The organism is Alsobacter ponti (assembly GCF_024294805.1).
Lineage (GTDB): Bacteria > Pseudomonadota > Alphaproteobacteria > Rhizobiales > Beijerinckiaceae > Alsobacter > Alsobacter ponti.
This window is the reverse complement of the sequence record NZ_JANCLU010000012.1, coordinates 112321-155707: the sequence shown is the minus strand read 5'-3', so window position 1 is coordinate 155707 and position 43387 is coordinate 112321. Positions and strand designations below refer to the sequence as shown.

Annotated in this window: 36 protein-coding genes and 1 pseudogene (1 of these 37 cut by a window edge); 19 read left to right on the top strand and 18 right to left on the bottom strand. The window is 69.1% G+C overall.

The genetic code is table 11. The annotated features are described in order from the left end of the window. The 7 genes from NK718_RS13705 to NK718_RS13675 all read left to right on the top strand — a co-directional run. Positions 1 to 330 (top strand): hypothetical protein (locus NK718_RS13705; RefSeq protein WP_254743313.1); only part of this gene is annotated, 330 nt, incomplete at its 5' end. A 70-nt stretch (positions 331 to 400) separates the two neighbouring features. Then, positions 401 to 1354: a hypothetical protein gene (locus NK718_RS13700; RefSeq protein WP_254743311.1), complete on the top strand. Its 954-nt coding sequence runs from the start codon at positions 401 to 403 to the stop codon at positions 1352 to 1354. 23 nt (positions 1355 to 1377) lie between these two features. Further along, the gene (locus NK718_RS13695) at positions 1378 to 3921 is read left to right on the top strand and encodes a molybdopterin-containing oxidoreductase family protein (RefSeq protein WP_254743307.1); all 2544 of its coding nucleotides are present in this window, start codon (positions 1378 to 1380) and stop codon (positions 3919 to 3921) included. Positions 3922 to 3966: 45 nt separating this feature from the next. Further along, entirely contained in the window at positions 3967 to 4632 is a 666-nt protein-coding gene (locus NK718_RS13690; protein WP_254743304.1) for a 4Fe-4S dicluster domain-containing protein, read from the top strand. Continuing rightward, positions 4629 to 5423 carry a TorD/DmsD family molecular chaperone gene (locus NK718_RS13685; RefSeq protein ID WP_254743301.1) on the top strand — a complete coding sequence of 265 codons (795 nt, stop codon included), beginning with the start codon at positions 4629 to 4631 and terminating at the stop codon, positions 5421 to 5423. Before NK718_RS13690 ends, NK718_RS13685 begins: the two co-directional genes overlap by 4 nt. 93 nt (positions 5424 to 5516) lie before the next feature. After that, positions 5517 to 7412 carry a sensor histidine kinase gene (locus tag NK718_RS13680; protein ID WP_254743298.1) on the top strand — a complete coding sequence of 632 codons (1896 nt, stop codon included), beginning with the start codon at positions 5517 to 5519 and terminating at the stop codon, positions 7410 to 7412. Next, positions 7409 to 8770, top strand: coding sequence for a sigma-54-dependent transcriptional regulator (locus tag NK718_RS13675; protein ID WP_254743295.1), 1362 nt, complete (start codon positions 7409 to 7411; stop codon positions 8768 to 8770). Before NK718_RS13680 ends, NK718_RS13675 begins: the two co-directional genes overlap by 4 nt. Here the strand turns inward: NK718_RS13675 and NK718_RS13670 are convergent, their stop codons facing one another. The 10 genes and pseudogenes from NK718_RS13670 to NK718_RS13625 form a co-directional block, all read right to left on the bottom strand. Further along, positions 8771 to 9106: an acyl-CoA thioesterase gene (locus tag NK718_RS13670; protein WP_254743321.1), complete on the bottom strand. Its 336-nt coding sequence runs from the start codon at positions 9104 to 9106 to the stop codon at positions 8771 to 8773. It abuts the gene before it with no gap. Positions 9107 to 9229: 123 nt separating this feature from the next. After that, positions 9230 to 9742 carry a DUF2478 domain-containing protein gene (locus tag NK718_RS13665; RefSeq protein ID WP_254743292.1) on the bottom strand — a complete coding sequence of 171 codons (513 nt, stop codon included), beginning with the start codon at positions 9740 to 9742 and terminating at the stop codon, positions 9230 to 9232. Positions 9743 to 9934: 192 nt separating this feature from the next. Next, positions 9935 to 10513 (bottom strand): annotated as a pseudogene (locus tag NK718_RS13660) (carbonic anhydrase); the annotation flags it as partial. Positions 10514 to 10536: 23 nt separating this feature from the next. Beyond that, the gene (locus NK718_RS13655; RefSeq protein ID WP_254743286.1) at positions 10537 to 10911 is read right to left on the bottom strand and encodes a hypothetical protein; all 375 of its coding nucleotides are present in this window, start codon (positions 10909 to 10911) and stop codon (positions 10537 to 10539) included. A 9-nt stretch (positions 10912 to 10920) separates the two neighbouring features. Next, positions 10921 to 11772 (bottom strand): peptidylprolyl isomerase, encoded by an 852-nt coding sequence (locus NK718_RS13650; RefSeq protein ID WP_254743283.1) that lies wholly within the window; start codon positions 11770 to 11772, stop codon positions 10921 to 10923. Between the two features lie 6 nt (positions 11773 to 11778). Next, positions 11779 to 12480 (bottom strand): respiratory nitrate reductase subunit gamma, encoded by a 702-nt coding sequence (gene narI, locus NK718_RS13645; RefSeq protein ID WP_254743280.1) that lies wholly within the window; start codon positions 12478 to 12480, stop codon positions 11779 to 11781. An 11-nt stretch (positions 12481 to 12491) separates the two neighbouring features. Then, positions 12492 to 13241, bottom strand: a complete 750-nt coding sequence (gene narJ, locus NK718_RS13640) for a nitrate reductase molybdenum cofactor assembly chaperone (RefSeq protein WP_254743277.1) — start codon at positions 13239 to 13241, stop codon at positions 12492 to 12494. Further along, positions 13241 to 14767, bottom strand: a complete 1527-nt coding sequence (gene narH / locus NK718_RS13635) for a nitrate reductase subunit beta (protein WP_254743274.1) — start codon at positions 14765 to 14767, stop codon at positions 13241 to 13243. The genes narJ and narH overlap by 1 nt, the downstream gene beginning before the upstream one ends. Before the next feature lie 11 nt (positions 14768 to 14778). Further along, positions 14779 to 18525 carry a nitrate reductase subunit alpha gene (locus tag NK718_RS13630; protein WP_254743271.1) on the bottom strand — a complete coding sequence of 1249 codons (3747 nt, stop codon included), beginning with the start codon at positions 18523 to 18525 and terminating at the stop codon, positions 14779 to 14781. Positions 18526 to 18553: 28 nt separating this feature from the next. After that, complete coding sequence (locus tag NK718_RS13625) at positions 18554 to 21298, bottom strand: nitrate/nitrite transporter (RefSeq protein ID WP_305883674.1); 2745 nt, start codon at positions 21296 to 21298, stop codon at positions 18554 to 18556. A 122-nt stretch (positions 21299 to 21420) separates the two neighbouring features. Here NK718_RS13625 and NK718_RS13620 point away from each other — a divergent pair, with 122 nt between their 5' ends. Continuing rightward, the gene (locus NK718_RS13620) at positions 21421 to 22113 is read left to right on the top strand and encodes a cyclic nucleotide-binding domain-containing protein (protein WP_254743268.1); all 693 of its coding nucleotides are present in this window, start codon (positions 21421 to 21423) and stop codon (positions 22111 to 22113) included. 11 nt (positions 22114 to 22124) lie between these two features. Here NK718_RS13620 and NK718_RS13615 read toward each other — a convergent pair whose 3' ends face one another. The 4 genes from NK718_RS13615 to NK718_RS13600 form a co-directional block, all read right to left on the bottom strand. Further along, the gene (locus tag NK718_RS13615) at positions 22125 to 22517 is read right to left on the bottom strand and encodes a GFA family protein (protein ID WP_254743265.1); all 393 of its coding nucleotides are present in this window, start codon (positions 22515 to 22517) and stop codon (positions 22125 to 22127) included. A gap of 24 nt (positions 22518 to 22541) precedes the next feature. Then, positions 22542 to 23591, bottom strand: coding sequence for a Gfo/Idh/MocA family protein (locus NK718_RS13610; RefSeq protein ID WP_254743262.1), 1050 nt, complete (start codon positions 23589 to 23591; stop codon positions 22542 to 22544). Next, complete coding sequence (locus tag NK718_RS13605) at positions 23588 to 24280, bottom strand: 4-hydroxythreonine-4-phosphate dehydrogenase (protein ID WP_254743259.1); 693 nt, start codon at positions 24278 to 24280, stop codon at positions 23588 to 23590. Before NK718_RS13605 ends, NK718_RS13610 begins: the two co-directional genes overlap by 4 nt. A 480-nt stretch (positions 24281 to 24760) precedes the next feature. After that, positions 24761 to 26626, bottom strand: a complete 1866-nt coding sequence (locus NK718_RS13600; RefSeq protein ID WP_254743256.1) for an ABCB family ABC transporter ATP-binding protein/permease — start codon at positions 26624 to 26626, stop codon at positions 24761 to 24763. Between the two features lie 119 nt (positions 26627 to 26745). Here NK718_RS13600 and ade point away from each other — a divergent pair, with 119 nt between their 5' ends. Next, positions 26746 to 28560 (top strand): adenine deaminase, encoded by a 1815-nt coding sequence (ade, locus tag NK718_RS13595; protein ID WP_254743253.1) that lies wholly within the window; start codon positions 26746 to 26748, stop codon positions 28558 to 28560. Positions 28561 to 28566: 6 nt separating this feature from the next. Here ade and NK718_RS13590 read toward each other — a convergent pair whose 3' ends face one another. After that, entirely contained in the window at positions 28567 to 29760 is a 1194-nt protein-coding gene (locus NK718_RS13590; protein ID WP_254743250.1) for a pyridoxal phosphate-dependent aminotransferase, read from the bottom strand. Positions 29761 to 29887: 127 nt separating this feature from the next. Here NK718_RS13590 and NK718_RS13585 point away from each other — a divergent pair, with 127 nt between their 5' ends. From NK718_RS13585 to aat, 5 genes are all read left to right on the top strand, one after another. Then, entirely contained in the window at positions 29888 to 31324 is a 1437-nt protein-coding gene (locus NK718_RS13585) for a M48 family metalloprotease (protein WP_254743247.1), read from the top strand. 105 nt (positions 31325 to 31429) lie between these two features. Further along, positions 31430 to 32218 (top strand): DsbA family protein, encoded by a 789-nt coding sequence (locus NK718_RS13580; protein WP_254743244.1) that lies wholly within the window; start codon positions 31430 to 31432, stop codon positions 32216 to 32218. A 203-nt stretch (positions 32219 to 32421) separates the two neighbouring features. After that, positions 32422 to 32892, top strand: coding sequence for an acetyl-CoA carboxylase biotin carboxyl carrier protein (gene accB / locus NK718_RS13575; protein ID WP_254743241.1), 471 nt, complete (start codon positions 32422 to 32424; stop codon positions 32890 to 32892). Further along, positions 32892 to 34256, top strand: coding sequence for an acetyl-CoA carboxylase biotin carboxylase subunit (gene accC / locus NK718_RS13570; protein WP_254743238.1), 1365 nt, complete (start codon positions 32892 to 32894; stop codon positions 34254 to 34256). The genes accB and accC overlap by 1 nt, the downstream gene beginning before the upstream one ends. 25 nt (positions 34257 to 34281) lie before the next feature. Beyond that, a complete protein-coding gene (aat, locus tag NK718_RS13565; protein ID WP_254743235.1) occupies positions 34282 to 34947 on the top strand; it encodes a leucyl/phenylalanyl-tRNA--protein transferase in 666 nt (221 codons plus the stop codon). An 18-nt stretch (positions 34948 to 34965) separates the two neighbouring features. On the opposite strand, the gene NK718_RS13560 is transcribed toward aat, so the two are convergent. The 3 genes from NK718_RS13560 to NK718_RS13550 form a co-directional block, all read right to left on the bottom strand. Continuing rightward, positions 34966 to 35604 (bottom strand): DUF2155 domain-containing protein, encoded by a 639-nt coding sequence (locus tag NK718_RS13560; RefSeq protein WP_254743233.1) that lies wholly within the window; start codon positions 35602 to 35604, stop codon positions 34966 to 34968. A 104-nt stretch (positions 35605 to 35708) separates the two neighbouring features. Further along, positions 35709 to 36167: an OsmC family protein gene (locus NK718_RS13555; protein WP_254743230.1), complete on the bottom strand. Its 459-nt coding sequence runs from the start codon at positions 36165 to 36167 to the stop codon at positions 35709 to 35711. 7 nt (positions 36168 to 36174) lie between these two features. Continuing rightward, complete coding sequence (locus tag NK718_RS13550; protein ID WP_254743228.1) at positions 36175 to 36585, bottom strand: NADH:ubiquinone oxidoreductase subunit NDUFA12; 411 nt, start codon at positions 36583 to 36585, stop codon at positions 36175 to 36177. Between the two features lie 744 nt (positions 36586 to 37329). On the opposite strand from NK718_RS13550, the gene NK718_RS13545 reads away from it, so the two are divergent. From NK718_RS13545 to NK718_RS13525, 5 genes are all read left to right on the top strand, one after another. Then, a complete protein-coding gene (locus NK718_RS13545) occupies positions 37330 to 41058 on the top strand; it encodes a vitamin B12-dependent ribonucleotide reductase (RefSeq protein ID WP_254743225.1) in 3729 nt (1242 codons plus the stop codon). A 578-nt stretch (positions 41059 to 41636) separates the two neighbouring features. Continuing rightward, positions 41637 to 42353, top strand: a complete 717-nt coding sequence (locus tag NK718_RS13540; RefSeq protein ID WP_254743222.1) for a Crp/Fnr family transcriptional regulator — start codon at positions 41637 to 41639, stop codon at positions 42351 to 42353. Beyond that, positions 42350 to 42574: a hypothetical protein gene (locus tag NK718_RS13535; protein ID WP_254743219.1), complete on the top strand. Its 225-nt coding sequence runs from the start codon at positions 42350 to 42352 to the stop codon at positions 42572 to 42574. Before NK718_RS13540 ends, NK718_RS13535 begins: the two co-directional genes overlap by 4 nt. Before the next feature lie 25 nt (positions 42575 to 42599). Further along, complete coding sequence (locus NK718_RS13530) at positions 42600 to 42902, top strand: EscF/YscF/HrpA family type III secretion system needle major subunit (RefSeq protein WP_254743216.1); 303 nt, start codon at positions 42600 to 42602, stop codon at positions 42900 to 42902. A gap of 126 nt (positions 42903 to 43028) precedes the next feature. Beyond that, on the top strand, positions 43029 to 43387 hold the start of the coding sequence (locus NK718_RS13525) for a secretin GspD/PilQ domain-containing protein (RefSeq protein ID WP_254743213.1). 1825 nt of this gene lie beyond the right edge of the window; 359 of the gene's 2184 nt are visible here — the first part of the coding sequence; the start codon lies at positions 43029 to 43031; its stop codon lies off the right edge, out of view.

The window sequence follows — 43387 nt, the reverse complement described above, 5'->3', positions numbered from 1 at the left end:
GGCGGCATGTCCGGCATGGGCGGAATGTCCGGCATGGGCGGCATGTCCGGCATGGGCGGCATGTCCGGCATGGGCGGAATGTCCGGCATGGGCGGCATGTCCGGCATGAGCGGCATGGCCGGCAACGGCAACTGGGTCTGCACTCAGTGGAGCGTCGCGCCGACCGGCATGGGTGGCATGTCCGGTATGGGCGGAATGTCCGGCATGGGCGGCATGTCGGGCATGGGCGGCATGTCCGGCATGGGTGGCATGAGCGGAATGGGCGGCATGTCCGGGATGGGCGGCATGTCGGGGATGGGCGGCATGTCGGGCGAGACCAAGAAGAACTGATCTCGCTTTCCCTGCGGCCGGGCGCTCACGGCGCCCGGCCGCTCTCCCTTGCGCAGGTTCCGAGGACGTCATGACAGTTGGGCTGGGTTGGGCCGCCAGGGCCCTGGGGGTGAGCGGCATGCTGGGTGTCGCGGCGATGCTGGGCGCGCCCGGCCTGTGGCCGTCGGTCGCCCCGACACCTGTCGGCGTCGCCCTGGCCGCGGATGCTCCCGCCGCGGCCGGCGACGCGGCCGCGATCGCCTCGGTCGAAGCCGCCAAGGCGCGTCTCGCCAAGGCCGACTACGAACGCGCGGTCTGGGACCCGATCCATTTCAAGCCGGCCATCGACGTCGCCAAGGACGCCGCCTGCCTGACCTGCCATCAGGAGATCATGTCGGCCAAGCCTCGCGACGCGTCGCCGGCCGGGGTCAAGGCCACGTCCGTGCTGGCCTGGTACCAGACGCTCGACACCTATGCGGGCGCGCAGCAGACCTTTCACTGGCGGCACATCCAGTCGCCCTTCGCCAAGCAGGTGATGCAGCTGAGCTGCGCGTTCTGCCACCAGGGCAACGATCCGCGCGAACGCTCGCCGCACGTCACCGCCACGACGGCGGCCGGCGCGCCCGTATCCGACTGGCCGCGCGGCGAGCCCGCCTTCACGCTGCGCAAGACGGTCAATCCCTCCGAGACCTGCCTGCGCTGCCACGGCTCATACCCGGCCGAGAACATGGGCCTTGCCGGCTCGTGGGCCGAGCTGCGCGAAGGCCTCGAGACGCCGGAAACGCCGAACGGCTGCCTGACCTGCCACGCCGACCAGTTCCGCACCGTGCGCCACCAGGTGACATACCTGAAGGCCGCCGAGATCGAGAAGGCCGCGAAGACCAGCTCGGACGTCTGCTACGGCTGCCACGGCGGCCGGCAGTGGTACCGCATCTCCTATCCTTATCCGCGCCATCCCTGGCCGGGCATGCCGGCCGACGCGCCGGAATGGGCGGCGGGCCGCCCCGTGACATCCGACGCGCGCTTCGCGCTTCCGCAGAAGTGACCTCGCAGGCGAGACCGAAGACCATGACCGTCAACAAGCCGAGCTCGCTCGCCGGGCAGATGATCAATCCGAGCCGCCGCGGGCTGCTGAAGGGCTTCGCCGCGCTGGCCAGCGCGACCGCCCTGTCGCCGATCCCCGGGGCGCGCGAGGCGAACGCCTTCGCCTACGAGCCCTACCCGCGCGACGACGACCTCCAGACGGTGGTGACGAGCTGCGCGCACAATTGCGGCTCGCGCCACATGCTGGTGGCCCACAAGAAGGGCGACGTGATCGTGCGCCTGTCGACAGACGACGGGCGCTACCAGGCCGGCGGCGCGTTCGGCAAGGACACCGAGGCCGAGCCGCAGCTTCGCGCCTGCCTGCGCGGCCGCTCCTATCGCTCGCGCCTCTACTCGCCGGAACGCCTGCTCTACCCGATGGTGCGCGTCGGCGAGCGCGGCGAGGGCAAGTTCAAGCGCATCTCCTGGGACGAGGCGCTGAGCCAGATCGCCGCGAAGATGGTGAAGCTGCGCGACACCTACGGGCCGACGGCGCTGCTCGACCAGAGCTACGCCGGCGCTTCCTACGGCGTGCTCCACAAGTCCGACCAGATCGAGGGCCTGCTGGGCCGTTTCCTGGGCATGTTCGGCTGCCGCACATCGTCGTGGTCGGTGCCGTCCTACCAGGGGACGACGTTCTCCTCGCGCATCACCTTCGGCACGATCGAGGACGGCAACGAGGACGACGCGTTCGCCCACTCCAAGCTCATCATAATGTGGGGCTGGAACCCGGCCTACACGTTCCACGGCGGCAACACGTTCTACTACATGCGCCTCGCCAAGCAGCGCGGCTGCAAGTTCGTGCTGGTCGACCCGCAATACACGGACTCCGCCTCGGCCTACGACGCGTGGTGGATCCCGATCCGCCCGAACACGGACGCGGCCATGATGGCCGGCATGGCGCACGAGATCTTCGCCAGCAATCTCCACGACCAGGCCTTCATCGACCGGTTCTGCCAGGGCATGGACCGCGGCACGATGCCCGGCTGGGCCCAGAACCGGGAGAGCTTCAAGGACTACATCCTCGGCCTCTCGAACGGCCAGCCCAAGACGCCCGAATGGGCCGCCGCCATCTGCGGCGTCAGCGCCGAGGACATCCGCAAGCTCGCGCGCATGTACGCGACGACGAAGCCGGCGGCGCTCAAGGCCTCGTGGTCGCCCGGACGCAACGCCTACGGCGAACAGTACAACCGCATGGCCGCCGCCCTGCAGGCGATGACCGGGAATATCGGCGTGCTGGGCGGCTCCTCCGAGGGCGTCGGCAAGGCGTGGCACGCCGAGGCCGTCGCCTACCCCTACGACCAGTATTCGAACATCTGGTACGCCTCCATCAAGTCGGACCGCTGGGCGCACGTCGTGCTCAACTATCCCAACGTCCGGCGCGAGGAAGCGGGCCTGTGGCCGCGCGCCGATCAGCTCGACGGCGTGATCCCCAACATCAAGGGTATTTTCTGGCAGGGGTCGGACTGGCTCAACCAGCTCACCAACATCAACAAGCAGCTCGCCGCGATCAAGAAGCTCGAGCTGGTGGTTTGCATGGACTCGACGATCACCCCGTCGGGGCTGTGGGCCGACTACCTGCTGCCCGTCGCCACGCACTTCGAGCGGCACGACGTCGCCCTGCCCTGGTACAAGGGGCACTACTACATCCACCGGCCGAAGGTCATCCAGCCGCTGGGCGAGTCGAAGTCCGACTTCCAGATCTTCACCGAGCTGGCCTACCGCCTGGGCTTCGGCCCGGCCTACAATCCGCGCGCGACGCGCGACTATTTCAACAATGACGACGCGGTGGACGAAGCCTATCTCGCGGCGTGGTGGGAGCGCGTGCAGCACCACCAGGGCGTGGAGATGAGCTGGGAGGAGTTCAAGAAGCGCGGCGTCTACAAGTTCAAGCTGCCGCAGCCGCACGTCGCCTTCCGCGACCAGGTCGAGAAGGGCGCGCCCTTCCCCACCCCCTCCGGCCGCATCGAGATCTTCTCCACCGTGCTGGCGCAGACGGCCGATTTCAGCCGCACCCAGTGGGGCTATCCGATCCCCGCCATCCCGAAGTGGATCGAGCCGTGGGAGTCGCTGAACAGCCCGAAGACGGCGACGATGCCCTTCCACCTCGTCAGCCCGCACCCACGCTGGCGCACGCACTCGATCTTCAACAACATCCCCTGGCTGCGCGAGACCTTCAGCCAGGAGGTGACGATCAACGCCTCCGACGCGCGCCGGCTGGGGATCAAGACCGGCGACACGGTCGAGGTGTGGAACGACCGCGGCAAGTGCGTTGTGCCGGCCTACGTCACCGAGCGCTGCATGCCGGGCGTCCTCGTCCTGCACGAGGGCGCGTGGATGGACATCGACGAGAACGGGGTCGACCGCTCGGGCAATCCGGACTTCCTGACCCTGGACGAGCCCTCGCCCGCCGGCGCCTTCGCCTACAACACGGTGCTCGCCAACATCCGCAAGACCGACCTGCGGCACCGGCCGGGCTGGGACCAGCTCGCGACGTCCCGCAGCGCCGTCTTCCGGCGCGACCTCTGACCGCCCGCCGCGCTCTCAACCAATTACTCCTCCAGGGACACCGACATGGCGAACGGCATCGACAAAGCCAAGATCAAGGCGGCGGCCGAACAGAAGAAGCGGGAGACGTACACGCCCGTCGTTCCCGATCAGCAGCTTGGCTTCATTCACAACAACGTCGACTGCATCGGCTGTCGCGCCTGCGAGATCGCCTGCAAGGACAAGAACGGCCTGCCGCCGGGCCCGCGCTTCCGCCGGGTCCAGTACGTGGAAGGTGGCACGTTCCCGGAGGTGTTCGCCTACAAGGTGAACATGTCCTGCAACCATTGCGCGGAGCCGGCGTGCCTGCCGGCGTGCCCGACGGGCGCGATCTTCAAGCGCAAGAAGGACGGCATCGTCGACATCGACTCGACGTTGTGCATCGGCTGCCGCAAGTGCGAGGCGGCCTGCCCGTTCGGCGCGCCGCAGTTCATCCCCGAGCAGAACATCGTCGGCAAGTGCAACATGTGCGTCGACGAGATCGACGCCGGCCGCAAGCCCTATTGCGTGATGGCCTGCATGATGCGCGTGCTCGACATCGGCCCCATCGACAAATTGCGCGACGGCACGCAGGACACCAAGGCGCGCGGCCCGGACGAGACGGTCGTCCGCCAGGTCCGCAACATGGCGGACCCCGAGCTGACCAACCCCTCCATCGTCTTCGTCGCCCATCCGAAGGGAGCGGTGAAGTGACGGCGCCCGGTGACGAGAGCCCGTCGCGGGGCCTGGACCCGATCGCATTGTCCGGTCCGGAGCGCCGGGCGCTGGCCGAAGACCTCCTCATCTTCAGCGGCCTGCACGATCGGGAACCGGACGCCGACACGCTCGCGGCGCTGCGCGAGGAGGGCCCGGACGAGTGGTTCTCGCTGTCCCTGTCCGGGCCGGAATGGGAGACCGCGCGCCGCCACCTTCGCGAGGGCCTCGCCGCGATCCCGGCCGACCCGGGCTCGGCCGATCTCGACGATCTCGCCGCCGAGTTCGCGGCGATCTACCTCACATTCGCCTACAGGGCCGCGCCGTGCGAGTCGGTCTGGCGCGACGAGGACGGGCTGGAACGCCAGGCCCCGATGTTCGCGGTTCGGGAATGGTATCGCCATCATGGCCTGACGGTCGCGGACTGGCGCAACCGGCCCGACGATCACCTCGTCAACGAGCTGCTGTTTCTGGCGACCCTGCTGCGCGAAGCGGACGGCCCGAATGGCCTGCGCGAAGCGGCGCTCTTTCTGCGCGACCACATCCTCGTCTGGGTTCCCGCCTTCACCGGCCGGGTGGCGGCCCGTTGCCGCCTTCAGTTCTACGCCGGCGTCGCGCTGGCGACTGGCGTCTACCTTCAGCGGCTGGCGGGCCTCCTGGGGCTTTGCACGGGCCTCGACATGACGCCTCCTCCCTTGAAGGACGAGTCCCGAGGCGGGACCGACATCGGCCCGAGCTGCGGCGCGCCCGCCGTGGGCGCGCGGGCGGGCGGCCCCCCGCCGCCCTTGTGATACTCCCTCCCCGATCTTGTCGCATCTCAAGGCGCGTGCGTCGCGGCCGCCCTACACTGCGGTCATTGGTTCGGTGATTTCGGGTCCATTGATTTGATCGACGCCCTGCGCAGCCGTCTGGCCGCGAAAATTCTGGCGGCCATGGCGACGGCGTTGCTGCTCGCCTCCGCCGCCAGCCTCGCGATCTTCGTGCCGCTCTACCGGAGCGACCTCGCGCGCGAGCGCGTGGCCGTGTCCGAACGCCTCGGGGCGGGCCTGCGCATCGCGCTGGAAAACGCCATGCTGAAGCGCGACATCGACGGTCTCCGGGACGTGGTGGAGAGGCTGGCCGCGGTCGAGGGCGTGGCCGGGGTCGACATCCTCAACCCGTCGCTCGAGGTCCGCTTCAGCGCGAGCCCGCTTCGCCTGGGACGGACCGAACCGTCGCTCGACGCGCTGTGCCCGGACTGCGGCCTCACCGGGCGGCGGGCCGCGACAGGCTCGGCCTTCGTCGCGGCCGAGGGCGGCCGCCCCGTGCTGCGCAGCGTCACGGCCGTGCCGAACCGCGAGCCGTGCTCGGTCTGTCACGGGCCGACGGCGGAGCATCCCGTCAACGGCTTCATCGTCATCGACTACGACGCGCGCGGCCTCGACGGCCACGCCTGGAGATCGGCCGTGCTGCTCTCCGGCGTCGGCGCGCTGGTCGTGCTGTTCGCGCTGGCCGTGACCTGGAGCCAACTGCATCGCGGCGTGCTGGAGCCGGTGGCGGCCCTCACCCGCGTCAGCGCGTCCATGGCGGCCGGCGACCTGAGCCTGCGGATCGCGCCGATGCGGATCGGCCACGGCGACGAGATCGCGGAGCTCGGCGCCGCCTTCGACCGGATGGCGACCGAGCTTGCGCACAAGGTCGACACGCTGCGCGAGCGCGAGGACTTCCTGCAGGGCCTGATCGACGCCATCCCGGACGGGGTGCGCGCCATCGACGAGGAGTTCCGGGTGGTCGCCGCCAACCGCGAGTTCGCCCGCATGAGCGGCCTCACCCGGGCGGAGGTTCTGGCCAGGCCCTGCCACGTGTCGAGCCACGGCCGGGACGAGCCCTGCGTGCCAACGCTGACCACCTGCCCTGTCGTCGAGCTGGCGGCGCGCGACGAGCCCATCCGCGCCGTGTACAGCCACGTCGCCGCCGGCTCATCCGAGGAATTCGGCGTCGAGGTGGTCGCCGCGCCGATGGTGGTGGCCACGCGGGACGGGCCGAGGCGCTTCGTCGTGGAGTCGATCCGCGACCTGTCGCGCACCGTCCAGGTCTCGCTGGACCAGCGCCTCGCGGAAATCGGGCAGCTCGCGACCGGCGTGGCGCACGAGATTCACAACCCGCTCGCCTCGATCCGCTTCGGACTCAGCGCGTTGCGATCCGTTCTCGACGGCCATCCGGGCTCGGAGGAGGCGCAGAGCTACATGGGCCTCGTCTCGCGGGAGATCGAGCGCTGCATCGAGATCACCGGACGGCTGATGCGCCTCAGCGACGCGCCGGGCGAGCACGGCACGCTGGTGGACCTGGCGCGCATCGCGCACGACGCCGCCGCGCTGCTCGGCTACGAGGCGACGACGCGACGCATCGAGCTCTCCATCGACGTCGCCCCGGACGCGCGGGTGGTGGCCAGCGAAAGCGACATGGGCATGGTGCTGGTCAACCTGCTCCAGAACGCCTTTCACGCCACCCAGCCCGGCGGCCGGGTGCGCGTCAGCGGCGGCCCGACGCCGACGGGCGAGGTCGTCATCGAGGTATCCGACACCGGCGCCGGCATCGCGGCCGACGACCTGCGGCGGATCTTCCAGCCATTCTGGACGCGCCGCGCCGACCAGTCGTCGGGGAGCGGACTGGGCCTGCCGATCTGCAAGGCGCTGCTCGCCAAGTGGCGGGGGACCATCGCCGTCGAGAGCGCGCCCGGCGTCGGCTCCACCTTCACGCTGACATGGCCGCCGCCGGCCGAGATGAGCGACGCGGCATGACCCAGTCCTCATCCCGGAAACCCGCGATCCTGGTCGTCGACGACGACGCCACCCTGAACCAGCTGATGTCGTCGCATCTGCGGCGGGCGGGCTACGAGGTGGAGAACGCCTCCCGCTGGAGCGAGGCGCAGAGCCTGCTCGGCCGCCTGGAGCCGGATCTCGTTCTGCTCGACGCCAAGCTGCCCGACGCCGACGGTCTGGCGATGCTGCCGAGCCTCGTCGAGACCTGCCCCGTCATCATGCTGACCGCCTTTGGCTCGATCGACCTCGCCGTGCAGGCGATCAAGCGCGGCGCCGTCGATTTCTTGGCGAAGCCCGTCAACCCCGACGTGCTGGACCTGGCGGTGAAGCGCGCCATCAGCGCCTCCTCGATGCGGCGGCGCTACGACTACTACCGACGCCAGGCCACGTCGGCGCTCGACAAGACGCTCGTCGGCCTCTCGCCGGCCATGGCGCGCCTGCGCAAGATGATCGGCATCGTCGGCCCCAGCGACACGACCGTGCTGATCCTGGGCGAGTCGGGCGTGGGCAAGGAGCTGGTCGCCGCGGCGGTCCATCAGGCGAGCGCGCGCGCCGACCAGAACTACGTCGCCATCGACTGCGCGACGTTGCAGCAGAACCTGTTCGAGTCCGAGTTGTTCGGCCACGAGCGCGGCGCGTTCACCGGGGCGGACCGCCGCAAGGAAGGGCTGATCGAGGTCGGCGAAGGCGGAACGGCTTTCCTCGACGAAATCGGCGAGATGTCCGGCTCGCTGCAGGCGAAGCTGCTTCGCGTGCTGGAGACGGGCCATTATCGCCGGCTCGGCGGCACCAAGGACCTGGTCTCGAACGTCCGCTTCGTCGCGGCGACCAACCGCGACCTGCGCGCCATGTGCGGCAAGGGCGAGTTCCGCGAGGACCTCTATTACCGCCTCTCCGCCTTCGTGCTGCACGTGCCGCCGCTGCGCGAGCGGCTGGAGGACATTCCGCTGCTCGCGGAGCACTTCCTGGCGGCGCGCGACTTCGCCCGCCATGCGCGCAAGCGCTGGTCGCCGGCGGCGCTCGAAGCCCTGATGGACTACGCCTGGCCCGGCAATGTCCGCGAGCTGCGCAACATCGTGGAGCGCGCGGCGCTCGTCTCGGGCGAGTCCGACGAAATCCGCGTCGCCCACCTCGGCGACTTCCAGCGGCGTCCTCCGCCGGGCCGGCAATACGCGTTCTCGTTCGATCATCCGCCGACGCTCGACGAGATCACCGAGACCTATCTCGCGCGCCTTCTGGCGGAACGCTCGCGCAGCCGCGCCGAGATCGCGCAGACGCTGGGCATCAGCGAGCGCAATCTCTACCGCCTCATCAACGCGCGCCGGCGGGACGGCTGACTACAGCTTCGGGACGGGCCGCGGATGGCCGTCGTCGTCCACGGCGACGAAGGTGAATGTCGCGTCCGTCACCTTCTCCCGCACGACGGTGCGGAAGCGGCGCGCCCAGGCCTCGATGTGGATCTTCATCGAGGTGCGCCCGACGCTGTCGACGGCGGTGTAGACGCACAGGACGTCGCCGACCGCGACGGGGCGAATGAAGGTCATAGCCTCGACGGCGACGGTCACCACGCGGCCCTGCGCGCGCTCCACGCCGGCGATGCCCCCGGCCTGGTCCATCTGGGACATCACCCAGCCGCCGAAGATGTCGCCGTTGGCGTTGGTGTCGCTCGGCATGGCGATGGTCCGCACCGTCAGTTCGCCGCGCGGCTCCAGCGCCGTGTCACTCTCCCGCTCGCCCAATCGTCCCTCCAGGAATCCGTCCCTCGGAGCCAAGGTGGCCCGCCGGTCCGGAGCCGGTCAAGCCGGCGCCGGCTCTGGAGCGATCAGCGGCGTCTCGACGGCGAGCGCGCCCGCGAAGGCGCGAAAACTCTCGAGGTTGAGGCGCGGCACGCCGACGATCACCGGCACGCCACGGGCCACGGCGTCGGCGATCAGCGGGCGCACGCCGCCGCCCTCCGCTTCCACCTTGCCGTACTTGTTCAGGACGAGCACGTCCGCGCCTTCGGCCAGCGCGTCGGCCGCGAGCCCGGCGGCGCGCAGCAGCTCCGAGGTGTCGAGGCGGCAGCCCCGCGCGTGCTCGCCCCGGTCCTCGGAAATCCGGATCCGCGCGCCCGTCGCGAGATCCTCCAGCACCATGTCGCATTTCCGGCGGCCGGGGCGCGGCACCTCGTGCTGGACGAAGCCAGCGAGCGCCTTCCCCTCCGCGCGCAGCGCGTCGGCCAAGGCCGCCAGCGCGGGGCCGATCGGCTGGCGCTCCGCGTAGACGATGGCGGTGATCGGGACATCGAGCTTCAGGTCGGCAATTGGCACGGTGGTGATCTCATCGACGAGGCGTCAGGGTCGGAGACTGCGCGCCGGTGCGCAACACGCGCCGGACGCCGCCTCCGACGCGAAGGCTTCCTGCGCGTGGCGGCGCAGCGCCGTCACCGGTTCGACCGGATTGGAAACCCGATGGTCGAGCGACACAAGCGCCTCGCGCTCGGCGACGGACGAGAGATGCGGCCCGAGGTCGCGCAGCAGGCCGTCGTGGATGGCGTAGAGCCAGCCGTGCAGGTGGACGGGCTGGTTGCGCGCCCAGGCGTTCTCGACGATGGGGGTCGCGGCGAGGCGGCGCACCTGCATTTCGACGTTGATCTCGCACAGCCGCGCCAGACGCGCCTCCTCGTCCAGCGCGTCGAACACGGCGCGGTGCTTGCGGTAGAACATCGAGATGGGCTGCAGCCAGTGGTCGACGAGCTCGCCGCGTCCGCCCGACAGCGCCCGCCGCATGCCGCCGCAGCCATAGTGGCCGCAGACGATGACGTGTTCCACCCCGAGCTGATCGACGGCGAATTCGAGCACCGAGAGCAGGTTCATGTCGCTCGTGTGGACGATGTTGCCGACGTTGCGGTGAACGAAGACCTCGCCCGGATCGAGCCCGAGCACGTCATTGGCCGTGACGCGGCTGTCCGAGCATCCGACCCAGAGATAGCGGGGCGTCTGCTGCTCGGCCATCCGGACGAAGAAGCGCGGGTCGTCCCGCGTCTTGGCGTGGGCCCAGGCGACGTTCCGGTCGAAGAGATGATCGAGCGTGCGCGACATCCGCTTCCCCCGCCGGCGGCGGCTCAGCGCCCGCCGCCGCACCCTCCCCCGCAGGAGCACGCGCCGCCATGTCCGTGCTCGTGGCCGTGGGCGTGGCTGCGCTCGTGCTCCTGCTCGGCGGCGTCGCGGGTCAGCGACCAGCGCAGCATGCGGTCGAGCACGGCGCGCGCGGGGTCGTCCGCGCGCTCCAGCGCGTTCATCAGCCCGAGCCAGTCCTCGTCGCCGGCCATGGCGGCGAAGCGGCGGGCCGCGTTGGCGACGTATTCGCCCGGCGTCTCGTCGTAAAGCTCGCCGGTGCGCAGCACCTCGCCCAGCAGCACCACGTCGCCCAGCGCTTCCAGCGCCATGGCGGCGTCGGTTTCGTCTTCGAGCCGCGAGATGAGCGTTCCGAGTTGCATGGCCCGCTCCTACTGCATCAGCGGCGTGGCTTCGACGCCGAGGTCGACGCCGACGATCTCCGCGCGCCCGGCCAGCGACGCGATGTAGTGGCGGATGGCCATGCGCCGGGCCTTCTCGCCCAGCCACTCGGCGATGCGCTCGCGCACCATCTCCAGCGGCAGGTCGCGGCCCGCGATGCGGCGGTCGAGCCAGACGATGTGGAGGCCGTACCGCGTCTCCACCGGCCGCGCCGCGACCTCGCCCTCGTTCAGCCGCTCCAGCGCCTGCTCGAACTCGGGCACGGTCTGCCCCGGGCCGATCTGGCCCAGGCTGCCGCCCGTCTTGCCCGAGGGGCAGGCCGAAATCTGCCCGGCGAGCTGGCCGAAGCTGGCGGGGTTGCGCCGGATCTGGTCGATCAGGATCTCGGCATGGACGCGGGCCTGGTCGCGCGCGTCCCGGTCGGCCGGGTCCGCCGCGATCAGGATGTGCCGGACCTCGTGGAGCGCCGGCGTGCGGAAGCGCGCGCGGTTCTGCTCGAAATAGCGCCGGCACTCGTCGTCGCCGGCGCGAGGGGCCTTCACCTCGCGCTCGACGAGCTGGCGCACCAGCGCCTCCTCGTCGGTCTCGCGGCGGCCCTCGCCGTCGTCGCGGGGCTCCGGCGAAAGCCCGATGCGCCTTGCCTCCTGCAGCAGCAGCTCGCGCACCACGAGCGCGCGCGCGGCCGCCTGCCAGGCCTCGATGGGCTTGGACGCCGGGTGGTTCTGCACTTCCTGCGCGATGGCGGAGCGGGAAATCGCGACGCCGTTGACGCTGACGGTCTTCGGCTTCGCCGAGATGGCCGGCTTCACGGCGCAGCTAGACGCGGGGGATGAAGTCGTCATGGCCGGTTACTCCGCTGGCGTGAGGGTGCGGCGCGTGCGCACGACCTGATAGCCGCGCCGGCCGAGATACCAGATGGGCGCGGACCAGATATGGACGAGGCGCGAGAACGGGAAGACGAGGAAGATCGTCATGCCCAGCACGAGGTGCGCCAGATAGGGCCAGTTCAGCTCCGCCAGCGTCTCGGCCTCCACCGGCCGCAGGGTCACGATGCCCTGTGCCCAGTGCGCCAGAATGAGCATCGCCGACCCGTCCGAGTGCCCCAGCGAGAACGGCAGCGTGAGCAGGCCGAGCGACAGCTGCACCCACAGGATCGCCAGCACGGCGATGTCCATCGTCGTCGAGGTCTGGCGGATGCGCGGGTCCGTCAGGCGGCGATGCAGCAGCATGCTGAGCCCGACGAAGCACAGCGACCCGGCGACGCCGCCCGCCACGATGGCGATCATCTGCTTCTGCGGCACCGTCATGACCAGCGTGTAGACCGAGGTCGGCGTCAGCAGGCCGACGGCGTGGCCGAAGAACAGGAACAGCACGCCGAAGTGGAACAGGTTGGACCCCCACCACAACTGGCGGCGGCGCAGCAATTGGCTGGAACTCGCCTTCCAGGTGTACTGGTCCCGGTCGAAGCGGATCAGGCTGCCGACGAGGAAGGTCGTCAGGCAGACATAGGGGTACCAGACGAAGAGAATGTGAAAGATCGTCTCGCGCATGGCTTGGCTCCTCAGGCGCGCGCCGTGTTCGGCGTTGTGATGACGGTGCGCGGCCCCGCGCCGGCCGGTGTTTCCAGCCCCGGCGCGGGCCGGCGGGCCTGCCGGATCTTCGAGGCGAGGCTGTCGACGCCGCAGGCGTCGGCGGCGCCGGGCCCGAACGTGACTTCCTCGTCCTGCCACGCGGCGTCGAGCGCCTCGAGGTCGTCGGGCTCGACGTCGGGCTCGGCGCGCAGCGCCGCGAGCGCCTCGTCGTCGAGCGCGCCGCCGGCGAGCGCCACCAGGGCCGCGAACGCGCCCTCGTAGACGCTGTCGCGCTTGGCGAGCCGCTCCCGCAAGGCGGCGAAGACGTGGCCCGGCTGGCCGATCAGCTCCAGCGCGTCGTCCGGCTGGCGAGTCGCCGCGTATTCGAGGAACAGCGGCAGGAAATCCGGCAGCTCGGAGGCCGTCGGCGTGTAGCCGCCCTCCTCGTAGAGGCGGAGCAGGTCGACCATGGCCTGCCCGCGATCGCGGCTTTCGCCGTGAACGTGCTCGAAGAGCTGCAAGGACAAAGAGCGTGTCCGGTCGAAGAGCTGGACGTAGCGCTCCTGCGCGTCGAGCAGGTCGCGGCCGGCGATGTCGTCGATAAGCCGCGACAGCGCGGCGGCCTGCGCCGGGGGCAACAGGCCCTCGCGCGCGACGATGGCCTTCAGCTCGTCCGCCGCGGCGGCCAGCTCGGCCGTCGGGTAGGACAGAACCGCCGAGAGAACCTTCAGCGTCTTCATCACGACACCCCCGCCTTGGACCGGTCGTTCTTCAGCTTCATGCCACCGAACAGGTTGACCTTGCTGTCGCTGGGCAGGCAGCCGTCGCCGAAGCTGAAGCCGCACTGGCCGCGCAGTTCGTAGGCGTCCTCGGACGTCTCGCGGTGGGTGGTGGGGATGACGAAGCGGTCCTCGTAATTGGCGATCGCCATCACGTGGTACATCTCCTCGATCTGGAGGCCGGTGAGCCCCACCTTGCGGGCGATCGACTCGTCGATGACGCCGTCGACCGTCTTGGCCCGCATGTAGGCGCGCATGGCCAGCATCCGCTCCAGCCCGGCCGCGACCGGCGCCTCGTCGCCCGCCGTCAGCAGGTTGGCGAGATAGCGAAGCGGGATGCGCAGAGACTTGACGTCGGGCATGCCGCCGTCGAGCCCCATCTTGCCCGCCTCCGCCGCCGACGTGATCGGCGAGAGCGGCGGCACGTACCACACCATCGGCAAGGTCCGGTATTCGGGATGGAGGGGGAACGCGACGCCCCATTCCATCGCCATCTTCCAGATCGGCGACTTGCGGGCCGCCTCCAGCCAGGAGAGCGGAATGCCCTGCTCCAGCGCCTTTTCCGCGATCACCGGATCGTTCGGATCGAGGAAGACGTCGAGCTGCGCCCGGTAGAGATCCCGGTCGTCGGGCGCCGACGCGGCCGCCTCGATCCGGTCGGCGTCATAGAGCACCACGCCGAGATAGCGGATGCGGCCGACGCAGGTTTCCGAGCAGACCGTGGGCTGGCCGGCCTCGATGCGCGGGTAGCAGAAGATGCACTTCTCGCTCTTTCCCGACGACCAGTTGAAATAGATCTTCTTGTAGGGACAGCCGGAGACGCACATGCGCCAGCCGCGGCACTTGTCCTGGTCGATCAGGACGATGCCGTCCTCCTCGCGCTTGTAGATCGCGCCCGAGGGGCACGCCGCGACGCAGGCCGGGTTGAGGCAGTGCTCGCACAGCCTCGGCAGGTACATCATGAAGGTGTTTTCGAACTGGCCGTAGATTTCCTTCTGGATGCCGTCGAAGTTCTTGTCGGCGGAGCGCTTGGCGAACTCGCCGCCCAGGATCTCCTCCCAGTTCGGCCCCCATTCGATCTTCTCCATGCGCTCGCCCGAGACGAGCGAGCGCGGGCGCGCCGTGGGGAACGCCTGCACCTCGGGCGCCGTCTGCAGGTGCTCGTAGTCGAAGGTGAAGGGCTCGTAGTAGTCGTCGATCTCCGGCAGGTCCGGGTTGGCGAAGATGTTGGCGAGCACGCGCCACTTGCCGCCGATCCGCGGCTCGATCTTGCCGTTGCGCTTGCGGCGCCAGCCGCCCTTCCAGCGGTCCTGGTTCTCCCAGTCCTTCGGATAGCCGATGCCCGGCTTGGTCTCGACGTTGTTGAACCAGGCGTATTCCATGCCTTCGCGGCTGGTCCAGACGTTCTTGCAGGTCACCGAGCAGGTGTGGCACCCGATGCACTTGTCCAGATTGAGCACCATCGCGATCTGCGCGCGGATTTTCATGGGACTGCTCCTTATTCGGCGGCCTGGACGGTAGGCTGCGCGCCCTCGAGGGGCCCTTCGAGCCAGTCCACGTTGCGGACCTTTCGGACCACGACGAACTCGTCGCGATTGGTGCCGATCGTGCCGTAATAGTTGAAGCCGTAGGCGAGCTGGACGTAGCCGCCGATCATGTGCGTCGGCTTGAGCACGGCGCGGGTCACCGAGTTATGGATGCCGCCGCGCTGCCCGGTCATCTCCGAGCCCGGCACGTTCACGATCTTCTCCTGCGCATGGTACATCATCACCATGCCGTCCTTGACGCGCTGGGAGACCACCGCGCGGGCGACCAGCGCGCCGTTGGCGTTGTAGGCCTCGATCCAGTCGTTATCGACGATGCCCACCTTGCGGGCGTCGTTCTCGCTGATCCACACGATCGGGCCGCCGCGCGACAATGTCAGCATCAGCAGGTTGTCCGTGTAGGTGGAGTGGATGCCCCATTTCTGGTGCGGCGTGATGAAGTTCAGGACGATCTCCTTCTCGCCATTCGGCTTCATGCCCTGCACCGGCTTGATGGCCCTGAGGTCGACGGGCGGGCGGTAGACGCAGAAGCCCTCGCCGAAGGCCCGCATCCACAGATGATCCTGGTAGAGCTGCTGGCGGCCGGTGAGCGTGCGCCAGGGGATCAGCTCGTGGACGTTCGTGTAGCCGGCGTTGTAGCAGACCTTCTCGCTCTCCAGCCCCGACCAGGTCGGCGCCGAGATGATCTTGCGCGGCTGGGCCACCACGTCGCGGAAGCGGATCTTCTCGTCCTCCTTGGGCAGCGCGAGATGCGCGTGCTCGCGCCCCGTGGTGCGCGATAGCGACTCCCAGGACTTCACGGCGACCTCGCCGTTCGTCTCGGGCGCCAGCATCAGCAGCACCTCGGCGGCGTCGATGTCCGTCTCGATGCGGGCGAGGCCCTTGGTCGGCCCCTCCTCCGTGACGACGCCGTTGAGGTGGCGCAGGTTCTCGACCTCGTGCTCGGTCTTCCAGGCAATGCCCTTGATGCCGTTGCCGATGCTCTCCATCAGCGGGCCGAGCGCGGTGAAGCGCTTGTAGAGGTTGGGGTAGTCGCGCTCGACCACCGTCACCGCCGGCATCGTCTTGCCGGGGATGGGCTCGCACTCGCCTTCCGACCAGTCCTTCGGCTCGAAAGCCTGCGCGATCTCGCCGGGGCTGTCGTGCTGGATCGGCGTGAGCACCACGTCCTTCTCGACGCCCAGCACCTCGGGCGCGACCTCGGAGAACTTGCGGGCGATCGCCTTGTAGATCTCCCAGTCCGAGCGCGCCTGCCACGCCGGGTCCACCGCGCTGGTCAGCGGGTGGATGAAGGGGTGCATGTCCGAGGTGTTGAGGTCGTTCTTCTCGTACCAGGTGGCGGTCGGCAGCACGATGTCCGAGTAGACGCAGGTCGTCGACATGCGGAAGTCGAGCGTCACCAGCAGGTCGAGCTTGCCGCGCGGCGCCTCGTCGTGCCAGCGGACCAGCTTCGGCTTGGCGCCGCCCTCCTGGCCGAGATCCTTGCCGAGCACGCCGTGAGACGTGCCGAGCAGGTGCTTGAGGAAGTACTCGTGGCCTTTACCGGAGGAGCCGAGCAGGTTGGACCGCCACACGAACATGTTGCGCGGGAAGTTCTCCGGCGAGTCCGGGTCCTCCCAGGCGAAGCCGAGTTCGCCGGACTTGAGCGCCTTGGCGACGTAGTCCTTCGGCTCGAGCCCCGCCTCCTTCGCCTTGGCGGCGATGGCGAGCGGGTTCTGCTTCAGCGTGGGATAGGCCGGTAGCCAGCCCATCCGCATGGCGCGGATGTTGTAGTCGATGATGGCGCCGTCCCACGGGCCGGCCGGCGCGGTCGGCGACAGGATGTCGGAGGTCTGCATCGTCTCGTACCGCCACTGGTCGGTGTGCAGGTAGAAGAACGACGTCGAGTTCTGCTGGCGAGGCGGACGGCCCCAGTCCAGCGCGAAGGCGAGCGGCGCCCAGCCCGCCTGGGGCCGCAGCTTCTCCTGCCCGACATAGTGCGACCAGCCGCCGCCGGACTGGCCGACGCAGCCGCACATGACCAGCATGTTGATCACGCCGCGATAGTTCATGTCGGCGTGGTACCAGTGGTTCATCGCCGCCCCGATGATGACCATCGAGCGCCCGTTGGTCTTCTCGGCGTTGGTCGCGAACTCGCGCGCCACCTGGATGATCTTGTCGCGGCTGACGCCGGTGATCTTCTCCGCCCAGGCGGGCGTGTAGGGCATGTCGTCGTCGAAGTCGGCGGCGACGTTGGGGCCGCCCCATCCCTGGTCGACGCCGTAATTGGCGATGAACAGGTCATGCACGCTGGCGACCAGCGTCTCGCCTTCGGCCAGCGCCAGCTTCTTCACCGGCACGCGACGCTCCAGCACGCTGGCGTGCTGCGAGGACACGAAGTGCTCGTTCTCGATATTGCCGAAATAGGGGAAGGCCACGTCGGCGAAGTCGTCGCGGATGTCGGCGAGCGACAGGCGCAGCTTCGTCTCCTTGCCGGTCGTCTCCTTCTCCTCGATGTTCCACTTGCCCTGCTCGCCCCAGCGGAAGCCGACCGAGCCGTTCGGCACCACGATCGCGCCGGACACCTCGTCATAGGCGACCGTCTTCCATTCGGGGTTGTTGGCCTCGCCGAGCCCGCCGTCGAAGTCCGACGCGCGGATGAAGCGGTCCGGCGTCAGCTTGCCGTCCTGGCGCACCAGCTTCACCAGCATCGGCATGTCGGTGTAGCGGCGCACATAGTCCTGGAAATACGCGGCCTGGCGGTCGACGTGGTACTCCTTGAGGATCACGTGGCCCATCGCCATGGCGAGCGCGGCGTCCGTGCCCTGCTTCACCGACAGCCAGATGTCGCCGAACTTCGCGGCCTCCGAATAGTCGGGGCAGATCACGGCGCTCTTGGCGCCGCGATAGCGCGCCTCGGTGTAGAAATGGGCGTCGGGCGTGCGCGTCTGCGGGACGTTGGACCCCCACAGGATGATGAAGCCGGCGTTGTACCAGTCGGCGCTTTCCGGCACGTCGGTCTGCTCGCCCCAGGTCTGCGGCGAGGACGGCGGCAGGTCGCAGTACCAGTCGTAGAACGACATGCAGACGCCGCCGAGCAGCGACAGATAGCGCGAGCCCGCGGCGTAGGAGACCATCGACATGGCCGGGATCGGCGAGAAGCCGATCACGCGGTCCGGGCCCCACGTCTTCGCCGTATAGGCGTTGGCGGCCGCGATGATCTCGGTCGCCTCGTCCCAGTTGGCGCGCACGAAGCCGCCGTGGCCGCGCACGCCGATATAGTCCTGCCGCTTGGCGGGGTCCTCGACGATGCTCTTCCACGCCGCCACGGGCGACTGCGTCTTGCGCGCGGCGCGCCACAGCTTCAGCAGGCGCGAGCGGATCAGCGGATACTTCACGCGGTTGCCCGAGTAGAGGTACCAGCTGTAGCTCGCGCCGCGCGAGCAGCCGCGCGGCTCATGGTTCGGCAGGTCCGGGCGGGTGCGCGGATAGTCCGTCTGCTGCGTCTCCCACGTCACGATCCCGCCCTTGACGTAGATCTTCCACGAACACGAGCCGGTGCAGTTCGCGCCGTGCGTGGACCGCACGATTTTGTCGTGCTGCCAGCGCTTGCGATATCCGTCCTCCCAGCGGCGGTCCTCGTCGGTGGTGATGCCGTGGCCGTCGGAGAAGGGCTCGGACACCTTCCTGAAGAAGGTCAGTCGGTCGAGAAATTGGCTCATGATCGAAGGCCTTGTTGGATCCGGGACGTCAGGCGGCGGGCTTGAAGGCGGCCGGTCCCGAGGGACCGCCACGCTCCACGTCGAACAGCAGTCCGCCGCGCCGCGTGTAGACGAACCACGTGATCGCGATGCAACTGAGATAGAAGGCGAGGAAGCCGTAGAGCGCCGCCTCGGCTCCGCCCGTCAGGGCGATGGAGCTGCCGAAGCTCTTGGGGATGAAGAACGCCCCGAACGCCGCGACCGCCGAGGTGAAGCCGATGATGGCCGCCGCCTCCTTGTCGGACTGCCGGATGCGCTCGGCCGGCGTCATGCCAGGCTCCAGCCGCGCCACTTCCTTGCGCATGATCGCGGGGATCATCTGGAAGGTGGACGCGTTGCCCACGCCGGTGGCCGCGAACAGGAACAGGAAGCTCGCGAAGAACACCGGGAAGGCGATGGGCTGGCCCTTGATGCCGATCGCATAGAGCACGCCCAGCACGCCGAGGCTCATGGCGATGAACACCCACAGCGTGATGCGCCCGCCGCCGATGCGGTCGCAGGCTTTGCCCGACCCCGCGCGGGCCACGGCGCCGACCAGCGGCCCGAGGAACGCGTACTGGAGGGCGTTGACGTCGGGGAACAGCACCTTGGCGAGCAGCGGGAACGCCGCCGAGAAGCCGATGAACGAGCCGAACGTGCCGGTGTAGAGCCAGCACATCACCCAGTTGTGGGTGCGACGGAAGATCACCGCCTGGTCGGCGAAGCTCGCCTTCATGGTCGCGATGTCGTTCATGCCGAACCAGGCCGCGAAGGCCGAGGCGACGATGAACGGCACGAACACGAAGCCCGCGTTCTGCAGCCACAGCGTGGTGGCGACGCCGCCGGCCGTTCCCGTCTGGGGAGCGCCGCCGAGCGCGCCGAACACGCCCGTGGTGATCGCCAGAGGCACGACGAACTGCACGACGCTGACGCCGAGATTGCCGAGCCCGGCGTTGATCGCCAGCGCGTGGCCCTTCTCCGCCTTCGGGAAGAAGAAGGAGATGTTGGCCATCGACGAGGCGAAGTTGCCGCCGCCCAGGCCGCACAGCAGCGCCAGCAGCAGGAAGATCCAGTAGGGCGTGTCCGGGCTCTGGACCGCGAAGCCCATGCCGACCGCCGGCAGCAGCAGCGACCACGTCGACAGCGTCGTCCACAGGCGCCCGCCGAAGATCGCCGGCAGGAAGCTGTAGACGATGCGCAGCAGCGCGCCGGACAGCCCCGGCATCGCGGCCAGCCAGAACAGCTGGTCGTTCGTGAAGGCGAAGCCGACGGCGGGAAGCTTGGCCACCACCACCGACCACACCATCCAGACCGCGAAGGACAGCAGCAGGCAGGGCACCGAGATCCACAGGTTCCGGCGCGCGATGGCGCGGCCCTTGGTGTCCCAGAACGTCTTGTCCTCGGGACGCCAGTCCTGGATCGCGCCGTGCGCCGCGAGCACGCCCTCCTGCGCCTTGCCGTGGATCGGCTGCATCTCGGGCAGTTCCGGCAGCTTGCCGGCCGGCACCCCCGCCTCCAGCGCCTCGCGCTCCATCTGGCGGATGGCGAAGTGCATCCAGGTCAGCGAGACGAGCGCGATCGCGAAGAGCAGCCAGAAGCAGCTCTGCCAGACGCCCGTCAGGTCGTTCAGGACGCCAAAGGCGATCGGAAGCACGAAGCCGCCCAGGCCGCCGACAAGACCGACGACGCCGCCTACCGCGCCGACGCGGTCCGGGTAGTAAACCGGGATGTGCTTGTACACCGCCGCCTTGCCCAGGCTCATGAAGAAGCCGAGGACGGAGGCGACGATCATGAAGCCGCCAATGCCCAGCCGCGTGTGGAACGCAACCGGCCCGGTGATGCCCTCCATCACGTATTGGGTCGGCGGGTAGGACAGCACGAAAGTGCACGCCACCGAGACCATGAAGGTCCAGTACATGATGGTCCGCGCGCCGTACCTGTCCGACAGGTGGCCGCCATAGGCCCGGAAGACCGAGGCCGGGATGGAGTAGGCCGCGCCGACCATGCCGGCGGTCGCGATGTCGAGCCCGTAGACGCCGATCAGGTAGCGGGGCAGCCACAGCGCCAGCGCGACGAAGCCGCCGAACACGAAGAAGTAGTAGAGCGAGAAGCGCCAGACCTGGATGTTCTTCAGCGGCTCCATCATCGCGGCGAGCGACTCGGGCTTCGCCCCCGTGGCGCGGCGGCGCTCCAGATCGGGGTCGTCGTCCGTCGTCAGGAAGAATGCGATGGCCGTCAGCGCCAGGGCGGCCGCCCACACATACGCGACCGCCTGCCAGCCGAAGGAGACCATGACCGTCGGGGCCAGGAACTTGGTGACGGCCGCGCCGACATTGCCCGCCCCGAAGATGCCGAGCGCGGTGCCCTGCTTCTCCTTGGGGAAGAACTTCGCCACGTAGGCGATGCCGATGGAGAACGAGCCGCCCGAGATGCCGACGCCCAGCGCGGCCAGCAGGAAGGTCGTGTAGTCGTAGGCGAAGGCGAGCAGCGCGGTCATCACCGCGGCCGCCAGCATCGTCAATGTCAGGACGACGCGGCCGCCGTACTGGTCGGCCCAGATGCCGAGGATCAGGCGGATCAGCGATCCCGTCAGGATCGGCGTGCCGACGAGCAGGCCGAACTGGGTATCGGTGAGTCCCAGATCCTTTTTGATCTGAATGCCGATGATGGAGAAGATCGTCCAGACCGCGAAGCAGATGGTGAACGCGAAGGTCGACATCCACAGAGCGCGACCCGCCCCCTTTGCCGAATCCATGGCAGCCTCCGTTGTGCTGCCCTAACTTCACCGAGTTCGCGGATGGTCTCATTGATGCACATCAACGTTTTTTCGGACGATCCAACATATATCAAAACACTCTCTCGGGGAGACGGCGGCACATGCGCGCCAGCGACGCCTATTTGATCAAGGGATTTCCCCTGTTTCGCGGCATCTCCGACGCCGCGTTCGACCGGGTCACCGCCGATGCCGTGATCTCCGACGTGCAGCCGGGAACGGTGCTGGTGCGCGAGGGCGAGAAGCCCTCAAGCCTCTTCGTGCTGCTCGGCGGGCTCGCCGAGGCCTTCTCGGAAAGCAACGGCAAGCGCGTGATCGTGACCTTCCTCCGCCCCCCGGCCGCGTTCATCCTCGCCGCCGTGTGGCTGGACCAGGTCCAGCTCAATTCCGTGCGCACCAGCATGCCCTCGCGCGTGCTGTCGATGTCGGCCCAGACCGTTCGGGACGCCATCGCCTCGGACGCCAGCTTCGCGGCGGCGGCCGGATACGAGCTCGCCATCCGCTACCGGGACGTGATGAAGGAGCTGAAGAACCAGCGCCTGCGCAGCGCCACGGAGCGGCTGGCCAACTGGTTGCTGACGGAAAGCCGGTTCGCCGGCATGACCAGCTTCACCCTGGGGATCGGCAAGGCCGTGCTGGCCTCGCGGCTCGGGATGACGGGCGAACACCTGTCGCGCGCCTTCGCGCAGTTGCGCGAGCACGGCGTCGAGATCGCCGGCAACGACGTCCGGATCGAGCCGGATCGCCTCGCTGTGTTCGCCTCGCCGACGCCGCTGATCGACGGCGTCGATCTCTAAAAGCGGGCGCGCTAATCCTCGAAGCGGCTCGCGGGATCGCGATCGCGCTCGTAGCGATGTCGCAGCGGAAAGGGCGGCAGCCAGGACTCCCGCCTGATCGTCCAGTTCTCGTAGGTCGGCGTCAGCTGGTCGGGGGCGTCGAGGGAGCCCAGGTTCACCTCGACTTCGTCGGCGGTGCGGGCGAAGACGGACGAGCCGCACCGGGGGCAAAAGAACCGCCCGGCGTAGTCGCGCGTCTCGCCTTCAACGGTCACCGCCTCCTGCGGGAAGATCGCGGAGGCGTGGAAGAGCGCGCCGTGATGCTTCCGGCAGTCGAGGCAGTGGCAAAGGCCGACCCGGTAGGGGCGGCCCGACGCCACGAACCTGACGTTCCCGCACAGGCAGCCGCCCGTGAACCGGTCCATGCCGCGCCCTCCTTTATCGGCCAGTCAATCGGTTTCGATCGCAACCGCCCGGCGCTGCTCCGAGGACGCGAGGATCGCGTCGATGAGGCGATGCACCTTCAGCGCCTCGCGGCCGCTGACGCGCGGCTCGCGGCCTTCGTCGATGGCCTGCAGCAGGTCGGCGAAGCAGTCGCGGTGGGACTCGTGCGAGAACGCCATGGGGTCCGCGCCGCCTCCAGCGCCGACATCGCTCGCCATCTCCTCGCGCCTTCCGTCCTGCCAGAACACGTCCAGACCCTTGTTGGTGAGCACCGCGGTCGCCTTCGATCCCGCCCATTCGATGGTCTCGGGGAAGCCCGGATAGGCGACCGTCGTCGCGTCGATGGTTCCGATCGCGCCGTTGGCGAAGCGCACGGCGGCCCCGGCGACGTCCTCCGTGTCGATGCGGCGCAGCTTCGAGGTCGCGGCGAAGCCGGAAACCTCCACGATGGGGCCGGTGAGGCTCTGGAACAGGTCGAGCGTGTGGATGGCCTGGGTCAGCAGCACGCCGCCACCGTCGCGGGCCTTCATGCCACGGCCGGGCTGCGCGTAGTACTCGGCGGTCCGCCACCAGCGCACCCTGGCGGACGCCGAGACAAGTTCGCCCAGTTCGCCCGCCGCGATCACCGAAGCCAGGCGCAGCGAGGCGGGGCGGAAGCGCATCTGGAACATGATGCCGAGCTTGCGCCCGGCCCTTTCCATGGCGGCGACGAGTTCGGCCGCCTTGCCGGTCTGGGTTTCGACGGGCTTCTCGAGGAGGACGTGCTTGCCGGCCTCGGCGCAACGCTTGACCAGTTCGAGGTGGGTGGCCGGCGGGGTCAGCACGAGCACGGTGTCGACCGAGGGGTCGCCCAGCGCCTTATCGAGGCTGTCGACGATGGCTAGGTCGGGATTGGCGGCGGCGAAGGCGGCCCGGCGCTCCGGGCTCGGCGCGTAGCAGGCGGCGATCGAGACGGTTGGGGCGAGGTCGCGCAGGCCTTGGAGATGGGGCTTGTGGGCCATCCCCAGGCCGACGATGGCGACGCGATGCGGGCGGGCGATGCAGGGGAGAGTCATGCTGGAACCTGACTGGAACGGGGATCGGGCCGGCCCGCATTCTCCAGGCAAGCATGAATGAATTCAATCTGGTGCTCGAGTTTTTTCGAGCGCGCCGGGAACACGGCGTCGAGCGCCGCCGTGCCGATGGTGAAGGCGTGCGCGCCGGCCCGCGCCACGGCCGCGATGCGTTCGGCCCGGTCGATCGACCCGGCGACGATGACCGGCTTGTCGACGGCGCGGCAGACGGCTTCGACGAGGGCCGGCGCGTCCCCGGCGAAGCGCCAGGCCAGCAGGTCGAGGCCATGGACGCCCTCCATGGCGGCGATGTCGCGGGCGCTGGCGACGATGTTCCCGGGCGGTCCCTCCAGCACGCTGGGGTGGCCGACGACCCGGCCGGGGAACGGGCAGTAGCGCAACCCCGAGCCGACGATCACCTTCAGCACAGCCTCCGGCCGCACCCCGCCGAGCAGCCAGTCGACGCCCAGTTCAAGCGCCGCCTCGGCGGATTTCAGCTCGGAAGACGTATCGAGACTGACAACTTCCATATAGGTTTCAACGCCGTGACCGCGCATTTCAGCCACAAGAGTCCGCAGTTCCGACAGCGGTATTCCGACGTCCTTGAAACCGATGCGTGTGACGCCGGCTTTCACGACCTGCGGCAGCAGCTCCCGCGCGTCCGGCACGGTGCGGTCGTCGCGCGTCAGCATGAAGATGAAATCGGGTCGCATGGATGATCCGGAGCCGGAGCACGATCATGGGCGCGCCACGGCGCGGCGGCAAGCTGAGCCGGGGCGAGCCCGCCGAGGCGGGCGACGCACCGGCCATGGCACACGCCCTTACCGCAAAGCTCGCGCTGTGCTGCGGCGCACATAGTCTGGCCGAATTGCCTGCCCGAGCTCGCTCAGGCGATTTTCGGGGCGAAGTGAGGACTGAAAGCCGTCGAATTCAGCCTTTCAGGTCGTTTTCAGCACGATTTCGGCCATTCGGCGCAGCACGCGGAGATAGTTGCACACGGAACCATCCGCGTTTGACGCAGAGCTTTCGGGCGTTCTTGGCCGAAATCCTCATAAGCCATGCGAAATGCGCATGCCTGCCGCCCGACTTCTTACGTTGCACCGCACAACGAGCTGGGCCATTTTGGGGTTGCCCTCCTAGGGCGTTTCCTCCCTTGACTTGGGCCGCTCGGATCACCGGGCGGCCTCTTTCTTTTCAAGGGCCTCGTTCGTCTCCACGCCCTCGTCGACCTCCCCCGTTCCGGGCGTCTCGGCCTGCCGCCGCCACAGCGTCGCGTACAGGCCGCCCCGGCGCAGCAGCGTCGCATGGTCGCCCTGCTCGACGATCCGTCCGCCTTCCAGCACCAGGATGATGTCGGCGTCGACGACGGTGGAGAGCCGATGGGCGATGACCAGCGTCGTCGTGCCCCGGCAGACCCGCGCCAGGTTCTCCTGCACGGCCTTCTCGGTGGCGCTGTCGAGCGCCGAGGTGGCCTCGTCCAGGATGAAGATGCGGGGGTTCTTGAGCACGGCGCGGGCGATGGCGACGCGCTGCTTCTCGCCGCCCGAGAGCTTCAGCCCGCGCTCGCCCACCAGCGTGGCGTAGCCGTCCGGCAGGGCGGCGATGAAGTCGTGCAGCTCGGCCGCCCTCGCCGCCGCCTCGATCTCCGCCTGCCCGGCGCCGGGCCTGCCGAAGCCGATATTGTAGCCGATGGTGTCGTTGAACAGCACGGTGTCCTGCGGCACCACCGCGATGGCCGCCCGCAGGCTGGCCTGGGTGACGTCCCTGATGTCGCGCCCGTCGACGACGATGCGGCCCGCCTGGGGGTCGTAGAAGCGAAACAGCAGCCGCGCCACGGTCGACTTGCCCGCCCCCGTCGGCCCGACCAGCGCCACCTTCGCGCCGGGCGGCACGGCGAAGTCGATCTCCTCCAGCGTCCCCCTGCCCTTGCCGTAGCCGAACCCGACATGCTCGAAGGCAATGGCGCCGCGCCCGGGCGGCAGCTCGACCGCTCCGGGCCGGTCACCGACCTCGGGCGTCTCCTCCAGCAGCTGGAGCAGCTGCTCGAGGTCGGCGAAGGACTGTTTCAGGGCGCGATAAAGCTGCCCCAGCCGCTCCATCGGGCGGATGAGCTGCAACATGTAGGCGTTGACGAGCACGAAGTCGCCCAGGCTGATCGACCCCGCCGAGAGCCGCGCGGCGGCCAGGAACAGGATCGCCGCCATGCCGGACACCAGCACCGTCGACAGCGCGACGCCGAGCAGGCTGCGGAAGCGCAGCGAGGCGACCGTGAGCCGCTCGACCTCCGCCAAGCTGCGGTCGTAGCGGCTGGTGACGTGCTCCTCGTTGCCGAAATACTTCACCGTCTCGTAGTTGATGAGGCTGTCCACCGCCTCGCCGTGGGCGATGGCCCCCTGCGCGACGGCGCGGCGTTGCTTCGAGCGCAGCCATTCCGAGCCGATGACGAGGATGGCGCCGTAGATGGCCAGCGTGACGAGCAGCACGGTCGCGAACACCGCGTCGACGCGAACCATCATCACCGCCGCCACGAACACGATCTCGGCGGCCAGCGGCAGGATGAGGAACACGGAGTCGAACAGCAGCTCGCGCAGCCCGCTCAGCCCGTTGTCGAGGATGCGGCTGATCTGACCCGTCCGCCGGCCGAGGTGGAACGACAGCGACAGGCCGTGCAAATGCGCCATGGCGCGCCGGGCGAGCGATCGTTGCAGGCGCTGCTCGATGGGCCCGTAGAGCGACCAGCGCGACTCGTTCATCACGCGCGACAGCCATTGCAGCGCCACATAGGCCCCGATGATCGCCACCGGCGCCATCCAGGGCTCGGCGCGGCCGGAGAACCCGTCGACCGCCGAGGCGAAGAGCAGCGGCACGATGGCGTTGAGCGCCGCCGCGCCCGACATCAGCGCGATGGTCAGCCCGAAGCGCGCCCGGAACGGCGGGTCGTCGCGAGGCCACAGCAGGGCGTAGAGCCGCGCGAGCGCGGCCCTGTCGAGGTGGACCGTCGTCTGGGGACGCTTCAGCGCGTCCAGGTCACGGGGCATGCTCGCCTCATTTCACGCGGGAGGCGCGACAACGGCGCGCTCCGCCCTCTCTGGAACGCCGATTGCAGGACCATGGCAAGACCTTATCGTGGGGAATCGGACAGGAGCGAGGTGCGGGCATGGCGGGGACGGGATCGCAGGGGCTGAAGAGCTGGGCCGAGGCCGCGCCGCGCCTCGTGGCCGTGGCCGCCGGCCGGGAGCCGGCCGACCTCGTCGTGCGCGACGGGCGCTGGGTGAACGTTCATTCCGGCGAGATCCTGCCCGGGACGGACGTCGCGGTGGCGGACGGGCGCATCGCCTATGTAGGGCCGTCCGCCGCCCACGCGATCGGTCCTCGCACGGTCGTGATCGAGGCGCGGGGCCGCTACCTCGTGCCGGGCCTGTGCGACGGCCACATGCACGTGGAGAGCGGCATGGTGACGGCGACGGAGTTCGCCCGCGCCGTCATCCCGCACGGCACCACGACGATGTTCGTCGATCCCCACGAGATCGCCAACGTGCTCGGCCTTCCCGGCGTGCGGCTGATGCACGACGAGGCCGCCGGCCTGCCGATCAACATGTTCGTGCAGATGCCGAGCTGCGTGCCGAGCGCGCCGGGGCTGGAGAACGCCGGCGCGAGCCTCGGCGTCGCCGAGGTGGCGGAGGCGATGGCCTGGCCCAACATCGTCGGGCTCGGCGAGATGATGAACTTCCCCGGCGTGGCGGCCGGCGACGCGACGATGCTGGGCGAGATCGCCGCCACCCAGCGCGCCGGCAAGACGGTGGGCGGGCATTACGCCTCGCCGGACCTCGGGGCCGCGTTCCACGCCTATGTCGCCGGCGGCCCGGCCGACGATCACGAGGGCACGCGGGCGGAGGACGCGGTGGCCCGCGTCCGGCAGGGCATGCGCGCCATGCTGCGCCTCGGCTCGGCCTGGTACGACGTGGCCGCCCAGATCAAGGCCGTCACCGAGCAGGGGCTCGACAGCCGCAACTTCATCCTGTGCACGGACGACAGCCATTCCGGCACGCTCGTCCATGAAGGCCACATGAACCGGGTGGTGCGCCACGCCATCGCGCAGGGGCTCGCGCCGGTGACGGCGATCCAGATGGCGACGCTCAACACCGCCCAGCATTTCGGGCTGGAGCGCGAGCTGGGCTCGATCACGCCGGGCCGGCGCGCCGACCTGCTGATCACCTCCGACCTCGTGTCCCTGCCGGTCGAGACGGTGATCGCGCGCGGCATCGTGGTGGCGGAACATGGCCGCCTGACGATCGACATCCCGGCCTATCCCTACCCGCCGGAAGCGCTGGGCACGGTCAAGCTGGGTCGCGCCATCCAGCCGGCGGACTTCGCCATCGCCGCGCCCGAAGGGGCGAACCAGGTCGTCGCGAATGTGATCGGGGTGATCGAGAATCAGGCCCCCACTCGCGCCCTCACGCGCGCCCTGCCCTGCGCGGACGGGTTGGTCGGCATGGACCGCGCCGCCGACGTCTGCCAGATCGCCGTCGTCGAGCGCCATCGCGGCGAAGGGCGCGTGGCCAACGGGTTCGTGTCCGGCTTCGGCTATTCGGTCGACTGCGCGGTGGCGAGCACCGTCGCCCACGACAGCCACCACATGATCGTGGTCGGCACCAACCACGCCGACATGGCGCAGGCCGCCAACCGCCTCGCCGAGGTAGGCGGCGGCATCGTCGTGATCGCGGGGGGCAAGGAACTGGCGCTGGTCGAGTTGCCCATTGCCGGCCTGATGTCGGACGAGCGCGCCGAGATCGTCGCAGACAAGGCCGGCCGCATGGTCGAGGCGATGCGGGCCTGCGGCTGCACGCTCAACAACGCCTATATGCAGCACTCGCTGATGGCGCTGGTGGTGATCCCGGAACTGCGCATCTCCGACATCGGGCTGGTCGACGTACGGACGTTCCAGAAAATCGACCTGTTCGTGAAGGAGTGAGCCCCCTCACCCGCGCAGGAACGTTCCCAGCCGCCGCACGGCGTCGCGGCAATCGGCCTCGCTTCCGGCGAAGGACAGCCGCATGAAGCGCGAGCCGCGCGCGGTGTCGAAGTCGAGCCCCGGCGTCGCGGCGACGCCCGCCTCGTCGAGCAGCCGGCGGCAGAACGCCATCGAGTCGTTGGTGTGGCGGCCGACGTCGACATAGACGTAGAACGCCCCGTCGACCGGCAGGAAGTCGCCCAGCCCGATGCGCGGCAGTTCGTCCAGCAGCAGCGCCCGGTTGGCGGCGTAGCCGGCCTTGATGGCCTCCAGCTCCGACGTGGCGTCGAAGGCGGCTTCGGCGGCGACCTGCGACAGATACGGCACGGAAATGAACAGCGACTGCGCCAGCCTCTCGATCGGCCGCGCCAGGCGCTCCGGCACCACCATCCAGCCGACGCGCCAGCCCGTCATGCAGTAATATTTCGAGAAGCTGTTGATGATGACGGCTTCGTCGTCGAAGGCGAGCGCCGTGTCGGCCGGGCGCTCGTAGGTCAGCCCATGATAGATCTCGTCCGAGATGAACCACAGGCCGAGCCTCTTGCAGGCCGCGCCGAGGGCGGCGAGCGCGTCGCGGCTCATCATCGTGCCGGTCGGATTGCCCGGGCTCATGGCGAGCACGCCCTTGAGCGGCCGTTCGGCGTGGGCGCGCTCGATGGCGGCGGCCGTCAGCACCCAGCCGGACGCGGCGTCGCACTCGATCTCGACGGGCTCGACGCCGAACGCCTTGAGGATGTTGCGGTAGGCGGGGTAGCCGGGCGTGGCGATGGCGACGCGGTCCCCCGCGTCGAACATGGCCAGGAAGCCCAGGATGAAGCCGCCGGACGAGCCGGTGGTGACGACCACCCGTTCCGCCGGGACGCCGACGCCATAGGCGTCGCGGTAATGGCGCGCGATCCGCTCGCGCAGGCTGGGCACGCCCAGCGCCTCGGTGTAGCCGATGCGCCCCAGCGCGAGCGCCCGCGACGCGGCCTCGATCACGGCGCGCGGGGCCGGCGCGCCGGGCTGGCCCACTTCCATGTGGACCACCTCGCCGCCGGCCTGCTCGCGGGCGTTGGCGGCGGCCAGCACGTCCATGGCCATGAAGGGCGCGACATCGCTGCGGCGCGACGGGGCCGGGCCGGGGGTGAGAAGACGGGGGGCGGACATGTCGGGACGCATGCGTTTCGTCGCCTTGGCCTTGCCGCGATTGCGGGGCACACCGCAACCCGGCCGTGAGTTTGCCCGATTTGACCGGCTTGTTCGCGGCTCTTAACTCTTTCGAACCTTCCGCACGCGCCGAGCCGCCATGTCAGTCCGGATCTTCAACCGTCTCCCTAGCAGCATCGCTCGCCTCCTGCCAGATGCGGCGCGGACAGCGCGGGCGGCGGTCACCTGCGTGCTGGCGGTGGCGATGGCCGCCCCGCCCGCGCCGGCCGCGGCCCAGGCCGGACGCAACGTGCCCATCATCCGCGACGCGGAGATCGAGGCGCTGCTGCGCGACTACGCCACCCCGATCTTCGCCGCGGCCGGGCTGAGCAAGGGCTCCATCGAGATCGTCATCGTCGGCGACCGCAGCTTCAACGCCTTCGTCGCCAACGGAAGGCGGATGTTCATCAACACCGGCGCGCTGGTCGACGCCAAGACGCCGAACGAGATCATCGGCGTCATCGCCCACGAATCCGGCCATATCGCCGGCGGACACCTGGCGCGCCTGCGCGACCAGCTCGCCACGGCGCAGATCGTCGCCATCGCGGGCATGCTGCTCGGCGCGGGGGCGATGGCGGGCGCGGTGCGCTCGGGCGACAGGGTCGGCAACGCGGGCGTCGGGGCGAGCGGCATCATGCTGGGCTCCACCGACATGGCGATGCGCAGCCTGCTCTCCTACCAGCGCGGCGAGGAGCAGGCCGCCGACCGCATGGCGGTCAACTATCTCAACGCCACCCACCAGTCCCCCAAGGGGCTGCTGACGACCTTCGAGCGGTTCAACCAGGACGCGATGTTCAAGACCCAGAGCATCGACCCCTATCTCGTCAGCCACCCCATGCCGGCCGAGCGCATCGCCAACCTCGCGAACGTGGCGAAGCAGAGCCCCTATTTCGAGGCCAAGGATTCGGCGTCGCTGCAGGCCCGCCACGACATGATGCGCGCCAAGCTCATCGGCTTCAGCGGCAGCGTCGGCGAGGTGTCGCGGCGCTATCCGCTCTCGGACAACTCCCTGCCGGCCCGCTACGCCCGCGCCATCGCGTCCTACCAGGCCAAGCGCTTCGTCGAGGCCGCCGGGCAGGTGGACGGGCTGATCGCGCAGCAGCCCAACAACCCCTATTTCTGGGAGCTGAAGGGCCAGATCCTGCTCGAGTTCGGGCAGGCGCAGCAGGCGCTGCCGGCGCTGCGCAAGGCCGTCGCGCTGGCGCCCTCCGCGGGCCTTATCCGCATCCTGCTCGGCCAGGCGCTGGTCGCCACCGAGCGGCCGGCCGAGGTGAAGGAGGCGGTGGGCATCCTCTCCCAGGCCGCCCAGCGCGAATCGGATTGGCCGGACGGCTGGCGGCATCTCTCGCGCGCCTACGGCATCCTGGGCGACATCGGCATGGCCGAATACGCCGCCGCGCAGTCCTATTTCGCCGCGGGCGATTACAAGAACGCCGCCACCCAGGCCACCCGCGCCATGGAGAAGCTGCCGAAGGGCTCGCCCTCCTACCTGCGGGCCGAGGACATCGTGAACTACCGCCCGCGCAAGCCGAGTTGAACGGCGCTGGCGGGGCGCACCATCAGGTGATACCCCCATCAACCCGAGTTGATTTGACCTGCGCGCGCCTTCGCTCCACCTCGTAGGCGCCTGACGGAGACAGACATGACGCGTTTCGCCTTCACGCGGCCGGCCGCCGCCCTCGCCCTCGCGGCGTCGCTCGCGCTCGGCCTCGCCTGCGCGCCGGCGCGCGCCCAGGACGCCTTCAGCGACAAGCAGAAGGCCGCCATCGGCGACCTCGTGAAGGAATACCTGCTCAAGAACCCCGAGGTGATCCAGGACGCGCTCGTCGAGCTCGACCGCCGCCAGAAGGACGCCGAGAAGCAGGCCTCGAAGAAGGCGCTGGGCGAGGTCTCGGCCTCGCTGGTCAACCCGGCGCGCAGCGTCGTGCTGGGCAATCCGCAGGGCGACGTCACCCTCGTCGAGTTCATGGATTACAACTGCACCTACTGCAAGCGCTCGCTCGCCGACGTGCGCGAGCTGATCAAGAACGACCCGAAGCTCAAGGTCGTCATCCGCGACTTCCCCGTCCTCGGCCCGGATTCGGTCGAGGCCTCGGTCGTCGCCGTCGCGCTGAAGAACCAGGTCAAGGGCGACAAGTACTGGGAATTCCACCAGAAGCTGATGGAATCGCGCGGTCGCGTCGGCAAAGATCGCGCCATGGCGGTGGCCAAGGAGACCGGCGCCGACATGACCCGGCTCGCCAAGGACATGGAGAGCGTTGAGACGCGCGGCATCATCGAGGAGGCCATGCGGATCGGCGACGCCCTGCGCCTGCAGGGCACGCCCGCCTTCATCCTGGGCGAGGACATCATCTTCGGGGCCGTCGGCCTCGACCCGCTGCGCGCCGGCATCGCCTCCATGCGCCAGTGCGGCAAGGCCAATTGCGGCTGAGCCGACACGCCGCCCCTCCACGCAAGGTGTTGACGAAGCGGGCCGAAGCCACGGCCGCGCTTCCCCTCGCGCGCCTAAGCGGCTAAGAGACTGCAAGCCATTTGATCCCCAGGCCGCCGTTCCGCCCGCGCGCGGGCCGCGCGGCCCGCAGCCGCCGGAGCATTTCAGACATGGAGCGGCAGCCAGCCAAGACGACGAGAACAATGACGAAAGAGCAAGCCATCGACCCCAAGCTCGTGCGCGAGCTAGCCAAGCTGCTGGCCGAGACCGAGCTCTCCGAGATCGAGGTGCAGAAGGGCGATCTGCGCATCCGCGTCGCCCGCCAACTCTCCGCCGCCCCCGCCATCCACGTCCCCGTCTCCGCGCCGGCCGTGCACAGCGTCGCCGCCCCGGCCGCCACGGCGCCCGCGCCGACCGCGGCCGAAGCCGCCGCCGCCGGCCCCGGCGCGCTGACTTCCCCGATGGTCGGCACCGCCTATCGCCGCCCCTCGCCGGAGGCCAAGCCCTTCGTCGAGGTCGGCTCCGTCGTGAAGGCCGGCGAAAAGGTGCTGCTGATCGAGGCGATGAAGACCTTCAACGAGATCGTCGCCCACCGCGCCGGCACGGTCACCGCCGTCATGGTCGAGGACGGCCAGCCGGTGGAGTACGGCGAGCCGCTGCTGGTCATCGAATAATGTTCGACAAGATCCTCATCGCGAACCGCGGCGAGATCGCGCTGCGCGTGCTGCGCGCGGCCAAGGAGCTCGGCATCGCCACTGTCGCGGTCCATTCGACCGCCGACGCGGACGCCATGCACGTGCGCCTCGCCGACGAGAGCGTCTGCATCGGCCCGCCGGCCGCGCGCGACTCCTACCTCAATATCCCCGCTCTGCTCGCCGCCTGCGAGATCACCGGCGCGGACGCGGTGCATCCCGGCTACGGCTTCCTCTCCGAGAACGCCCGCTTCGCCGAGATCCTGGAAAGCCACAACATCCACTTCATCGGCCCCAAGGCCGAGCATATCCGCCTGATGGGCGACAAGATCGAGGCCAAGCGCACCGCGCGGCGCCTCGGCATTCCCTGCGTCCCGGGCTCGGACGGCGGCATCACCGACGACGACGAGGCGATGCGCGTCGCCGCCGACATCGGCTACCCGGTGCTGGTCAAGGCCGCCGCCGGCGGCGGCGGGCGCGGCATGAAGGTGGCGCGCTCCGAGGCCGACCTCGTCAACGCGCTTCAGACCGCCCGCACCGAGGCCAAGGCCGCCTTCGGCGACGACGCCGTCTACCTCGAGAAGTACCTCGAGCAGCCGCGCCACATCGAATTGCAGGTGCTGGGCGACGGGCGGGGCGGCGCCGTCCACCTGTTCGAGCGCGACTGCTCGCTCCAGCGCCGCCACCAGAAGGTGTGGGAGGAAGGCCCCTCCCCGGCGCTGAACGCCGACATGCGCGCGCGCATCGGCGGCACCGTCGCGCGCGCCATGCAGGAGCTGCAATACGCCGGCGCGGGCACGATCGAGTTCCTCTACGAGAACGGCGAGTTCTACTTCATCGAGATGAACACCCGCATCCAGGTGGAGCATCCGGTGACCGAGATGATCACCGGCATCGACCTCGTCAACGAGCAGATCCGCATCGCCGCCGGCGCGCCGATCTCCTTCGGGCAGGACGACGTCTCGCTCAACGGCCACGCTATCGAGTGCCGCATCAACGCGGAGCACGCGGCGACCTTCCGGCCCTCGCCGGGGCGCATCGCCTATTACCACCCGCCCGGCGGGCTCGGCGTGCGCGTCGATTCGGCGGTGTACCAGGGCTACATGATCCCGCCGAACTACGACTCGCTGGTCGGCAAGCTGATCGTCCACGGCCGCAACCGCAACGAGTGCCTGATGCGCCTGCGCCGGGCGCTCGACGAGTTCGTGGTCGACGGCATCGACACCACGCTGCCGCTGTTCCGCACGCTGGTGCGGAACCAGGACATCCAGAACGGCGATTACGATATTCACTGGCTCGAGAAGTTCCTCTCGACGGGCGGGATGGACGACCCCTTCCAGCCCTGAGCCGCAGCGGCGGAGCAAGGCGACGATGCGCAAGCACGACGAGGGCATGGACATCACGCCCGACGTGCTGTTGCGGGCCTACGAGATCGGCATCTTCCCGATGGCCGAGAGCGCCGAGGACCCGGCGCTCTACTGGGTGGAGCCGCGCCTGCGCGGCGTCATCCCCCTCGAGGGCTTCCACCTGCCCTCCCGCCTCGCCCGCACGGTCCGCCAGGACGTTTTCGAGATCCGCATCGACACGCGCTTCGACGCGGTGATCGCGGCGTGCGCGGCCGAGGCGCCCGACCGCGAGCAGACCTGGATCAACGCGCGCATCCGCCGCATGTACGGGGCGCTGTTCGACGCCGGGCACGCGCACTCGGTCGAGGCGTGGCGCAACGACCGGCTGGTGGGCGGGCTCTACGGCGTCCGGCTGGGCGGCGCGTTCTTCGGCGAGAGCATGTTCCACATCGAGCGCGACGCCTCGAAGGTGGCGCTCGTCCATCTCGTGGCGCGGCTGCGCGCCGGCGGCTTCCGCCTGCTGGACACCCAGTTCGTCACCCCGCATCTGGCCAGTTTCGGCGCCGTCGAGGTGCCGCGGCGCGAGTATCGCCGCCTTTTGGACGCGGCGACCCGGGAACAGGGCGACTTCTTCGCCTGGCCGCGCATGGGCGTCAGCGGCGCGCAGGCGCTGGAAGGCCTGACGGGCTGACCGGCGCGACGCCGGCGCTCAGCGGTTCGGATTTTCCTGGATCGGCGCGATTCCCGGCCGCGTCGTCGGGAAGAAGCGCTGGGAGGGCTGGCGCGGCGCCACCGGCACGCCGGCCGGGGCCTGCACGCCGATCTGCCCGCCGGGCGCGACCGGCACGTTGACCGCGCCGGGCAGAGGCTGCAGCCCGGCGTCGGCCCGGCCCTTGGCCTGCTTGCTGTCCGGCTGCGCCGGCTCGGCGACGCGGTTGGGGTCGACCGGGTCGGGGATGACCACCGTGCCGCCTTTGCAGTTCGTCAGCCACACGTCGTAGATCGGGTGCTCGATGCCGTGCAGGCCGGGGCTCGAGGCGAACACCCAGCCTCCGAAGATGCGCCGGTACTCGTTGGCGAACGTCACCTCGTCGACCTCGATGAAGGCCGTGGTGTTCTGCGGCTCGGTCGGCGGGCGCGTGTAGCACACGCGCGGGGTCAGCTGCAGCGCCCCGAACTGGACCGTCTCGTCGATGGCGACGTCGAAAGAAATGATGCGGCCGGTGATCTTGTCGAGCCCGGCGAACACCGCCGTGGGGTTCTTGATCTTGTCGGCGGCCGCCGGCCCGGCCGCCAGCGCGACGGCGCAGGCGAGGACGGCGGGGGCCAGGAGGCGGGACGTGCGCATGGCGGGTCGTTCGATCCTGTTCGGCCGGCGACAGGGAAACGATCCATCCGGCGCGGGCGGACGATTAGCACGGCAAAAAGGGCGGAGAAAGGGCGGGCGCCGCCTCACGGGCGCGCTTCGCAGCGGACCGGGAAATTGACCGAGCGGGCGACGAAGCAGAAGCGGTGCGCCTCCTCGTGCACATCCGCCACCCTGGCGGGGTCGCCCGAGGACAGACGCACGCGCGGCCGCAGCACGACTTCGGCGAACTGGCCGGCGCCGTCCGCCTCCTCCACCATCACGCCCTCGGGGGCGTCCTCGTAGCTCTCCACCACGAGGCCGGCCACGCTGGCGAGGTGCAGGAACCAGAGCATGTGGCAGGTCGACAGCGAGGCGACCAGCATTTCTTCCGGGTTCACCCGGTCGCGGTCGCCCCGAAACGCCGGATCGGCGGAGCCGGCGATGGCCGGCTTGCCGGGAAAGCGGATTTCGTGCTCGCGCCCATAGGCCCGATAGTCCGCCGTGCCCGCGCCGCGATTGCCCGTCCAGACGATCTCGGCGCTGTAGCGGTGGCGGGTGGCCATTGCGGCCTCAGGAGCCCGGGGTCCAGGCCTCGTAGTCGCCGGTGGCGCGCGGGCGCTCGCCGGAGGCGAGAATGGAGCCCTGCGGCCGATAGGCGAACGGCGTGCCCGTCATGTTGGGCTTGTGCTCCACCTCCCACTCGCGGCTGTGATAGCCGTCCTGGGTCGGCGGCAGCTCGGCGGTGTGGCGCAGCCAGGCGTGCCAGCCCGGCGGAACGCGCGTCGCCTCGACGGGACCGTTGAAGATCATCCAGCGGCGCACGATGCCGAGCGCGGGGTCGATCCTGCCGCCGCGCGTGCGGTAGTAGCGGTTGCCCTGGGCGTCCTCGCCCACCAGCTCGCCGTGGCGCCACGTGTGGAACCGCGTGCCGATGGTCTGGCCGGTCCACCACGTCAGGATCTGGAGAAGCGTCTCTTTCATCGGTGCTGCCTCGCTTGCGCGCGGACTATTGCACGAGGACGGGCGGCGCTGTCCAGCCTTCTAAGGGCGAAGGAGGCGAGTCGGGAGCAGCGTCGCCGTCCGCCGCCGCGAATCGAGTCGCCGAATCGCGCGGCCAACGAGTAAGCGAATCGAACGCGTCGGAATTGCGACGCTTTTCGAGGCGTCCCCAAGCATTTGCGGGCGTTCGATGCCACCGCGTGTGCGCCGTCGGCGTCTCCCCCGATTGCAAGGGGTTGTGGACCGCGCCGCGTGACTTGTGTTCCGTTTTGAGGCGTCCGGAGCGGCGCCCGAGCGGTCGTCCACAGGGGCCTCAACGGATTCTGCGAGACGAATCCGAGGGTTACCGAAAGGTGTCGCGAAATCCCCACATTTCACATGATCCTCACCATATATGGTGTCGCGTTACGTAACCCGCACAAAACCTTGACGTGGCGGGGCTGCGAGTCCTAGCTTCGGAGGTGCCGCGCAAAACGGGCGGCGGGCCGGTGGAATGACCGGCGAGGGCCAACCCGGCACGGCAGACGATCCTGCGTACCGCATTGTCGCGGGAGGATCGGGGCGACGCCGCGCGGTCCCCTCGTCGGGTGCGCCGGTCGCCGCCGCAAGGCGGCCACAACAGGGGCGGTCGAACCGCCCGAGAGTTTTTCGGGGCGACAAACAGTTTTGGCGGAGCCGGGATCAACCGGCCGAGCGGGCGCGCGCCCGCTCATCAGGGGACAAACCATGCGGATCGAGCGGCGTTACACCAAGGCAGGACAGTCCCCCTACGCGGACCTCGCGTTCCGCGCGGCGACGAGCGAGATCCGCAATCCCGACGGCTCAATCGTTTTCCGCCTCGAGAACATCGAGGTTCCGCAGGAGTGGAGCCAGGTAGCGGCCGACGTGCTGGCCCAGAAGTACTTCCGCAAGGCGGGCGTGCCCGCGCGGCTGCGCAAGGTGGAGGAGAACGACGTTCCCTCCTGGCTGTGGCGCTCGGTGGCGGACGAGGCCGCCTTGGCGGCGCTGCCTGAGAAGGAGCGCACCGGCTCCGAGATGTCCGCCAAGCAGGTGTTCGACCGCCTTGTCGGGTGCTGGACCTACTGGGGCTGGAAGGGCGGCTACTTCTCCTCCGAGGAGGACGCCCTCGCCTTCTCCGACGAGCTGCGCTTCATGCTGGCGGCCCAGATGGTCGCGCCCAACTCGCCGCAGTGGTTCAACACCGGCCTGCACTGGGCCTACGGCATCGACGGCCCCTCGCAGGGGCACTATTACGTCGACTACAAGACCGGCAAGCTCACCAAGTCCAAGTCCTCCTACGAGCATCCTCAGCCGCATGCCTGCTTCATCCAGGGCGTGCAGGACGATCTCGTCAACGAAGGCGGCATCATGGACCTGTGGGTCCGCGAGGCGCGCCTGTTCAAGTACGGCTCCGGCACCGGCTCGAACTTCTCCGCCCTGCGCGGCGAGGGCGAGCGGCTGGCCGGCGGCGGCCGCTCCTCGGGCCTGATGTCGTTCCTCAAGATCGGCGACCGCGCCGCCGGGGCCATCAAGTCCGGCGGCACGACGCGCCGCGCCGCCAAGATGGTGGTGGTCGACGTCGACCATCCGGACATCGAGTCCTACATCGACTGGAAGGTGAAGGAGGAGCAGAAGGTCGCCGCGCTCGTCACCGGCTCCAAGCTCTGCCAGAAGCACCTCAAGGCCATCATGAAGGCCTGCGTGAACTGCGAGGGCCCCGGCGACGCCTGCTTCGACCCGGAGAAGAACCCGGCGCTGAAGCGCGAGATCAAGCAGGCGCGCCGCGTGCTGATCCCCGACAGCTACATCAAGCGCGTCATCCAGTTCGCCCGCCAGGGCTACACGGACATCCAGTTCGACACCTACGACACGGACTGGGATTCCGAGGCCTATCTGACGGTGTCGGGCCAGAACTCCAACAACTCCGTCTCGCTGAAGGACGACTTCCTGCGCGCCGTCGAGACCGACGGCGACTGGAACCTCGTGCGCCGCACGGACGGCAAGGTGTCCAAGACGCTGAAGGCGCGCGACCTGTGGGAGAAGATCGGCCACGCCGCCTGGGCCTCGGCCGACCCCGGCCTGCACTTCAACACGACGATGAACGACTGGCACACCTGCCCGGCGGCCGGCCCGATCCGCGCGTCGAACCCGTGCTCGGAGTACATGTTCCTCGACGACACGGCGTGCAACCTCGCCTCGCTGAACCTGCTGCGCTTCCGCGGCGCTGACGGGCGGATCGAGATCGAGAACTACGAGCACGCCGTGCGGCTGTGGACGATCGTCCTCGAAATCTCGGTGCTGATGGCGCAGTTCCCCTCCAGGGAAATCGCCGAGCTCTCCTACCGCTACCGCACGCTGGGCCTGGGCTACGCCAATATCGGCGGCCTGCTGATGACGGCCGGCATTCCCTACGACTCCGACGAGGGCCGCGCGCTGTGCGGCGCGCTGACCGCGATCATGACCGGCGTCGCCTACGCGACCTCGGCCGAGATGGCCGGCGAACTCGGCCCCTTCCCCGGCTACAAGGCCAACGCCGACAGCATGCTGCGGGTGATCCGCAACCACCGCCGCGCCGCCCACGGTGAGACCGCCGGATACGAGACGCTGAGCGTCAACCCCGTGCCGCTCGACCACGCCTCGTGCCCCGACGCGCGCCTCGTCGCCCATGCCCGCGCGGCGTGGGACCGGGCCCTGTCACTCGGCGAGGCGAACGGCTACCGCAACGCCCAGGCGACGGTGATCGCGCCCACCGGCACGATCGGCCTCGTGATGGATTGCGACACGACCGGGATCGAGCCGGACTTCGCGCTGGTGAAGTTCAAGAAGCTCGCCGGCGGCGGCTACTTCAAGATCATCAACCAGGCCGTGCCGGACGCGTTGCGCGGCCTCGGCTACGGCGAGGCGGAGATCGCCGAGATCGTCGCCTACGCCGTCGGCCACGCCTCGCTCGCGCAATCCCCCGGCGTCAACCACACGACGCTGCGGGCGCGCGGTTTCACGGACGAGAAGATCGCGGCGGTGGAGAAGAGCCTCGCCTCCGCCTTCGACATCAAGTTCGTGTTCAACAAATGGACGCTCGGGGAGGACTTCCTGACCGACACCCTCAAGGTGCCGGCCGAGAAGTTGGCGGACCCCTCCTTTGAGCTCCTCTCCTTCCTCGGCTTCTCGAAGGCCGAGATCGAAGCCGCGAACATTCATGTCTGCGGCGCGATGACGCTGGAGGGCGCGCCTCACCTGAAGCTCGCCCACTACCCCGTGTTCGACTGCGCCAATCCGTGCGGGCGCATCGGCAAGCGGTATCTGTCGGTGGAGAGTCACATCCGCATGATGGCGGCGGCGCAGCCCTTCATCTCGGGCGCGATCTCCAAGACCATCAACATGCCCAACGACGCGACGGTGGAGGACTGCAAGTCCGCCTACATGCTGTCGTGGAAGCTGGCGCTGAAGGCCAACGCTCTCTATCGCGACGGCTCCAAGCTGTCGCAGCCGCTGAACTCCCAGTTGCTCGCCGACGAAGGCGAGGAGGAGGACGAGGCGCTGGAGGCCCTGGTCGCCCAGCCCGCCGCCGCGCGCAGCGCCGCCATCGCCGAGAAGGTGGTCGAGCGCATCGTCGAACGTGTCGAGCGCCTGCGCGAGCGCGAGCGCCTGCCCGACCGGCGCAAGGGCTACACGCAGAAGGCCGTCGTCGGCGGGCACAAGGTCTACCTGCGCACCGGCGAGTACGAGGACGGGCGGCTGGGCGAGATCTTCATCGACATGCACAAGGAAGGCGCGGCCTTCCGCAGCCTGATGAACAACTTCGCCATCGCGATCTCGCTCGGCATGCAGTACGGCGTGCCGCTCGAGGAGTATGTCGACGCCTTCACCTTCACCCGCTTCGAGCCGGCGGGCTTCGTGCAGGGCAACGACGCCATCAAGAACGCGACCTCGGTGCTCGACTACGTGTTCCGCGAGCTCGCCATCTCCTATCTCGGGCGCTCCGACCTCGCCCATGTCTCGCCGGAGTCGATCGGCTTCGACGTGCTGGGCAAGGGCGAGAACGAGAGCAAGGACCCGGGCGGCCAGGGGCTCACCCCGCAGGCCCGCGTGGTCTCCAAGGGGCTGGTGCGCGGCAAGGCGACGAACTTCACCGCCATCGAAGGCGGCGCGGCGGGCTCCGCGCCCACCGTCACCGCCTTCGGCACGGCCGGCGCGACGGCGCTGAAGGCCGACGTAGCGGAAGCCCGCGAGCTGCGCGCGGGGGTCGCCGACGACGCGGCGCTCGCCAGCCTGCCCTTCACCGCCGCGACACCGCGGGGCGACCGCTCGTCGGTTGGGGCCGATTCCAAGCGCGCCGAAGCCCTGATGAAGGGCTACCAGGGCGACGCCTGCGGCGAGTGCGGCAACTTCACGCTGGTGCGCAACGGCACCTGCCTGAAGTGCGACACCTGCGGGTCGACCACCGGCTGCTCGTGATCGCGGGCACGGCTGAGGCGCCGATGCGGGACGTGTGTCGGTCGAGGCAGGTCATGCCTCGACGGTGAACAGTCGACCGTTCCCACGCAAGAATCCCTGCGCGCCCATGGGCGCGCAGGAAAGCTGAATGGAACGGAACGTGAATCGCCAGCGCCGCGACGTGAGGTTCGATCGCTTGCTATCCAAATGAGCGGCATCCGACCGGGCGGACGGTTCAGTTGTGTTTGACCGACGCGCCCGGATGCGCCCTCGACAGATCCTCGCCCACCCGCTCCACGATGATTGGAGCCGCCGCGGCGACCTGGCTCGGGCGGCGGCAAGACGGGTGAGTACGGTAACGCACGCTACAAGTCACAGACCTTCATCACCGTCCGCGTGATACCGCTTCATCAAGCCTATTTAACTCAATAGTCCCGACTTCAAGCGGCGGGATATCTGCACATCGTCTCGCAATTTCCCGCATTAGTTGTGTTTGTTTACTCTAATCATGCGCCTAGTCCAATTTTTGTTGCTGACTCGACGGGGACGCCGCTCTATCGTCCCCGCATTGTTTGATTGATTTCGATGAAGGTGTTTCGATGAGCGCTGCTGTCGGCAGGCTCGAGCCCGCGGGAACTCTCGTGCGAAGCTCGGCGACTGGCGTTGCCGCTTCGGCCGTCGATCCGTGGCGCGACGCCCCGCGCCGTCGCTTCGGACACAACGCCATCATCTATGCCCAGGACGACGTCGCCACCCATGTCCACATGGTCGTGTCCGGCCTCGTGAGGCTCTCCCATCTGATGGAGGACGGCACGCTGGTGGTCGCCTCGTTCGTGCCTCCGGGAGCGACGTTCGGGGAACTCGGGGTTCTCGACCAGCAGGAGACCTGCGAGATGGCGAGCGCCGTCGGCGAGACGCTCGTCGCCAGCCTGCCCGTCGCGCGGCTGCGGACGCTGGCGGCCGCCGCCCCGGCGCTGGAGCGCGAACTCACGCGCGCCGTCGCGCGGCGCTATCGCTCCTATGTCGAGTCGACGCGCTATCTTTCGCTGAAGAGCCTGCCGGCGCGCCTGTCCCAGGCCCTGCTCCGCCTGGCCGATGAACTCGGCACGCATACCGTGGTGGGCAACCGGCGCTGCAAGGCGATCCCGCCGCAGATCACCCAGACCGAGCTGGGGCTCATGGCGCGCGGCGCGCGTGGCAACATCAACAGAATTCTCGGCACCTGGCAGCGCCGCGGATGGATCGCCTGCGCGGAGCGCACGATCGCCATCCTCGATCCGGAAAGCCTGGCCGGGATTGCGTTGGAGTCGGAATGATTCCGCCCGTCGACTACGAGCCGCTCACCGAACTCGAGGCCGCGCTGGCGGGGCCGGACGGGCAGCGGGCCAGGGCCGAGAGCCTCGCGCGCCTCGGGGAGGCGCTCGCGCGCCATGAGCGCCTGCTGGCGATCGGACTGCCCCGGGCCGATTTCGAGGCCGCGCAGGCCATCGTCAAGGGCCTGCTCGCCGCCCGCGAGACGCTTCGAAACGTACGTTGACTCAACCAGCCACGGAGACAGCAGCATGGCCAGCACGACGGCAGTTTACGATACGGGCGTGACCGGCACGACGACGGCCCCGCCGTCACCGTTCACCTACGGCGACGGCTTCGACCTCGCCCTTCGTCAGACCTACCTTCGCGACCTGATGAAGACGACCGAGGACCAGATCAGGGGCCTCGAGCAGAACGCGAACATGTCGGACACCGAGAAGATGTTCGCCATGCAGATGACGCTCAACACCTGGTCCGCCATCAGCAACCTTCGCACGAACATGCTCAAGTCCGTCGCCGACACTCTCAAGAGCATCGCGCGCAACGTGTCGTGAGGCGATGCGCCGCTGCCCCCGGACTCTGAGATTGGTCGTGCAATAGTGTCCTTGCAACGCGTCCGCTCCGTGCCAATTGCGCGGCGGCCATCGAAGCTCATCGGCGCGGTCCTCGCGGTGATCGGCATGGCCGCCGCAGGCTGCACCATTGCCCCGGATTGCACGGGCGGCGAAGCCACCTTGGCCGAATGCCGGCCGTCCCTGGCGCAACCGGCGTTGTGGACCGGCGAACCCGTGCCGAAGACCCTTCAGGGCCCCGCCTTCGAACGGGGCAATGCGGCGCCGCGCCAGATCGCCGCCTGGTCCGGGAAGCTCAGGGTCTCCGTGTCGGTCACCGAGGAGCAGCGGTCCGCGGACATGGCCGAGGCCGCGCAGGCGGGCGGCGGTTTCGCGCCCGAGGAGCGAGTGTCCGTGAACGTGTCCGGCCTCTCGCTGGCCGCCTTCCTCAGACAGATGATGAAGGGGTCGCTCGGTTTGAACTACGT

Bases quoted from the DNA above. Each gene is read 5' to 3' on its own strand.
- NK718_RS13700 (WP_254743311.1), top strand. From the start codon at position 401: ATGACAGTTGGGCTGGGTTGGGCCGCCAGGGCCCTGGGGGTGAGCGGC.
- NK718_RS13695 (WP_254743307.1), top strand. From the start codon at position 1,378: ATGACCGTCAACAAGCCGAGCTCGCTCGCCGGGCAGATGATCAATCCG.
- NK718_RS13690 (WP_254743304.1), top strand. From the start codon at position 3,967: ATGGCGAACGGCATCGACAAAGCCAAGATCAAGGCGGCGGCCGAACAG.
- NK718_RS13675 (WP_254743295.1), top strand. From the start codon at position 7,409: ATGACCCAGTCCTCATCCCGGAAACCCGCGATCCTGGTCGTCGACGAC.
- NK718_RS13670 (WP_254743321.1), bottom strand. From the start codon at position 9,106: ATGCCGAGCGACACCAACGCCAACGGCGACATCTTCGGCGGCTGGGTG.
- NK718_RS13655 (WP_254743286.1), bottom strand. From the start codon at position 10,911: ATGCAACTCGGAACGCTCATCTCGCGGCTCGAAGACGAAACCGACGCC.
- NK718_RS13650 (WP_254743283.1), bottom strand. From the start codon at position 11,772: ATGACGACTTCATCCCCCGCGTCTAGCTGCGCCGTGAAGCCGGCCATC.
- narI (WP_254743280.1), bottom strand. From the start codon at position 12,480: ATGCGCGAGACGATCTTTCACATTCTCTTCGTCTGGTACCCCTATGTC.
- narJ (WP_254743277.1), bottom strand. From the start codon at position 13,241: ATGAAGACGCTGAAGGTTCTCTCGGCGGTTCTGTCCTACCCGACGGCC.
- narH (WP_254743274.1), bottom strand. From the start codon at position 14,767: ATGAAAATCCGCGCGCAGATCGCGATGGTGCTCAATCTGGACAAGTGC.
- NK718_RS13630 (WP_254743271.1), bottom strand. From the start codon at position 18,525: ATGAGCCAATTTCTCGACCGACTGACCTTCTTCAGGAAGGTGTCCGAG.
- NK718_RS13625 (WP_305883674.1), bottom strand. From the start codon at position 21,298: ATGGATTCGGCAAAGGGGGCGGGTCGCGCTCTGTGGATGTCGACCTTC.
- NK718_RS13620 (WP_254743268.1), top strand. From the start codon at position 21,421: ATGCGCGCCAGCGACGCCTATTTGATCAAGGGATTTCCCCTGTTTCGC.
- NK718_RS13615 (WP_254743265.1), bottom strand. From the start codon at position 22,517: ATGGACCGGTTCACGGGCGGCTGCCTGTGCGGGAACGTCAGGTTCGTG.
- NK718_RS13610 (WP_254743262.1), bottom strand. From the start codon at position 23,591: ATGACTCTCCCCTGCATCGCCCGCCCGCATCGCGTCGCCATCGTCGGC.
- NK718_RS13605 (WP_254743259.1), bottom strand. From the start codon at position 24,280: ATGCTGACGCGCGACGACCGCACCGTGCCGGACGCGCGGGAGCTGCTG.
- NK718_RS13600 (WP_254743256.1), bottom strand. From the start codon at position 26,626: ATGCCCCGTGACCTGGACGCGCTGAAGCGTCCCCAGACGACGGTCCAC.
- ade (WP_254743253.1), top strand. From the start codon at position 26,746: ATGGCGGGGACGGGATCGCAGGGGCTGAAGAGCTGGGCCGAGGCCGCG.
- NK718_RS13590 (WP_254743250.1), bottom strand. From the start codon at position 29,760: ATGCGTCCCGACATGTCCGCCCCCCGTCTTCTCACCCCCGGCCCGGCC.
- NK718_RS13585 (WP_254743247.1), top strand. From the start codon at position 29,888: ATGTCAGTCCGGATCTTCAACCGTCTCCCTAGCAGCATCGCTCGCCTC.
- NK718_RS13580 (WP_254743244.1), top strand. From the start codon at position 31,430: ATGACGCGTTTCGCCTTCACGCGGCCGGCCGCCGCCCTCGCCCTCGCG.
- accB (WP_254743241.1), top strand. From the start codon at position 32,422: ATGACGAAAGAGCAAGCCATCGACCCCAAGCTCGTGCGCGAGCTAGCC.
- accC (WP_254743238.1), top strand. From the start codon at position 32,892: ATGTTCGACAAGATCCTCATCGCGAACCGCGGCGAGATCGCGCTGCGC.
- aat (WP_254743235.1), top strand. From the start codon at position 34,282: ATGCGCAAGCACGACGAGGGCATGGACATCACGCCCGACGTGCTGTTG.
- NK718_RS13560 (WP_254743233.1), bottom strand. From the start codon at position 35,604: ATGCGCACGTCCCGCCTCCTGGCCCCCGCCGTCCTCGCCTGCGCCGTC.
- NK718_RS13555 (WP_254743230.1), bottom strand. From the start codon at position 36,167: ATGGCCACCCGCCACCGCTACAGCGCCGAGATCGTCTGGACGGGCAAT.
- NK718_RS13550 (WP_254743228.1), bottom strand. From the start codon at position 36,585: ATGAAAGAGACGCTTCTCCAGATCCTGACGTGGTGGACCGGCCAGACC.
- NK718_RS13545 (WP_254743225.1), top strand. From the start codon at position 37,330: ATGCGGATCGAGCGGCGTTACACCAAGGCAGGACAGTCCCCCTACGCG.
- NK718_RS13540 (WP_254743222.1), top strand. From the start codon at position 41,637: ATGAGCGCTGCTGTCGGCAGGCTCGAGCCCGCGGGAACTCTCGTGCGA.
- NK718_RS13535 (WP_254743219.1), top strand. From the start codon at position 42,350: ATGATTCCGCCCGTCGACTACGAGCCGCTCACCGAACTCGAGGCCGCG.
- NK718_RS13530 (WP_254743216.1), top strand. From the start codon at position 42,600: ATGGCCAGCACGACGGCAGTTTACGATACGGGCGTGACCGGCACGACG.